General features: G+C 49.5%; 50 protein-coding genes and 5 pseudogenes (1 of these 55 running past the window's edge). 20 read left to right on the top strand and 35 right to left on the bottom strand.

What is annotated here, in order from left to right:
* The 6 genes from rlmA to mgrB form a co-directional block, all read right to left on the bottom strand.
* A protein-coding gene (gene rlmA / locus OGX95_RS21090) for a 23S rRNA (guanine(745)-N(1))-methyltransferase (RefSeq protein WP_286630870.1) crosses the window boundary here: on the bottom strand, window positions 1–292 show its 5' portion. The gene continues 518 nt to the left of window position 1, outside the view; 292 of the gene's 810 nt are visible here — the first part of the coding sequence; the start codon lies at window positions 290–292; its stop codon lies beyond the left edge, outside the window.
* A 63-nt stretch (window positions 293–355) separates the two neighbouring features.
* Window positions 356–2,101 (bottom strand): peptidoglycan DD-transpeptidase FtsI2/PBP3(PARA), encoded by a 1,746-nt coding sequence (gene ftsI2, locus OGX95_RS21085; RefSeq protein ID WP_286630869.1) that lies wholly within the window; start codon window positions 2,099–2,101, stop codon window positions 356–358.
* A 219-nt stretch (window positions 2,102–2,320) separates the two neighbouring features.
* On the bottom strand, window positions 2,321–2,530 hold the full coding sequence (gene cspE / locus OGX95_RS21080) for a transcription antiterminator/RNA stability regulator CspE (RefSeq protein ID WP_001062678.1): 210 nt from the start codon (window positions 2,528–2,530) through the stop codon (window positions 2,321–2,323).
* A gap of 12 nt (window positions 2,531–2,542) precedes the next feature.
* The gene (locus OGX95_RS21075) at window positions 2,543–2,686 is read right to left on the bottom strand and encodes a DUF2627 domain-containing protein (protein ID WP_003034983.1); all 144 of its coding nucleotides are present in this window, start codon (window positions 2,684–2,686) and stop codon (window positions 2,543–2,545) included.
* Window positions 2,687–3,339: 653 nt separating this feature from the next.
* Window positions 3,340–3,624, bottom strand: a complete 285-nt coding sequence (locus tag OGX95_RS21070) for a YebO family protein (protein ID WP_286630868.1) — start codon at window positions 3,622–3,624, stop codon at window positions 3,340–3,342.
* A gap of 74 nt (window positions 3,625–3,698) precedes the next feature.
* Entirely contained in the window at window positions 3,699–3,842 is a 144-nt protein-coding gene (gene mgrB, locus OGX95_RS21065; RefSeq protein ID WP_003034977.1) for a PhoP/PhoQ regulatory lipoprotein MgrB, read from the bottom strand.
* A 164-nt stretch (window positions 3,843–4,006) separates the two neighbouring features.
* Here mgrB and OGX95_RS21060 point away from each other — a divergent pair, with 164 nt between their 5' ends.
* Window positions 4,007–4,246 (top strand): YobH family protein, encoded by a 240-nt coding sequence (locus OGX95_RS21060; RefSeq protein WP_286630867.1) that lies wholly within the window; start codon window positions 4,007–4,009, stop codon window positions 4,244–4,246.
* A 105-nt stretch (window positions 4,247–4,351) separates the two neighbouring features.
* Here the strand turns inward: OGX95_RS21060 and kdgR are convergent, their stop codons facing one another.
* Entirely contained in the window at window positions 4,352–5,143 is a 792-nt protein-coding gene (gene kdgR, locus OGX95_RS21055) for a DNA-binding transcriptional regulator KdgR (RefSeq protein WP_005120190.1), read from the bottom strand.
* Window positions 5,144–5,318: 175 nt separating this feature from the next.
* On the opposite strand from kdgR, the gene OGX95_RS21050 reads away from it, so the two are divergent.
* A complete protein-coding gene (locus OGX95_RS21050; RefSeq protein WP_286630866.1) occupies window positions 5,319–6,692 on the top strand; it encodes an MFS transporter in 1,374 nt (457 codons plus the stop codon).
* A gap of 47 nt (window positions 6,693–6,739) precedes the next feature.
* Here the strand turns inward: OGX95_RS21050 and htpX are convergent, their stop codons facing one another.
* From htpX to msrC, 4 genes are all read right to left on the bottom strand, one after another.
* Window positions 6,740–7,621 (bottom strand): protease HtpX, encoded by an 882-nt coding sequence (htpX, locus tag OGX95_RS21045; RefSeq protein ID WP_286630865.1) that lies wholly within the window; start codon window positions 7,619–7,621, stop codon window positions 6,740–6,742.
* 192 nt (window positions 7,622–7,813) lie between these two features.
* Window positions 7,814–9,862 carry a carboxy terminal-processing peptidase gene (gene prc / locus OGX95_RS21040; protein WP_286630864.1) on the bottom strand — a complete coding sequence of 683 codons (2,049 nt, stop codon included), beginning with the start codon at window positions 9,860–9,862 and terminating at the stop codon, window positions 7,814–7,816.
* A gap of 19 nt (window positions 9,863–9,881) precedes the next feature.
* Window positions 9,882–10,568 carry an RNA chaperone ProQ gene (gene proQ / locus OGX95_RS21035; RefSeq protein WP_286630863.1) on the bottom strand — a complete coding sequence of 229 codons (687 nt, stop codon included), beginning with the start codon at window positions 10,566–10,568 and terminating at the stop codon, window positions 9,882–9,884.
* A 96-nt stretch (window positions 10,569–10,664) separates the two neighbouring features.
* Window positions 10,665–11,162, bottom strand: coding sequence for a free L-methionine (R)-S-oxide reductase MsrC (msrC, locus tag OGX95_RS21030; RefSeq protein ID WP_286630862.1), 498 nt, complete (start codon window positions 11,160–11,162; stop codon window positions 10,665–10,667).
* A gap of 128 nt (window positions 11,163–11,290) precedes the next feature.
* On the opposite strand from msrC, the gene yebS reads away from it, so the two are divergent.
* From yebS to OGX95_RS21005, 5 genes are all read left to right on the top strand, one after another.
* Complete coding sequence (yebS, locus tag OGX95_RS21025; RefSeq protein ID WP_286630861.1) at window positions 11,291–12,574, top strand: membrane integrity lipid transport subunit YebS; 1,284 nt, start codon at window positions 11,291–11,293, stop codon at window positions 12,572–12,574.
* Window positions 12,543–15,176, top strand: coding sequence for a PqiB family protein (locus OGX95_RS21020; RefSeq protein WP_286630860.1), 2,634 nt, complete (start codon window positions 12,543–12,545; stop codon window positions 15,174–15,176). Before yebS ends, OGX95_RS21020 begins: the two co-directional genes overlap by 32 nt.
* Window positions 15,177–15,314: 138 nt before the next feature.
* Window positions 15,315–16,736 carry a 16S rRNA (cytosine(1407)-C(5))-methyltransferase RsmF gene (rsmF, locus tag OGX95_RS21015; RefSeq protein WP_286630859.1) on the top strand — a complete coding sequence of 474 codons (1,422 nt, stop codon included), beginning with the start codon at window positions 15,315–15,317 and terminating at the stop codon, window positions 16,734–16,736.
* A 98-nt stretch (window positions 16,737–16,834) separates the two neighbouring features.
* Window positions 16,835–17,071, top strand: coding sequence for a YebV family protein (locus OGX95_RS21010; protein ID WP_101742234.1), 237 nt, complete (start codon window positions 16,835–16,837; stop codon window positions 17,069–17,071).
* 459 nt (window positions 17,072–17,530) lie between these two features.
* Window positions 17,531–17,722, top strand: coding sequence for a YdfD/YebW family protein (locus OGX95_RS21005; RefSeq protein ID WP_005120744.1), 192 nt, complete (start codon window positions 17,531–17,533; stop codon window positions 17,720–17,722).
* Here the strand turns inward: OGX95_RS21005 and pphA are convergent.
* The 3 genes and pseudogenes from pphA to OGX95_RS20990 all read right to left on the bottom strand — a co-directional run bounded on the left by pphA (window position 17,723) and on the right by OGX95_RS20990 (window position 24,208).
* Window positions 17,723–18,363, bottom strand: a pseudogene (pphA, locus tag OGX95_RS21000) (protein-serine/threonine phosphatase). It abuts the gene before it with no gap.
* A gap of 334 nt (window positions 18,364–18,697) precedes the next feature.
* Window positions 18,698–19,558 (bottom strand): annotated as a pseudogene (locus OGX95_RS20995) (transposase).
* Window positions 19,559–19,903: 345 nt separating this feature from the next.
* Complete coding sequence (locus tag OGX95_RS20990; RefSeq protein ID WP_286630858.1) at window positions 19,904–24,208, bottom strand: autotransporter outer membrane beta-barrel domain-containing protein; 4,305 nt, start codon at window positions 24,206–24,208, stop codon at window positions 19,904–19,906.
* A gap of 1,020 nt (window positions 24,209–25,228) precedes the next feature.
* Between OGX95_RS20990 and OGX95_RS20985 the strand changes: the two are divergent.
* Window positions 25,229–25,808 (top strand): annotated as a pseudogene (locus OGX95_RS20985) (tyrosine-type recombinase/integrase); the annotation flags it as partial.
* A gap of 391 nt (window positions 25,809–26,199) precedes the next feature.
* Here the strand turns inward: OGX95_RS20985 and OGX95_RS20980 are convergent.
* The 4 genes from OGX95_RS20980 to OGX95_RS20965 form a co-directional block, all read right to left on the bottom strand.
* Entirely contained in the window at window positions 26,200–26,538 is a 339-nt protein-coding gene (locus tag OGX95_RS20980) for a YebY family protein (RefSeq protein ID WP_040232386.1), read from the bottom strand.
* A gap of 16 nt (window positions 26,539–26,554) precedes the next feature.
* A complete protein-coding gene (copD, locus tag OGX95_RS20975) occupies window positions 26,555–27,427 on the bottom strand; it encodes a copper homeostasis membrane protein CopD (RefSeq protein ID WP_286630857.1) in 873 nt (290 codons plus the stop codon).
* A gap of 3 nt (window positions 27,428–27,430) precedes the next feature.
* Window positions 27,431–27,805 (bottom strand): CopC domain-containing protein YobA, encoded by a 375-nt coding sequence (gene yobA, locus OGX95_RS20970; protein WP_286630856.1) that lies wholly within the window; start codon window positions 27,803–27,805, stop codon window positions 27,431–27,433.
* A 223-nt stretch (window positions 27,806–28,028) separates the two neighbouring features.
* Window positions 28,029–29,120 (bottom strand): NAD(P)H-binding protein, encoded by a 1,092-nt coding sequence (locus OGX95_RS20965; protein WP_286630855.1) that lies wholly within the window; start codon window positions 29,118–29,120, stop codon window positions 28,029–28,031.
* 178 nt (window positions 29,121–29,298) lie between these two features.
* Between OGX95_RS20965 and OGX95_RS20960 the strand changes: the two genes are divergently transcribed.
* From OGX95_RS20960 to exoX, 4 genes are all read left to right on the top strand, one after another.
* Entirely contained in the window at window positions 29,299–29,817 is a 519-nt protein-coding gene (locus OGX95_RS20960; protein ID WP_286630854.1) for a ClbS/DfsB family four-helix bundle protein, read from the top strand.
* Between the two features lie 214 nt (window positions 29,818–30,031).
* Complete coding sequence (locus OGX95_RS20955) at window positions 30,032–30,262, top strand: DNA polymerase III subunit theta (protein WP_005120732.1); 231 nt, start codon at window positions 30,032–30,034, stop codon at window positions 30,260–30,262.
* Between the two features lie 106 nt (window positions 30,263–30,368).
* Window positions 30,369–31,025, top strand: a complete 657-nt coding sequence (locus OGX95_RS20950; protein ID WP_286630853.1) for a carbon-nitrogen hydrolase family protein — start codon at window positions 30,369–30,371, stop codon at window positions 31,023–31,025.
* 23 nt (window positions 31,026–31,048) lie between these two features.
* Complete coding sequence (exoX, locus tag OGX95_RS20945; protein ID WP_137345917.1) at window positions 31,049–31,711, top strand: exodeoxyribonuclease X; 663 nt, start codon at window positions 31,049–31,051, stop codon at window positions 31,709–31,711.
* Here exoX and ptrB read toward each other — a convergent pair.
* The 4 genes from ptrB to yebG form a co-directional block, all read right to left on the bottom strand.
* A complete protein-coding gene (gene ptrB, locus OGX95_RS20940; RefSeq protein ID WP_286630852.1) occupies window positions 31,693–33,768 on the bottom strand; it encodes an oligopeptidase B in 2,076 nt (691 codons plus the stop codon). The two genes, exoX and ptrB, sit on opposite strands and share 19 nt — an antisense overlap.
* 86 nt (window positions 33,769–33,854) lie before the next feature.
* On the bottom strand, window positions 33,855–34,514 hold the full coding sequence (locus OGX95_RS20935; protein ID WP_286630851.1) for a tellurite resistance TerB family protein: 660 nt from the start codon (window positions 34,512–34,514) through the stop codon (window positions 33,855–33,857).
* A 91-nt stretch (window positions 34,515–34,605) separates the two neighbouring features.
* Entirely contained in the window at window positions 34,606–34,962 is a 357-nt protein-coding gene (gene yebF / locus OGX95_RS20930; protein ID WP_286630850.1) for a protein YebF, read from the bottom strand.
* Window positions 34,963–35,082: 120 nt separating this feature from the next.
* The gene (yebG, locus tag OGX95_RS20925; protein ID WP_286630849.1) at window positions 35,083–35,373 is read right to left on the bottom strand and encodes a DNA damage-inducible protein YebG; all 291 of its coding nucleotides are present in this window, start codon (window positions 35,371–35,373) and stop codon (window positions 35,083–35,085) included.
* A gap of 132 nt (window positions 35,374–35,505) precedes the next feature.
* Between yebG and purT the strand changes: the two genes are divergently transcribed.
* Window positions 35,506–36,684 carry a formate-dependent phosphoribosylglycinamide formyltransferase gene (purT, locus tag OGX95_RS20920; RefSeq protein WP_286630848.1) on the top strand — a complete coding sequence of 393 codons (1,179 nt, stop codon included), beginning with the start codon at window positions 35,506–35,508 and terminating at the stop codon, window positions 36,682–36,684.
* Between the two features lie 102 nt (window positions 36,685–36,786).
* Here the strand turns inward: purT and kdgA are convergent, their stop codons facing one another.
* From kdgA to zwf, 3 genes are all read right to left on the bottom strand, one after another.
* Window positions 36,787–37,428, bottom strand: coding sequence for a bifunctional 4-hydroxy-2-oxoglutarate aldolase/2-dehydro-3-deoxy-phosphogluconate aldolase (gene kdgA, locus OGX95_RS20915; RefSeq protein ID WP_286630847.1), 642 nt, complete (start codon window positions 37,426–37,428; stop codon window positions 36,787–36,789).
* A gap of 34 nt (window positions 37,429–37,462) precedes the next feature.
* Window positions 37,463–39,280, bottom strand: a complete 1,818-nt coding sequence (gene edd / locus OGX95_RS20910; RefSeq protein WP_286630846.1) for a phosphogluconate dehydratase — start codon at window positions 39,278–39,280, stop codon at window positions 37,463–37,465.
* Window positions 39,281–39,513: 233 nt separating this feature from the next.
* Window positions 39,514–40,989: a glucose-6-phosphate dehydrogenase gene (gene zwf / locus OGX95_RS20905; RefSeq protein ID WP_286630845.1), complete on the bottom strand. Its 1,476-nt coding sequence runs from the start codon at window positions 40,987–40,989 to the stop codon at window positions 39,514–39,516.
* Window positions 40,990–41,355: 366 nt separating this feature from the next.
* Between zwf and OGX95_RS20900 the strand changes: the two genes are divergently transcribed.
* Both OGX95_RS20900 and pyk read left to right on the top strand, forming a co-directional pair.
* Entirely contained in the window at window positions 41,356–42,225 is an 870-nt protein-coding gene (locus OGX95_RS20900) for a MurR/RpiR family transcriptional regulator (RefSeq protein WP_286630992.1), read from the top strand.
* Window positions 42,226–42,344: 119 nt separating this feature from the next.
* On the top strand, window positions 42,345–43,787 hold the full coding sequence (pyk, locus tag OGX95_RS20895; protein ID WP_137381575.1) for a pyruvate kinase: 1,443 nt from the start codon (window positions 42,345–42,347) through the stop codon (window positions 43,785–43,787).
* 86 nt (window positions 43,788–43,873) lie between these two features.
* Here the strand turns inward: pyk and lpxM are convergent, their stop codons facing one another.
* From lpxM to znuA, 3 genes are all read right to left on the bottom strand, one after another.
* On the bottom strand, window positions 43,874–44,845 hold the full coding sequence (lpxM, locus tag OGX95_RS20890) for a lauroyl-Kdo(2)-lipid IV(A) myristoyltransferase (RefSeq protein ID WP_286630844.1): 972 nt from the start codon (window positions 44,843–44,845) through the stop codon (window positions 43,874–43,876).
* 119 nt (window positions 44,846–44,964) lie between these two features.
* Complete coding sequence (mepM, locus tag OGX95_RS20885; RefSeq protein WP_071887356.1) at window positions 44,965–46,284, bottom strand: murein DD-endopeptidase MepM; 1,320 nt, start codon at window positions 46,282–46,284, stop codon at window positions 44,965–44,967.
* A 15-nt stretch (window positions 46,285–46,299) separates the two neighbouring features.
* Entirely contained in the window at window positions 46,300–47,244 is a 945-nt protein-coding gene (znuA, locus tag OGX95_RS20880) for a zinc ABC transporter substrate-binding protein ZnuA (protein WP_005120703.1), read from the bottom strand.
* A 78-nt stretch (window positions 47,245–47,322) separates the two neighbouring features.
* Here znuA and znuC point away from each other — a divergent pair, with 78 nt between their 5' ends.
* Both znuC and znuB read left to right on the top strand, forming a co-directional pair.
* Entirely contained in the window at window positions 47,323–48,078 is a 756-nt protein-coding gene (gene znuC, locus OGX95_RS20875; protein WP_040232396.1) for a zinc ABC transporter ATP-binding protein ZnuC, read from the top strand.
* Window positions 48,075–48,860, top strand: a complete 786-nt coding sequence (znuB, locus tag OGX95_RS20870; RefSeq protein ID WP_137381571.1) for a zinc ABC transporter permease subunit ZnuB — start codon at window positions 48,075–48,077, stop codon at window positions 48,858–48,860. Before znuC ends, znuB begins: the two co-directional genes overlap by 4 nt.
* Window positions 48,861–48,906: 46 nt before the next feature.
* On the opposite strand, the gene ruvB is transcribed toward znuB, so the two are convergent.
* From ruvB to aspS, 6 genes are all read right to left on the bottom strand, one after another.
* Entirely contained in the window at window positions 48,907–49,917 is a 1,011-nt protein-coding gene (gene ruvB / locus OGX95_RS20865) for a Holliday junction branch migration DNA helicase RuvB (RefSeq protein ID WP_286630843.1), read from the bottom strand.
* Between the two features lie 8 nt (window positions 49,918–49,925).
* Window positions 49,926–50,537: a Holliday junction branch migration protein RuvA gene (gene ruvA / locus OGX95_RS20860; RefSeq protein WP_137381569.1), complete on the bottom strand. Its 612-nt coding sequence runs from the start codon at window positions 50,535–50,537 to the stop codon at window positions 49,926–49,928.
* Window positions 50,538–50,617: 80 nt separating this feature from the next.
* Complete coding sequence (ruvC, locus tag OGX95_RS20855; RefSeq protein WP_003034867.1) at window positions 50,618–51,139, bottom strand: crossover junction endodeoxyribonuclease RuvC; 522 nt, start codon at window positions 51,137–51,139, stop codon at window positions 50,618–50,620.
* A 34-nt stretch (window positions 51,140–51,173) separates the two neighbouring features.
* Window positions 51,174–51,917 carry a YebC/PmpR family DNA-binding transcriptional regulator gene (locus OGX95_RS20850; protein ID WP_286630842.1) on the bottom strand — a complete coding sequence of 248 codons (744 nt, stop codon included), beginning with the start codon at window positions 51,915–51,917 and terminating at the stop codon, window positions 51,174–51,176.
* A 27-nt stretch (window positions 51,918–51,944) separates the two neighbouring features.
* On the bottom strand, window positions 51,945–52,388 hold the full coding sequence (nudB, locus tag OGX95_RS20845) for a dihydroneopterin triphosphate diphosphatase (protein ID WP_286630841.1): 444 nt from the start codon (window positions 52,386–52,388) through the stop codon (window positions 51,945–51,947).
* A gap of 1 nt (window position 52,389) precedes the next feature.
* Window positions 52,390–54,162 carry an aspartate--tRNA ligase gene (gene aspS / locus OGX95_RS20840; protein WP_286630840.1) on the bottom strand — a complete coding sequence of 591 codons (1,773 nt, stop codon included), beginning with the start codon at window positions 54,160–54,162 and terminating at the stop codon, window positions 52,390–52,392.
* Window positions 54,163–54,449: 287 nt separating this feature from the next.
* Between aspS and OGX95_RS20835 the strand changes: the two genes are divergently transcribed.
* Both OGX95_RS20835 and OGX95_RS20830 read left to right on the top strand, forming a co-directional pair.
* The gene (locus tag OGX95_RS20835) at window positions 54,450–55,016 is read left to right on the top strand and encodes a hydrolase (RefSeq protein ID WP_286630839.1); all 567 of its coding nucleotides are present in this window, start codon (window positions 54,450–54,452) and stop codon (window positions 55,014–55,016) included.
* Window positions 55,013–55,108, top strand: a pseudogene (locus OGX95_RS20830) (hypothetical protein); the annotation flags it as partial. The gene OGX95_RS20835 and the pseudogene OGX95_RS20830, both read left to right, overlap by 4 nt.
* Window positions 55,109–55,546: 438 nt before the next feature.
* Here the strand turns inward: OGX95_RS20830 and OGX95_RS20825 are convergent.
* The gene (locus tag OGX95_RS20825) at window positions 55,547–57,106 is read right to left on the bottom strand and encodes an EAL domain-containing protein (protein ID WP_286630838.1); all 1,560 of its coding nucleotides are present in this window, start codon (window positions 57,104–57,106) and stop codon (window positions 55,547–55,549) included.
* Between the two features lie 269 nt (window positions 57,107–57,375).
* Here OGX95_RS20825 and OGX95_RS20820 point away from each other — a divergent pair.
* Window positions 57,376–57,519, top strand: a pseudogene (locus OGX95_RS20820) (DinI-like family protein); the annotation flags it as partial.
* Window positions 57,520–57,671: the final 152 nt, after the last annotated feature.

Raw genomic sequence — 57,671 nt, 5'->3', positions numbered from 1 at the left:
ACCCTTCTCCACAGCCGATATCCAGAATCGACACATCACTTGTTCCCAGCCTCTCGCTGAGCGCATTCACAATCGCATCACGCAGCGGTTGATAGTGCCCGGCATCCAGAAATGCCCGGCGAGCCTGCATCATTTCCGCACTGTCACCCGGATCGCGCGACCGCTTATGCTGAACCGGCATCAGGTTGACATACCCCTCTTTTGCCACGTCAAACTGATGCCGTCCAGGGCACACAAAACTGTTATTCGCTTGAGTAAGAGGCTGATGACAAAGGGGACAGGAAAACGACATGACAACTCCGGCTGGTGATTTAAGGGCGCAAGTGTAACGCGATTCGCGCCCCGCGAAAATAACTTACAGCGACGGCGAGGTCTGGCTACTGCCGTGCATCACCAGCAGATGGTCAGAATCGGCTGGCATTCCGTCGGGTTTCACATTTTCCAGACGCAGGACGTCCCCCATGATCTGGCTGAACACCGGAGCCGATACCGCACCGCCGTAGTAAGCGCCGTTTTGTGGGTTATTTATCACCACGACCAGCGCGAATTTCGGATCACTGGCAGGGGCAACCCCTGCCGTATAAGCCACGTATTTGTCGACGTACTTACCGTCATCGCCTATTTTTTTTGCCGTCCCGGTTTTCACCGCAACACGATAATCCCTCACCGCAGCCTTGGTCCCACCTCCGCCGGGCAGCGCAACGCTCTCCATCATATGTTCAACCTGATGCACCAGCGCTTCTGGCATTACGCGGGTTCCTATCACCGGTGGGTCGATACGTGTAATTGAAAGCGGTCGGTAGACGCCAAAACTGCCAATAGTGGCATAGACATGTGCCAGTTGGAGCGGTGTCACCATTAACCCGTAACCGAATGCAAAGGTCGCGCGATCCAAATCGCTCCAGTAACGTCGCTGAGGCATTAAGCCGCTACTTTCTCCGGTGAGACCTAAGCCGGTGGGATCACCGAAGCCAAAGCTTTTATAGGTATCCAGCAGTTTCTGTACCGGCATTGCCAGCGAAAGGTGCGACACACCGGTATCGCTCGATTTCTGCAAAATACCGGTAAGCGATAGCTCAGGGTAAAACCCGACGTCGCGGATACGATGACCATCAACATTAAAGGGATGGGTATCAATCACGCTGTCAGGCTGCACAATCCCCTGCTGGAGAGCGGTCATGATCACTAATGGTTTGACGGTTGAGCCAGGCTCAAAGGTGTCACTAATGGCACGGTTGCGGAAATCATCCAGTACCGCGCCTTCGCGGTTATTAGGGTTAAAATCGGGAAAACTCGCCATCGACAGGATTTCACCGGTGGCAATACTGATCAGCACCGCCGCACCAGAATCCGCTTTATTCCATGTCACGGCATTGTCCAGCGCATCTTCAGTCACCGTCTGCAGGCGTTCATCAATACTGAGCTGCAATTCGTGCGCGGGGACCGGCATCACTTCCGTTATATTTTCAATCACATGTCCGAACTTGTCTTTGCGCACAAGGCGAGAGCCGGGTTTCCCCATCAACTGACTGTTGAAACTTTTCTCCAGGCCTTCAATACCTTGTCCATCAATGTTCGTAAAGCCGATGAGATTCGCCGCCACATGACCTGCGGGATAGAAACGGCGGGATTCTTCGCGCAGATTGATCCCCGGGAGATTAAGATCATCGACCCACTCTGCCTGCTGCGGGGAAATCTGTCGTGCCAGATAGATAAAACGCCCGGTAGGGTTACTGTTTACACGTTCCGCCAGTGAACTGAGTGACAGATGCAGGGTTCTGGCCAGTGCTTGCCAACGCTCGTTATAACCCACGCCCCCCTTGCTTATAATGGTCTTGGGATCGGCCCAAACTGCATTCACCGGCACGCTTACTGCAAGGGGACGTCCTTCTCTGTCGGTAATCATCCCGCGCGGTGAGGCGATGGTGACTTCACGTAACGAACGCATATCCTCCTGCTTGACCAGATTTGTTGGGGTGACGATTTGTAACCACGCAACCCGACCAAGCAACAATCCCAGACTCAACAATATTGCCACACAAAGCAGGGCAAAACGTACGGGAGTAAAATTGCGCGCATCGCCGTCGTTTTTCTTTTTCACCGGGGCTCCAGCATGATAGTTTTTCAGGTGACTGATTTAACGGGAATTACCGGGAGAAAGCGGGAAAAACAATGCTACGAACATCACGCCTTTGCAACAAAGCACTAATGGAGAGGCATTCAGAAATATTTTGACGTAATTTGAATTAAAAAGCCCCGCATAAGCGAGGCTTTTTATCTGAATTGGTTGCGCCTGAGCGCTTCAAATCAGTGGTATCGATCAGATAGCTGTTACGTTAACAGCAGCCGGACCTTTCTGGCCGTCCTGAATTTCGAACTCAACGTTCTGGCCTTCAGCCAGAGTTTTGAAGCCGTTACCCTGGATAGCGGAGAAGTGTACGAACACGTCTTTGCTGCCATCAGCCGGAGTAATGAAACCAAAACCTTTGGACTCGTTGAACCACTTAACTTGACCTTTAATCTTTGCCATTTGCAAAATTCCTTAGAGTATTTTCTTCGCCCGCAGGCATAACATAGATAAAACTGAGACATTACTGCTTGAGGCACTAATATAAGGTTCGGCAGAGAAGCGGTATTCAACGTCAACGTGTTTACTCAGGACTTCTTTACTGAAAATGCCACACATAAACAGAACTGTACCTCGTTTAACCCAAACCGTGTTATCACATACAACGTTAATAATGGCAAGCCATTTTTAAACGTGTCTCGATCGGTCGCACAAATCCCGCAGTTCATCAAACAACAACTGCACAGTTATGCGCCAGACTAGTATGCGCCAGACCAGGTAGAGATATATCCCCGCCTCTCCCCCTTGCCCCGGCTGGCCTGCGCCGTAGCAAGGACTTTTCTACCATAGCTCATAAGGTTGAACTGTTCCAGATTATCTGTCACGGCCTCTGCCAGATATCATTTTTTATGCTTAGTAATGCATAAAATATCACAAGCATAAAAATGAGATCAGCATTCTGGTTTTGCACCAAAATAATGAAAGAATGATGACAATGCACAAAAAAAAGTAAGAGAAACGTTTCGCTGATAATAAAACGATCGGTATCACAAAAATGACACAATCATATTATTAATCTATGGATAATTATATTTATGTCGAACCAGCGATAAGATATTAATTGGTCAGAGCATCTGGAAAAACGCAGGTTCCACGTATGCCAGCGCAGTAATTGCTGGATTGTTGCAGAAGAAAATAATCTGATATCGTTGACGACAGGATGAAGCATCTGAGAATAGCATCTACAGACTCTCACCCTGTCTTTCTGTTTACTACCGTTCGGCTACCAGGCGAATGATGTCATCATCTTCATCCTGAGTTTGCACCGCAGCAGGCTCTTCTGCTTTTTCCGGTTCGTTAGCTTCACAAAGACGACGGAGCAATGCGTTCTGTCGTTTTTGCTGATCCAACAACGCCTCAAGCAGTTCAATCTGCTCGTTAGTACGCGAACTTGCCCGATTGACGAAAAACCACAATACAAGCCCGATGACCAGAACCACCACCGATACCGCTAAAGACGCAAAACTCAACGCGCCAGAATTCAAAACTTCGTTCATTTCACCACCTCAATGTAGACAGCGTAGTTTACCACTGCCGCACAAGAAGGTAATCAACTGTTACTGAAATGCGCTTACCAGGGAATAAATTTATTGATGGCGCAAATTCCGCTGAAAAATTGTACGTCCTGATCGCACATGATGTTGAACACCTGCGCCCACATCAGTATGCATACCAGCACGACAACTATCAGGACCACCCATCGAATTTTTTTCACTCCAACTCCACTCTCCGAATCTACAGCTTATGTTGATAAATTATCATGAGTTACCTAAACCCTAAGTTAACTGTAACGGCATTAAATGTTTTTAGGAATGATTCACTTGTTTCATCCCATGTACAGGCTAATCTAATAATAACGAGAAAAGATAAGAGGTTGTAATGCGTCTGATTATCCGCGCTATTGTGTTGCTCGCTCTGGTTTGGATCGGTTTATTACTGAGTGGCTACGGCGTTTTGATAGGAAGTAAGGAGACTGCAGCAGGTCTGGGCCTGCAATGTCAATATCTGACCGCCCGCGGGACCAGCACCGCGCAATACGTCCATACCCAAAGCGGCATCATTGGCCTGTCAGATTGTCCCCTGTTGAGGAAAAGCACCGTAGTTATCGATAACGGTTAATATAGCAGCAAAAAGTCAGTATGTTATTTGCTCCGGCTACGATGTCAGGTCGTAAAAAACCCGATACGCTGTATCGGGTTTTTTGCATATCGCAACGCGTTAAAATCAGAACGGGTAATCGTTATAACCCATTTGCTCTGAAATCTTACGCGCTGCGGTGTGCAGCATTTCGACATATTCGTGCAAACGTTCTTCAGAAAAACGCAGCGTCGGGAATGAGATACTCAGACCCGCAATAACCACACCGAAACGATCAAATACCGGTACACCAATGCAGCGCAGTCCTTCTTCCTGCTCTTCGTTGTCTTCGCCGTAGCCCTGCTCACGGACTTTGTCCAGCAATACCAGCAATTCATCGGTGTTCGTGATTGTACGATCGGTACTGCGTTTGTACTCAATACCATCCAGAATTTGTTTCACTTCATCGCGGTCACGCCATGCCAGCAGCACTTTACCAATGGCGGTACTGTACAGCGGATTACGACGACCTACACGGGAATACATGCGCAAATTGTACATCGAGTCGATTTTATGGATGTAGACAATGCTGTCTTCATCCAGCGCACCGAGATGTACCGTTTCTTTGGTCAAACGCGAAAGCTCGCGCATCTGGATGTCAGCGCTACGGATCAGATCAACGTTCTGTAATGCACGCGCGCCCAGCTCAAATAGTTTCAGGGTCAGGGAATATTTCTCAGACTCGCCTTCTTGTGCCACATAACCCAGCGTTTTCATGGTCTGCAAAAAGCGGTAAACGGTGCTTTTCGACATCATGACGCGTTGTGACAATTCGGTAATACCAATTTCGCGCTCTTCACCCAGCGCCTGCAGGATGCCAAAAACCTTCAGCACGGAAGATACAGAATCGGGTTGTTTATCCAGATCTGCGATAGCCATTTACCACCTCATTGCGAGTGTTTTATAAAAATCAGAACCGGTTTTTATTATAATTTCACGTACCAGCCGTCGCAATCTGTCTTTGCTCACTTAGTTACAAATCTGCGACCTAACGCCTGAATATCAATGCTAAAATTATTATTCTCATCATAATTTCCGACAAAATTGACTTCCTATGGAAAAAAATCAGGCTGATGGCCTGCCATTGCCCCAGCGGTACGGTGCAATTTTAACCATTGTTATTGGCATCTCTATGGCTGTACTGGACGGCGCAATTGCTAACGTTGCCCTGCCGACGATTGCCACCGATCTTCAGGCCTCCGCGGCCAGCTCAATCTGGGTCGTTAACGCCTACCAAATCGCAATTGTCGTATCACTCCTGTCACTCTCATTTTTGGGTGATATGTTTGGCTACCGACGCATATACAAGTGCGGACTGGTGGTATTTCTGCTCGCATCACTTTTCTGTGCCCTTTCCGATTCGCTGCACATGCTAACACTGGCGCGTGTGGCTCAGGGTTTCGGCGGAGCGGCATTGATGAGCGTGAATACAGCACTCATTCGCTTGATTTATCCGCAGCGTCAGCTTGGTCGAGGCATGGGGATCAACTCCTTTATCGTGGCGGTTTCCTCAGCAGCAGGCCCGACTATTGCAGCAACGATCCTCTCTATTGCCTCGTGGAAATGGTTGTTTCTGATTAACGTCCCACTGGGAATTATCGCGTTGCTGCTGGCCATGCGCTTCCTGCCACCTAATACACCGCGTAGCAATAAGCCACGTTTTGATCTGCCCAGCGCGGTGATGAATGCGCTAACGTTTGGTTTGCTAATCACCGCACTTAGCGGTTTTGCACAAGGGCAATCACTTACGTTAATTGGTGCTGAGCTCGTAGGCCTCATCGTGGTAGGTTTCTTTTTTATCCGTCGTCAGCTCGCACTGCCAGTACCGTTACTACCGGTTGATCTGCTACGGATCCCCCTTTTTTCACTCTCAATTTGTACGTCGATATGTTCATTCAGCGCGCAAATGCTGGCGATGGTTTCCTTGCCCTTCTTTTTACAAACCGTACTGGATCGTAGCGAAGTCGAAACAGGGTTACTACTGACCCCGTGGCCGCTCGCAACCATGGTCATGGCGCCGCTGGCTGGTTATCTGATTGAACGCGTTCATGCGGGTCTTTTAGGTGCGCTGGGGATGGCCGTCATGGCAAGCGGGTTATTTTCGCTGGTGCTACTGCCTACCGCACCTTCTGATTTTAATATCATCTGGCCGATGATTTTATGCGGTGCGGGTTTTGGCTTGTTCCAGTCACCGAATAATCACACCATCATCACCTCCGCACCACGTGAACGCAGTGGCGGTGCGAGCGGGATGCTGGGAACGGCACGCTTGCTTGGACAAAGTACCGGGGCAGCGCTGGTTGCATTGATGCTAAACCAGTTTGGCGACAGCGGCACGCACGTCTCGCTGATTACTGCGGGCATCCTGGCAACTGTTGCGGCAATTGTTAGCGGATTACGTATAACCCAGCCCCGGATTAATGCATAAAAAAAGCGCGCCTTTCGACGCGCTTTTGCTTTTTCGTTTACCACGGATTACTTCAGGTATTCACCACTACGCAGCGCTTCAATACGTTTATCCAACGGTGGGTGAGTCATAAACAGCTCACTCAACGATTTGGATTTACCGTTGATGCAGAACGCCATCATGCTGGTCGCTTCCTGCGGCTCATAACTGGTTTTCAGACGCTGCAATGCGGCAATCATCTTCTCACGACCAACCAGTTTTGCAGAACCTGCATCCGCATGGAATTCACGATGGCGTGAGAACCACATGGTAATAATGCTCGCCAGAATACCAAACACCAGCTCCAGGACCGTCGCCACGGCAAAATAGATTAATGGATTGCCGTTACTTTCCTCCCCTTCATCGCGGTTCCCGCCCATAAAACCAGCGGCAATCTGCGCAAGAATACGCGAAATGAAGATAACAAAGGTGTTCACTACCCCCTGAATCAGCGTCATGGTAACCATATCGCCATTGGCAATGTGGCTAATTTCATGCGCAATAACAGCTTCAGCTTCATCCGGGCTCATGTTTTGCAGCAGGCCAGTACTAACGGCTACCAGCGAAGCATCCCGGCGTGCGCCGGTAGCAAACGCGTTAATATCCGGCGCATGGTAAATAGCCACCTGTGGCATAGCGATCCCGGCCTGACGAGCCTGTATCGCTACCGTATTCACCAGCCAGCGTTCTCTCTCATTACGCGGCTGCTCAATAACTTCTCCACCAACGGACTTTAACGCCATCCATTTGGACATCAGCAGCGAAATGAAGGAACCACCAAAACCAAACAGCAGTGCCATAATTAACAAGCCTTGAACGCTGCTTGACTGGATCCCTGTCAGGCTCAATACCAGCCCGAAAACGACCATCACAGCCAGGTTCGTCAGCAGGAAGAGCGCGATTCGCATCATAATTTTCTTTTAACCTCAATTTAACAAAACGCACTATGCGATTACCCATATCGTATGGGTCTTACGGCTATTTTCAAGCATGCATAGGTGCTAAGTCACCAGAAAGACACAACTTTACATTTTAACGAATCAGACTGACGACTTCATGCGTTTGTTAAAAAAACAGGCACAATTTCTTGTGCCTGTTTGACGTTATTGACTGGTCGCGGGCTGTTCCGCTGGCTTTTCTTTTTCAAGATGCGCCAGGTCGAGCGCGATTTTCACCGTTTCATCCAGATACGGATCTGGCTCCTGGTAATCCTTCGGCAGATCGTCCAGTTTCTTCAGCAACGGCTTACCTTCTCGCTTAAACCGATCGTTGATACGTGCCAGACGCATTGCGTCATCTTCGTTATTCTCTTTCTCACGCTGGGCGTAATTCAAAGAGGCGATGTTGCGCTTATCCTTCATCGCGTTGAAACGCGCAATATCTTTCATGATGTACTGAAACTCAGGATCGTTCGCAATACGCGCATTGTGCTCTTTCAGCAATTCCGGTCCAAACGGCGTCAGGTTATCGGACTTGGTGTAGGTTGCAGCATCAATGCTGTCCCACGGCAGCGCGTTATCTTCGAACTTCTCACCGGTTTCGGTTTCTTCATTACCTGTCGGCATGATGATATCCGGCGTTACGCCCTTACGCTGCGTGCTGCCACCATTAACGCGGTAGAACTTCTGAATGGTGTACTGAACAGAACCCAGTGCCGGCCATTCAGGACGCAGCATCTGATCGTAAATACGATTCAGAGAACGATACTGCTGTACGGTGCCCTTACCAAACGTCGGTTCACCGACAATCAGTGCACGGCCGTAATCCTGCATCGCCGCGGCAAAAATCTCTGATGCCGAGGCACTGAAGCGGTCAACCAGCACGACCAGCGGGCCTTTGTAGTAAACAACGCCATCGGTATCGCTGTCTTCACGCACTTTACCGTTGTTGTCGCGAACCTGAACCACCGGACCAGAAGGTATAAACAGACCAGAAAGCGATACGGCTTCGGTCAGTGCTCCACCACCGTTGGTGCGCAGATCGATAATCACGCTGCTGACATTCTGTTTTTCCAGTTTCTGCAGTTGAACTTTGACATCATCTGTCAGGCCAACATAAAAACCCGGAATATCCAGAACACCAACTTTTTCTTTGCCAACGGTTTTCACCGACATTTTAACGGCACGGTCTTCCAGGCGAATACGCTCACGCGTCAGCGTAACGGTACGTGTCTTGGTGCCCTTACCTGCCGGCAGGATCTCAAGGCGAACCTTGCTGCCTTTTGGTCCTTTGATCAGCGCGACAACATCATCCAGACGCCAGCCAATCACATCCACCATGCCTTTACCGGTCTGACCGACGCCAACAATACGATCGCCAACGCTTATCGCTTTGCTCTTGGCTGCCGGGCCACCTGCAACCATGGAGTTAATGACGGTGTAGTCATCATCCATTTGCAGAACCGCGCCAATACCTTCCAGAGACAGGCTCATTTCAGTATTGAACTGCTCAGTATTACGTGGAGACAGATAGTTAGTATGCGGATCGATTTCGCGTGCAAACGCGGTCATCGCCAGTGAGAACACATCTTCACTGTTTGTCTGTGCCAACCGGCGGATGGCGAATTTGTAACGACGTGTCAGTGTTTCACGGATTTCAGCGTCGGTTTTACCCGTCAACTTCAGGCTGAGTTCGTCAAATTTAACCTTGCCGTCCCACAGCGCGTTCAGCTCTGCTTCGCTCTTCGGCCACGGAGCTTTACTCCGATCAAGGTTAAAATTGTCGTTACCTGTGAAATCCATTGGACGTGCCAGTACGCTTAATGCGTACTGGTAACGTTCAAACCGGCGCTTCTGCGCCAGATTATAGAGATCGTAAAAGACATCGAGTTTGCCGGTACGCAGTTCATCACCCAGGACGGTTTTCTTTTTGGCAAACTGCTCAATATCGCTCGCCAACAGCACGTTATGGCTGTAGTCGAGCAGATTCAGATAGCGGTCAAAAATTTTCGCCGAAAACGCCTGATCCAGATCGAATTGGCGATAATGTGAACGCGTAAAGCGTGATGTCACACGTTCACTCACCGTCGCATGCTGGGTTTCTTCCTTTAAAACGGGGAGTTGATCGGCACGCGTGATGTCTTCCACAGCGAGTGCCTGGCCTGCAAATGCAAGCAGACCAGCTAACGCAGTAAGCCTAAAAAAAGTGTTCATGCCAGGCCTGGCCTCCGTTTCAGAACACCAGGTGTTCTGCGCGTACAATCAAAGACATACCCGAATTCAGCTGTACACGGACGCCATCTTTGGTGATTTCTAATACGGTGGCATCCATCGCATTGTTGCCTGCTTTCACCTTCAGAGACTGCCCTACCGTCAGCACTGAAATATCAGATACTGGGGTATGCTGTTCTTCACGAGGAGCACGCGGTGCTTTTGCAACTGGTTTTTCAACGCGAGGTTTACGCTCAGCACCCTCTTTACGACGCGGTGCCGGGCGCGGCTTACGTTCACGACGCGGTGCGTCTTCTTTTTCACCAGCAGCGGCTGCCGCTTCGCGTTTTTTCGCCTGTTGCTCTGCACGTTGCGCCTGAACGCGGGCTTTCGCTTCTTCAAGCTGTTTACGCGCATGTTCAACGTGTTGCTCATCCAGCTCACCACATGGGTTACCGTCGAGGTCGACACGCGTTGCGCCCAGCTTAACGCCGTACAGATAACGCCAGCTTGATGTATAGAGACGTAAGGCCGAACGGAGCTGTGTTTTACTGAGGTTCATTTCGCCCTCAACACGCTCTACCAAATCCTGAAAAATGCCAATTTTCAGCGGGCGCGCTTCGCCTTCCGCACTAAAACACTGCGGGAAGCGTTCGGCCAGAAACGCGATGACTTCTTTACTGCTATTCAACTTAGGTTGATTTTCCATGAAATTTCCTGATTACAACGGACGTAGCCAACAAGCGCAGGCATGAACAGGCGTCATTATAATGACGTCATCAGTAATTGCTACGTTATCCGTTGATTATCCTGCGACGGTCGCAAAGAATTTTTTGTAATCCGTCGTTGCAAGCACGGTTTCAAGCTGTACCACCAGCGTCCGCAGCCCCTGTTCATCTTCTTCAGTAAAGCGACCAAACGCTGTGCTATCAATGTCCAACACGCCGATAATTTGATTCTCAACCGTAATTGGCAGAACGATTTCCGCATTGCTGGCGGCATCACAAGCGATATGGCCATCAAAGGCATGCACATCCTCTATACGCTGAACCTGATTCTGCGCCACCGCAGTACCGCACACGCCGCGCCCTACCGGGATGCGTACACAGGCGATTTTCCCCTGGAAGGGACCGAGCACCAGCGTATTGTTCTCAAGCAGGTAAAAACCTGCCCAGTTCACTTCTGCAAGACGTTCGTACAATAACGCGCTGGTATTCGCCAACGTTGCCAGAAAACTGGTTTCACCTGCCATTAATGCCTGAAAATCCCGGTTCAGATCCGTGTATAGCTCTATTTTGTTCATTATGTAATCACTTAGTTGTCTTACTTAAAACTGCAGCCCACTAAAATAAACATTAAATGCGTAAATGCTCAAGATCATTCCCGTCATGGGTTAAGATAACATTACTTCAACACTTTGATTCGCGATACATGGCCCTTACTCATCCACGCATCACGCCGACTAAAAAAATAGCGATCAGGTCCATTGGTGAAGCGCTACCCCGTGCGCATTACCAACGATGCCCTGAATGTGACCTGCTGTTTAGCTTGCCGAAAATGCGTTCGCACCAAAGTGCATTCTGCCCACGCTGTCAGGCTAAAATTCGTGACGGCCGTGACTGGTCGTTAACGCGACTGGCGGCAATGGCTTTCACTATGCTGTTACTGATGCCCTTTGCATGGGGAGAGCCGCTGCTGCACATCTATTTATTAGGCATACGCATTGACGCGAATGTGGTACAGGGCATCTGGCAGATGACCCGGCAAGGCGATCCGCTGACCGCATCCTTCGTGATGTTTTGCGTCATTGGTGCTCCCGTAATACTCGTGTCATCAATCGCTTATCTGTGGTTTGGCAATATCCTCGGCATGAACCTGCGCCCGGTATTATTGATGCTGGAAAGGCTTAAAGAGTGGGTCATGCTTGATATCTATCTTGTCGGTATCGGTGTCGCCTCTATCAAAGTGCAGGACTATGCTTTTCTGCTGCCCGGAGTGGGACTCTATGCATTTATCGCACTGGTGATCCTGAGCATTTTGACGCTATCGCACCTCAATGTTGAGCAGTTGTGGGAACGCTTTTATCCACAAAGGCCTGCACGCCGCCCCGACGGACAGCTTCGTGTTTGCCTCGGCTGTCACTTTACAGGTTATCCTGATGCCCGAGGCCGTTGTCCCCGTTGCCATATTCCATTACGCTGGCGCAGAAATCAGAGCATCCAAAAGTGCTGGGCAGCGCTGCTGGCCTCGATTGTCCTGTTGCTGCCTGCTAATCTGCTGCCCATCTCAATCATTTACGTTAACGGTGCCCGTCAGGAAGACACTATTCTGACCGGCATCATGTCCCTGGCGAACAGCAACGTTGGTGTAGCAGCCATTGTTTTTATCGCCAGTATTCTGGTGCCATTCACCAAAGTGATTGTGATGTTTACGTTGTTGTTCAGTATCCAGTTTAAATGTGAACAAGGATTACGCACCCGCATCCTGCTACTCCGTATGGTGACCTGGATTGGTCGCTGGTCGATGCTGGACCTGTTTGTTATCGCCTTAACAATGTCGCTGATAAATCGCGATCAGATACTTGCTTTTACTATGGGACCGGCTGCGTTTTATTTCGGTGCAGCGGTAATATTGACTATTCTTGCAGTGGAATGGCTGGACAGCCGCTTACTTTGGGATGCACATGAGTCAGGAAACGCCCGCTTCGCAGATTGAAGCGCAGATTAAAACAAAACGCCGTATCTCTCCGTTCTGGCTGCTGCCGTTCATCGCGCTGATGATTGCAGGATGGCTCATCTGGGGCAGCTACGAAGATCGTGGCAATACCGTGACCATCGACTTTATGTCCGCAGACGGCATTGTGCCAGGTCGGACTCCCGTGCGCTATCAGGGTGTCGAAGTTGGCACCGTGCAGGATATCAGCCTAAGTAAAGATCTGCGCAAAATTGAAGTTCGGGTCAGCATCAAGTCCACCATGAAGGATGCTCTGCGCAAAGACACGCAATTCTGGCTGGTAACGCCGAAGGCATCACTGGCGGGCGTTTCTGGCCTCGATGCGCTGGTTGGTGGGAACTATATCGGGATGATGCCGGGCACCGGCGAGCCGGAAGATCATTTCGTCGCGCTCGACACGCAGCCAAAATATCGGCTGAATAATGGCGATTTAATGTTGCATCTGCAAGCACCCGACTTAGGTTCTCTCAACAGCGGTTCGTTGGTTTATTTCCGCAAGATCCCGGTAGGCCGGGTCTATGACTACACCATCAACCCCAATCATCAGGGGGTAACCATCGATGTACTGATTGAGCGTCGCTTTACCAATCTGGTGAAAAAAGGCAGTCGTTTCTGGAATGTGTCCGGGGTGAATGCCGATGTCAGCCTGAGCGGCGCAAAGGTAAAACTGGAAAGTCTGGCCGCGCTGGTCAATGGCGCCATAGCCTTTGACTCCCCAGAAGATTCTCAACCTGCCGCCGCCGACGACACGTTTGGGTTATATCAGGATCTCGCCCACAGCCAACGTGGCGTGATCGTCAAACTTGAGCTACCCAGCGGCGATGGACTGAAGGCTGGATCAACCCCGCTGATGTATCAGGGCCTGGAAGTCGGGCAACTGACCAGGCTGGATTTGAATCCGGGTGGTAAGGTCACCGGTGAAATGACCGTCGACCCCAGCGTTGTCACGCTACTGCGCGACGGCACGCGCATTGAGTTACAAAACCCCAAATTATCATTAAACGATATGAGCCTGAGCTCGCTGTTAACAGGAAAAACGTTTGAACTGGTGCCCGGCGAAGGTGAACCACGTAGTCAGTTTGTGGTGATCCCCGGTGAGCAGTCCCTGCTTCATGATCCCGGCGTTATGACGCTTACGCTGACCGCCCCGGAAAGTTACGGCATCGATGCCGGCCAGCCGCTGATCCTTCATGGCGTACAGGTCGGTCAGGTTATCGAGCGGAAGCTATCAAGCAATGGCGTTTCATTTATCGTTGCTATCGAACCGCAGCATCGTGCACTGGTGCAAGGTGACAGCAAATTCGTGGTTAATAGTCGAGTGGATGTCAAAGTGGGCATTGATGGCGTTGAGTTCCTTGGCGCCAGTGCCAGCGAATGGATAAGCGGTGGCATTCGCATTTTACCTGGTACCAAAGGTGAAATGAAAAAAAGCTATCCGCTGTATGCAAACCTCGAAAAAGCCATTGAGAACAGTCTGAGCGATCTGCCAACCACGACCGTCAGCCTGAGCGCCGAGACACTACCAGATGTGCAGGCCGGGTCAGTGGTGCTATACCGTAAATTCGACGTCGGTGAAGTCATTAGCGTACGCCCTCGTGCCGATGCATTTGATATCGATCTGCATATCAAACCGGAATACCGTAATCTGTTAACCAGCAACAGCGTGTTCTGGGCTGAAGGTGGCGCAAAAGTTCAGCTTAACGGCAGCGGCCTGACCGTACAGGCCTCTCCCCTGTCGCGGGCGCTAAAAGGGGCGATTAGCTTCGATAACCTGAGCGGTGCCGGCGCCAGTCAGCGTAAAGGCGACAAGCGTATTTTGTACGCGTCAGAGACCGCTGCACGTGCGGTAGGTGGACAGATTACTCTGCACGCATTTGACGCCGGGAAACTCGCCGCAGGGATGCCAATTCGCTACCTGGGGATTGATATCGGTCAGATCCAGACCCTAGAGCTGCTCACCAGCCGTAACGAAGTTCAGGCAAAAGCGGTGTTGTATCCGGAGTATGTCCAGACGTTTGCGCGTAGCGGTACACGTTTCTCGGTAATTACCCCGCAAATTTCGGCGGCAGGTGTAGAGCATCTGGACACTATCTTGCAGCCCTACATTAACGTGGAACCAGGACGTGGTAATCCGCGCCGTGATTTTGAACTGCAGGAAGCGACGATTACTGATTCACGTTACCTTGATGGTCTGAGTATCGTGGTAGAAGCGCCAGAAGCGGGATCACTAAATATCGGTACTCCGGTTCTGTTCAGAGGTATTGAAGTGGGGACCGTCACGGGTCTGACGCTGGGTTCACTGTCCGATCGCGTGATGGTGGCCATGCGCATCAGTCAGCGCTACCAGCACCTGGTGCGCAATAACTCCGTGTTCTGGCTGGCATCTGGCTACAATCTCGATTTCGGCCTCACCGGCGGTGTCGTGAAGACGGGTACCTTCAATCAGTTTATTCGCGGTGGTATCGCGTTTGCCACCCCACCAGGTACGCCACTAGCGCCGAAAGCGCAGGCGGGTAAACACTTCCTGCTGCTGGAGAGCGAACCGAAAGAATGGCGTCAATGGGGAACTGCCCTGCCACGCTAATTTGTCCCCCGCGCCGGCGTACTCGCGCCGGCGCGGTTAGCCTCGTCATACTTCAAGCAGGAGCGTTGTTGTCCTGTAACTCGAATTATTGAGGGTATATGCTACACTGCGCACTTGTTTTTTTGCCGGTGGTACCAAGTGGCTTATTTTCCTGACGCCTTTCTGACACAAATGCGTGAAGCAATGCCTTCCACGCTCTCTTTTGAAGATTTTCTCGCAGCCTGCCAGCGCCCATTACGCCGCAGTATCCGCATCAATACGCTGAAAATCTCCGTTGACGATTTTCTCGACTTAACCGCGCCTTATGGCTGGTCACTCACTCCGATTCCCTGGTGTGCTGAAGGTTTTTGGATTGAGCGCAACGATGAAGAGTCTGTACCGCTCGGCAGCACAGCTGAACATTTAAGCGGACTGTTTTATATTCAGGAGGCCAGTTCGATGTTGCCTGTTGCTGCGTTATTTGCCGATGGCAATATCCCGGAGCGGGTGATGGATGTTGCCGCCGCGCCAGGCTCTAAAACCACGCAAATTGCTGCCAAAATGAATAATCAGGGTGCTATTCTGGCGAATGAATTTTCTGCCAGCCGCGTCAAAGTTCTGCATGCCAATATCAGTCGTTGCGGGATTGCAAACGTCGCACTCACTCATTTTGATGGCCGTGTGTTTGGCGCCGCGTTGCCAGAAACGTTCGATGCCATTTTGTTGGACGCACCGTGTTCAGGCGAAGGCGTCGTACGTAAAGATCCCGATGCACTAAAAAACTGGTCCATCGAAAGCAATCTGGACATTGCTGTTACCCAGCGCGAGCTGCTTGATAGTGCCTTTCACGCCCTTCGCCCCGGCGGCACATTGGTTTATTCCACCTGCACACTTAACCGTGATGAAAATGAATCCATCATGCAGTGGCTGATAGAGACTTATCCGGACGCCGTCGAATTTCTTCCACTGGGTGATTTATTCCCAGAGGCCGGACGCGCCCTGACACCAGAGGGATTCCTGCACGTCTTCCCACAAATTTATGACTGTGAAGGATTCTTCGTCGCACGTTTGCGAAAAACTTCCCCTATACCTGCACTGCCAGCGCCGAAATATAAGGTGGGAAATTTCCCCTTCAGCCCGCTGAAAAGCCGGGAAGCCGCACAAATCACCCAGGCCGCTACCGCCTGTGGATTGCAGTGGCAAGACAATCTGCGCCTTTGGCAGCGTGATAAAGAAATTTGGTTATTCCCGACAGACATCGAACCGCTGATTGGTAAAGTTCGTTTTTCCCGCCTCGGGATTAAACTCGCTGAAACCCACAATAAGGGTTACCGCTGGCAGCATGAGGCTGTTATTGCGCTTGCTAACCCAGAACATCACAATGCGTTTGAACTGACGCTTGAAGAAGCGGAAGAGTGGTATCGCGGCAGAGATGTCTACCCACAAACCGCACCAACAACCGACGATGTACTGGTCACGTTCCAGCATCAGCCGATTGGGCTGGCAAAACGTATTGGATCACGGTTGAAGAACAGTTATCCACGCGATCTTGTCCGGGATGGTAAACTCTTTACAGGATAACGCACGTTTTTACTGGCGCTTTTGCTAACGTTGACTACGCTGAAAAAGGGCGGCTTAACTGGTCGTACCACAACAGCAAATCAACGGAGAGCACGATGATGAAAACCAGTGTGCGCATTGGCGCTTTTGAAATCGACGACGCCGAGTTACATGGCGAATCGCCGGGGGACCGAACGTTAACCATTCCTTGTAAATCCGATCCGGATTTATGTATGCAACTGGACGCCTGGGATGCCGACACCAGCGTCCCAGCCCTTCTCAATGGAGAACATTCCGTTCTATTCCGCGAGCACTACGATCGTAAGTCAGATGCCTGGGTCATGCGCTTTGCCTGATTCAAAAAGAACCCGTCGCCAGACGGGTTATTTATTGGCGTAAAAACAATTGAATCTAAGTACGCAGGCAGAGAAGACAGCGATGGTTCCCCCCGCAGCCAGCACACTATAAGCGAGTTTCCAGCTTCGCGTTGAATCCATCACCACACCAAATTCAGGCAACGACCGCAATCCCATCAGGAGCGAACTCAACGCGCCGGCAGCGGCCATGAAAATCAACACCGTTGCGCCATTTGGCGATTTGACTATCGATACCGGAACCTATTCTCTGCTATGAAAGGACAGGCAAGATGAGGTCGTAAGAAAATTTACCCATTGGTTGCAATCTTTTGAACTGCCCGGTGTAACGCCCCAGCCCTTCACGAGTGAGCACACTATGACGCGTTAACTTATTCTCCTCGCCCCATTAACTGCAATTTCTTCTACACTATTGATACGGCAACACAATTTGAGGATGGAATGTTCACGCTGATTCTATTTGTTTGCTACCTGGATGGCGGTTGTGAAGATATCGTGGTTGATGTCTACAATACGGAACAGCAGTGCCTAATTTCGATGGACGATCAGCGTATTCGCAACGGCGGATGCTTACCTGCCGAAGACTATATCGACAGCTTCTGGCGTCCTGCTCAGGAATATAGTGATTTCTAATTATTGTAACTGCACCAACGTTAGCTCACCACCAAATACCGCGCCGGTATCAATATAGTGCAGATTATCGCGATCAAGCCGATGGCGCAGAGGCGTATGGCCAAACCAAAAGTGATCTGCGCCATGAATTCCACTGCCTTTATTCATTAATCGCGCACGATCCCACAACACCCGTTGCAAATCGACCTCTTTTCGCCACAGATAATCATTATCCGGGTAATCGGCGTGGGCAATCACGTGTACGCCAGTCTGACAATGCAGTTCCAGAATCCACGGTAATTGCTGACAGGCTTCAAGAGCAAACCTTGCCGCGGGTTGTGCTGCCTGCGCAAACCACGCCCCTCCATTCATAAACCACAACTGCAGATCCCCCGTCACCAGTGCATCCAGCGCCATCTGCTCGTGGTTCCCCCTGACCGCCACGATCCAGTTCCGGCGAAGCAACTGTAGACAGCGCAGACTATCAGGCCCACGATCGGTAACATCGCCGACAGAAACCAGCAGATCCCGCCACGGGTCAAACCGACACTGGCGCAATTTATCCATCAGCATAGAAAAACAGCCGTGAATATCCCCCACAACCCAGATGTGACGCCGTTTGTTCCTTCTATCCTCTGGTAGACGTTGTCAGGCGGCCTCATATGACCTTCTGCATTCTTGTTTCGCTCACCATTAAGTTTAGCAATAACAGCAACAGGCACCGTTGTAATCCCGCGCGATACGGGAATAACTGCCACGTGTCCCCGCCGCCACTGCGCGTATCTGACCGTTCCTGAACTCATGCAGATGAGCATTCGGGCGATATTGCCACAGTGCCTTTTCAAAAAGTCCCATGATTTGCCTTACGGAAAGTTAGCAGGTTTGAACGAGCCGCTGCGGTTTGAGACAGCGCGCCAGCGCCTTTCCCAATATTCAAGCTCGTCACAGCCAGCCTCCGTTGTCACTGACACCCAGCCAGCCACCAGATAGCGGAATTCAGGGACAGGAGACGAACGTACAGGTGTAAATAGACCCGTTTTGGTTCCAGGCATTTGTTGAGATCCCGGCCAAATAATGGTGAAGTCTGTATTCCTCCGGTGTCATATTGTTCAGTGATTCATACGGGCGTGCACAGTTATATTCTGATAACCATCTCTCAGCAATTTCCCGCACGTCATTCAGCGTTCTGAACAGATAAAAATCGAGTATTTCTGTACGGTATGTCCGGTTAAAGCGCTCAATAAAAGCGTTCTGCGTCGGCTTGCCCGGCTGGATAAACGCCAGTGTTACTGCATGTTTCTCTGCCCATTCAGCCAGTGCCAGTGAGATAAATTCCGGACCATTATCCATGCGTAGCATGACCGGCACAGGTATCTCTGCCGCCGCAGAACCTGGAAAAGCTTCGGAAAACCGTATCGTGGGTATCGCTCAGCCGCTGCCTGCAGGGCGGCAATAACAGGTTCATCACGCGTGGTATTTGGGTGGTAATGGTAAACCGTTCTGCACAGGTGCAGACTCCGGCAGGCCTGACGGATACTGACTCCAAACGTCGTTATCAGATGAGTGACCAGCTCATGCTTAAAGGCTGGTTTTAGAGTTTTTTTTCGATAACGTCTTTCAGCGCCCGGTACTCCAGGCTCAGGTCGCAAACATCTGTTTGAGACGGCGGTTCTCGTCCTCAAGATCCTTGATCTTTTTAGTATCAGAAGCTTCCATGCCGCCGTACCTGGATTTCCAGTTGTAGTAGGTGACTTCAGAGATACCGGCCTCCCGGCAGACATCTTTAACGGTCCGCCCGGCTTCAACCGACTTAATCGCAGCGATGATCTGATGCTCAGTAAAACGGGCTTCACGCATAGCGATCTCCTTCGTTGGTAGGTTGATTATGCCGGATGATCTCTAAATATGAATGGCACGATTATGCGGGGTACTTACATGTGCGCAGAAATGATCAATGGCTTAAGAGCACAAATTGTTAATTTCCTGTCAGGAACAAAAAAGGAGAACCCGGCATAGCGGACTCTCAGATTTTAGGATTTTTATTGCTCAAGTTATGGGCAGTTAATCAGCTTAGGCGCGGTAAATTACATTTATCCTCAACAGCACTGCTTCGGAAATAACCTCGTCCACAACATAGTGGACAAGGTCCATAGGCGATTTCTTCAGATAAAAACCGGGGATAATCCCCCGGTTAGCGCAGCATTAAAAGTTATACTTAATACCCACCATGGCATTGGTGTCACTGTATCCTTTATCCCCCATCTGGGCGCCGACATTGCCCCACAGATTGACCCGAGGGTTAATCTGTCCTTCAACACCCACTTTGACTTCGCCAATGTTGCGGGCGCCAGCCTGGTTGACGTGGACATTATCCATGTTCACATTATAACTGCGCGTATTATGCAACCAGTTGGCTTCAATGAACGGTTCGAAAGTACGGTCTTTGTTGTCATCCATTGCATGATGGCTCTTCAGGTACGTACGAAGGCCCAGACGGGTTTGTACGTTACCGTCACCATCGCTGCTAACGCGGGTTCCATTGGCTTCACGGTGGTCATCTGCTTTCACGCCCATCCAGGTGACCTGGGCTTGTGGCTGGATAAACCATTCATTAAGCGTCCCTTTGCTGCCAGCAAACTCGCCCAATTTCTGGGTGTAACCCGTCTCCAGCGAGGCCGTAAAGCCTTTCGATTTGTAGGATTCGCTGGCCAGTTGCTGCCCGTTAACCTGGTTATTGAACCAGCTGTACTGAAGCCAGCTGTCCACATACAGCCCTGCTTTATCCGTATCGTTGGCAAACCAGGTGCCGTAAGCGCCAACACTGTAACCGTTGATGGAGCCTTTTGAACCATAACCCGTGGCGGAAGAGCGGGTAGAACTGTGGTTATTACCGTAACCCGCCATCAGACCCAGGTGGCCTCTGTTCAGACCATCGGTTGACCACTGTGCAACATCGCCACCCAACTGTGCGACATAACTGTTGCTTTGTGTTTTCAACTGACCACTGCCATCACGCCAGTTGTTATGGCTACCGACCTGGCGTAACCACAGACTGGTAACTTTCTTCTCACCAGTCAGAGCATCAACGTACTGCGTTTCCCCCAGACGGTCGTGCAGACGGGTGTTGAATAGCGTGTTCGCAGCCGCAATGTTTGCAAGGTAGCTGCCCGCTTCCGGGCGGTTGAGAGGTGTAGATGGGTCAACCGGCGGCTCCACGGGATCGACAGGGTCAACCGGTGGCATAGTGTTGGTTAAATACCAGTTGCTGCTATTGTCACCGGTACCACGGACTAGCGAATAGTCATAAGCCCCGGCAACAATACGCCCCTTCTGAGTAAAGATGCCGTCAGATTTACCTCCCACGCTGATAATCTCGATGCCATTCAGCGTGTAGTCCCCATTCCCCCCGGCATTGGTGACGCTAACGTTGGTATTACCTGAAGTATCACCCGTTACCACCAGTTTATCTGTCACTGAGCTGTCATTGCCCAGCACGGTATTGAGCAGCAGGTCCCCGCCATTCCCCGTGTAATTGCCGTTGACGGTAAGTGTAGTACCCGCCACAGCATTACCCGTAGCATCGTTATGACCAATATTGACCGTACCACTATTGCTCAATGAGCCGATTTTGTAGTCGATGGGCGAGGAACTACTTGAGCTTTCCCCTAGTGCAAGTAGACCCTGGTTATCCACATCACCACTACCAAGTGCATCGGCAGATAGCATACGGATTGTGCCATCAGAATCGATGGTTGTTTTCGCAGTCATTCCTGAACCGCTACCACTTACAGTAACTGTACCTCCCGTTACTGTAAGGTCACCAGCTCCGGTCATATCACCAGCAATCGTACCGTTGCTGACGGTCAAACTGCCTTGGTTAAAGTCGAGAACACTCCCAGCTTCAGTCTGAATATTTTTTAATGTCTGAGCGTAGCCGTTCATATCAAATTGACTGCCGCTACGAATATTCAGTAACCGGGTCTGACCCAGAACGTTGTTATTGCCCATTTTCAGTGTGCCGGCGACCACATCAGTCAGACCACTGTAGCTGTTATCACTGTTGGATAAGCTAACATCGGTATCAGTATCAATGCGCAAATCTCCGGTTCCTGTGATTTTGGCACTTAGGTCTGCAGCATTTCCGGTATTACCTTCAGCATTCAGCGTCAAAGCATTACTACCCTGTGCCAGCAATTCAACCTCAGTTAATCCATAGTTTACGTAGAGGCCATCTGCATTATCACCACTGGTGAGGCGGTAATCATAAGTACCTTTCGCAACCGTTTCTCCATTTTGAGTGATATCGGAAGTCACCGGCTGAGAAATAACATCACCGTTCTGGTCTATGAAAGAAAGATTACCGCCGTCGCCCGTTACCGTACCATTGGCTCCAGCTAATTTAACCATTACGCCCGCACTATCCTGCTGTAACAACGGTAAAGTAGTGTTCGGCGTTTGTGGCATATTTTCAAAGGGTCCGCCGTCAGTGATTTGGATCTGACCGTTACCAGTTAAATTAAGTTCTTTGCTGGTTTCAATGTAGCGATCGCTGATGGTATCACCTGGGTTAACATCACCAAAAATGAGCTTTCCACCGTTAAAGGCAAGACCACCGATATTCTGTGTGCCAGTCCCTACCGTAGTTGCGTTTCCAGTACCAATATGCAACGTAGCATTAGTAAGTGCTGTTGTATTAGTATTTTCAAGATCAAATATATTGTTGTTTAAAATGACATTCCCAGCAAATTGATCGCCAGTACTTGCGGCAAAATTAAATTCTGTATTGTTATTATCAGCGATAAGAGTACCGCCCCCAACCAATTGATTAACGAAGTCAAATGCACCTGTTGTTTTCGCTATAAGGGTGCCATTACTAGCAATTTTGATTTCACCAGTACCAAAATTAGTGAGAGTTGAGGACACACTTTCATCAGTCATCGCAGTACCGGTGATATTCCAGTTACCTGCATAGGCCTGGTTAGAGCCTACGATACGTGCTTTCCCAGAGACCGTCGTATATCCCGAACCCGATAGTTGATTTCCGAAAGACGACCCATCTGTATAGGCAATATCAAGCCCTTTTGTATCATCGTTATTGGCGGTGTTAATAGTTACGCCTGCACTACCCAATGCCTGACTGTTAGCGATGGAAAGCAAACCGCCGTTGATGACTGTCCCCCCCGTGAAGTTGGAAGCTGCACTGAGTGTCGTATGGCCGGACTGCTGCTCAACAGAACCGTTGCCGTTAATTGCAACATCAAATAAATAGCCAGTCCCGGTCGGATTATTTATATTATTGTTAAATATAACCTTATTGTCACCGGCCCCAGTCATATCAATGCTTCTAGCTGAAATGTCGGTAGGAGCTCCATACTTGGAATCCCCAATGTAAAGTTTTGTATTACCACCAGCTACGCTGTTAAGTGTAATATCCTGGTAGCTTGTCACCTTGGCCGCATGGCCAAAAATAACATCTGTTGTGTTTCCACTAACTGTGGACGATATATTGAAGTCACCAAGACTCGTTATTCCAGTTCCACTACCATTTATAATCTGAAGTCCTGTACTGCCAATATTTTTCCCTATTACATTGATATCACCATCGACATTTACAACAGTAGAGTAAATTCCAGCTTCAGTACTTACTGAATTTATATCAGAAGATAGCTGAACATTGTTTATCAACGTCAAATCACCGCCAACGTTGATCCCCTTACTGCTACTATTATTAGTCGCAAGAAATGAACCATTTGTTGTATCAAGGTATAGATTTCCACCAACATTTAGCTGCGAATTGCCAACTAACAGAATCGATCCCCCGGTCTTGTTAATTACCGTCATATCGTTGACAACATTGATGTCAGCTCCCAACTCCGAATCGCTAGGGTTGGCAATGTATAGATCATTTTTGTCAGCCTCCAAATCAATGCTGTCTGCATTTAACTTGGCTGTCGATGAGGAAGAACCAAACATCCATATTGTCGCATCCGTTGCTCCAGACACCGTTTTTAACTCGCCAACTGTCAATATTCCTGCAAAACCACCAGACTGTGCGCTGGTTAATCCGCCAAGTTGGGCCCCACCTATTTGCAATAAGCTGTTTGCCCCCATTAATAGACTGCCGTTATTGCTGGCGGTTAGCGTCCCCCCATTCATCCATAAAGAGGTATAGCCTCCGGCGGCTGGATTCATATTTAATGTTGAGCTACCTGATGAATTTGAAACGGTAACATCAGCCCCCTGATCTACCTGTACTGTTGCAGTACCGTTCCACTGTAGGCCGTCAGAAATGGAGGTCGATGAGTTAAAATCAGTATATCCATTAACATCAAATGAATGCGCATTACCGCTCACAACAATCATTGCTGAGGCAACCAGGCTCGCATTTATCCTGGATTTTGAGATCGTTTTTGGAGATGAGCATTTCGTCCTTCCTCTGCCCAATTCCGATACGACAGTCCATATCATAAGGGAATGGTTCCAAACAACGTTGTAAATACGATTCATTTATTTTATTCCTGATTTTCTGATAGCTGAGTATTAAACCTAACCCGTAAAACATGACTGGCAAGTCCTCGCCAGTCTAAACTTCACTACTTACGTTGCAGCTATGCAGGTTTTTAGGCATCCAAACTAAAGACTTACTAGTCTTTTCGTTAGATAGTGAGCGCATGTATGATTTATAATACAAAACAATTTTAAGGTTTTTTCGTTTTTTGGTTAACCATGAATATGCCTATATTTTGTTGCGAAATATTACAAAGAATTAATAAGAATTATCTTATATTTCCAGTGGGAAAGTTAGCTCGCTAACAATATTAATAGATATAGCAATTTGAATCATAAGCAATTTGATTTTCGGGTGGATTTATTTTAGCCTTTGAATTAAATATTCACTTTATAAAGTATCTTAGACTCCTCAATCCATATTTTGTAATATAACCCCTTCATAATCTATTCACATCTTACATAAATAACAAAATAAGAACATACTAATAACAAGAGACACGGAATAAATACACTTCGCATCCCAAGATCACAATACTCACCCGTACCGAACAAAAATAATCCAGCCCCTAACTAACGATACGGAATCAATTTTAGTGATTGCTTAATTAAGTGGCGGTCGATAGTAAAGACGCCAATACAACCTCCTCTTCGTAGAAATTTCCCGGCTCAAAATGAGTGACATGGCAATCGCTAACGATGAAGATTTTAAGCTCCGCACTCTCCACCACCAGCTCCCTACACTTGCTCTCGGCGTTAGCTAGCTGTACAGCCATAGTGAGGACTTTGGTCCCAAATTTTTCGTATGTCGGTTTCATGCTGTTTTCCCTAGTTTATTTTTTCAACAAGTTCAATCCACTGCGGTGCCAGCTTTTTCTCTGCCTGTGCGTGGCTACCGGCGTGGCCATTTAAATTCACGCGGTAATGGTCATACGGGAATTTCAACCCGCTCCATATGGTTAGGCTTCAACGCGTATTCAGGCATATTTCCGCAGGTCGGGCAGCGTGGTAACCGGTAGCCCAACCCGAACACCGACAATTAAAGTGCTGCGCGAGCGCCTGGAATATGAAATGTTTATGGCCGTTCGTGCTGGTGCAGAGCGCATGCCAGCATGGTTCGACCTGGCGATGGATCTCGCCCTGGTCACCGGTCAGCGACGTGAGGACGACGCCTGGATACGCTTCAGTGACATTAAAGATGACCGACTGTACATCGAACAACAAAAAACCGGGTCCTGCCTGGCTATCCCACTTTCGCTGACATTGAAAGCATCCGGCCTGAGACTGTCGACCGTCATCGATCGCTGCCGGCTTGTCAGTCGATGCGATTTCTTGATAAGTCCCCGGGATCAGAAAAAACAGTGAAGACGGAAGCATAAACCTGGACAGTCTGACAAAAGGTTTTGTGAAAGCACGAAATTTTTCTGGTTTAACGTTTTCAGAAAACCCACCTTCATTTCATGAAATTCGGAGTCTTGCAGTAAGGATGTATAAGAAGGAATTCGGGAAGGATTTTGCGCAAAAACTGCTGGGGCATAAGTCAGAAAAAATGACTGAGAAGTATCTTGATACGAGAAAAAAAGAGTATGTGCTGATCTAATTTTTCTTCGTAAATGAATTGTGAATGTTAAAAATGGTGTGGTATAACGAATAAAGACCGAATATTAGAATTCGGACAAATTTCGGACATTTTCGGACATGGAGCCCTAAGTGACTGAAATTAAAGCCAGATAAAAAGAGACCGAATACGATTCCTGTATTCGGTCCAGGGAAATGGCTCTTGGGAGAGAGCCGTGCGCTAAAAGTTGGCATTAATGCAGGCTAAGTTACCCTGCCATTTAAGAATAGATGACAGCGCCAGGTTTTCCAGTCCGCGACTAAAGTGGTCTGAAAAAAAGGGTGATTGCCACTCGCTACAATGTAAAAACCGCAAGTTCTCCTGTGAGATCCTTGCGGTTTTTTATTGGAAATCAGAGCACTACATCTGACAATTAACAGAGCTTTTCTGCACGCTCGATAAACGGAGCAAGGCTCATTTTTTCGCCAGGTTTAGCTGGATCGTCGATCTGGATAATGTCGATCGGTTTTGCCGTGGTTTTACCGCTCTCAACCTGCTGTCTGGCAACATCATTCAGCGGGTATTGCACCAGCGTGCTGGGGTTGATGACATACAGCGCGTTGCCCGGACGGCAGGTCAGCATCACCTCTTCACGATTAAACGCCCATTTATCTTTGCCAACCTCAAAACGACTGACGGTAATAACCTGCGGCGCAGCCAGTGCCGCTCCCGAACTTGCCAGTAGCAATAAAGAGATAATGATTTTTTTCATACGTTTTGCCAGTCCATCAGAACGGTTCGAGGGTTGCAAACAGGCTGACAATTGCCAGCACAACAGCGCCTATCCCCCATTCCAGCTTCGTCATCCAAATAAAATAGAGGGTCATGCAGCGGTTATCCTGCTGCATACGTGGAACAAGAACATACCGATTCACCAGCGCAATCGCCACCATTAGCATGACCAGGGCGCATTTTAACAACAGCAGTTTCCCATAAGCCGCATGCCAGGGCACAGAAAAACCGACAATAAACAGCGCATTCATGATGCCGGTAAGCAACACGCCAATCACAAAAAGATGACCATAACGGGAGAAGCGCATCATGGTACTGATGGCTTGATCGCGCCAGCGTCCTTGTGCCATTTTCATACAGTAGAGTACCGGCAGCAAGCCGCCAAACCAGGCAGCAGCGCATATCAGATGCAGCGCATGGTTAATCTGATGAAGTGTACCAGTTAGACTATCGTGTAGTGTTGCATGCCCAACGCCCGCCAGCAGAATAAACTGAGCAATCGTCAGCATTAGCAGTCGTCGCGGCATACTGCGCGGTACGATAATGGTCACCGCCAGTGTGACCAGCGCAAGGATAATTTGCCACAGCCAGACGCCCCCGAATTGTGTTTGCAGGACGGCTCCCCAAACGGTGATGGAGAGGACATCCTGCCAACCCGCACCCATTAATCCCCCCTGAACCGCCAGCATCAGCGTCCCACTGATAAAGCTCCACGCTGCGGCGTGGCGTTGCAGATGCAAGAAACGACGCATCATCAAACGACGGAGCGAAACAGGAGCCAGCCATGCGCCATAGAGCGCACAGCCAAACACCAGCATCAGCGTGGTAAAATGGATAAAACGCAGTGCAACCCAGGTAAACGCCAGCATCGGTTATTTCACACTAAAGCTATATTGTCCTTTCGTCTTATGCCCATCCACTGACACAACGTGCCAATCGACCGTGTACTTTCCTGTTTCCAGTGACTGAACGAGCGGAATAATCAGTTGCGTTTTATCCTGCTCATTACGCTTTGCCTTACCCGTTTTGATCTGTTCTTTTTGCGGGCCTGTCAGCGTTGCCCCGCTGAATGCAGGTTCGACACCTTCAGAAAAATTGAGCGTCAATGCCTGGGGTGATGCTGTGACCTGAGCATTAGCCGCAGGACTTTGTTGTGTCAGGTGCGCATGCGCCAGGGCCGCGGGGGTCGCCAGAATTCCGGCAAGAGCAATGAGAGCATAGCGAAGTGAAGATGCAGATGAAGCCATATCAACTATTCCTTTTTGTTATGTCTAATCTGTAGAGAATAACCTTCTACAATGATCGAGTCGAGAATCATTGTAAGTATCCCGCATAATCGTGCCATTCATATTTAGAGGGCATCAGGCATAATAAATTTGTCAACGAAGGAGATCGCCAGGCGTAACCCCAAATTCATCGCTGCCAACAGATACTTGTAAATAATCATGTTGGAACAGGTAACAATAATAATTATTTTTTAGGTATCCTATTTATCTTGACCGATACCCCCATACTCTTCAAATCATTAATGAATTCTAACGGTTCAACATAGATCGCTTGTCTATAAACACCGGGGTTGGCTCTGTTTTCCGTATATTGCTTCAGACAGGCAACAACTGGCAAAGCTGTCAGTCCATAGGCATCACCATGCGATATTGTTATCTCGATCTCTTCATGGGAACCCTCACCACGAAGATGCAATAATGCAAAACGTTCATTGTTACATAGCATTTTCAATGTAAAAGCGAACATTCTTGCGGCTAACCCAATGAATCCAGGTGAGATTTTCACCAGAAAGAGCAATATTGGCATCATGATGTAGTCAATAAAGACGCCAAAACCAGCAGCGAAGAATCCAGCATTCTTCAGGGTTGGTATATATGATGTGAGAGACCGCATTTCATCTAGGTCTATAGGGAAAAAGTGCTGATTTTTATCTCTTAAAGAGAAGCGTACCACCTTCATTCCGGTACACCACTTTCCTTCTTCTAAAAAACACATCTTGGTAGACAGCACATCTTCCATAAACGTGATCATTGCCTGTTCTGAGAGAGTTTTCTCTCCCCAGTCAACACCGAATGAACTATAAACATTAATTGTCGACAGACCTGGCGATACTTGCTCTGCGAACCTCGCCATAGCAGCAGGGACGCCTGGGTGATAACCTCCATCGGTAATATAAACAATACCAGCCTCGTAGATCTTTTGCTGATAAGACTCTAATATCAGACGCTTTCGATCACTGCATAAAAAAATATCCAGACAATCTGTTTTTGTGTCTAATGCAGCATCGATCACACTGGGTAGTTTTTCAGCCGAGCTGATGGCAATAACTACCATATCTATACTTTTAAAGGCTACATTAAGAGAAAGCGAGTTGTCTAAGGATACGGTGAAGAAAGCGGGAGAGACTGTCGACACAGATTCTAACTCCTGTTGCAGTTGCTCTAGCCGATTATTATCCCGGCCGATCAATACCACATCATGAACACCATTCTCAATTAAAGTTAATGCGATCGTTCTCCCCGCCCTTCCGGTTGCGCCAAGAACACCGATTCTCATTTCCATCCCTCTTTGACATGTTTGTAAGAATTCATAAACCGAACAAAAATCCATCATATGTTACTTTTGTTACTAACAACACTATCCTGCTGTAAATACCCCTGTTATGGTGGGTAGTACTTTTCAAACACCACTCAGCGCCTTTATGATGTCTCATATAAAATGAGAGGATTTCCGCATGAGTGTGCCTCAAACAAAAGCAGAATTACTTTTCGCCATTGATAAAAGCTTTAGTAAATTAATGAGTTACCTTAAAGTAATCCCGTCTGAAATCACAATAGATAACTCAATGGATGGGCACGCAAAAGGAACGAAAATGAGTGTCCGTGACCTTGTTTCGTATCTAATAGGATGGAACTCTCTTGTTGCAAAGTGGATCACTTCCGATGCTAAAGGTTTGCCTGTCGATTTTCCTGAAACAGGTTATAAATGGAACCAACTTAGCCTTCTTGCACAAAAATTTTACTCAGATTACAGTGAGTTAAGTTATGATTTATTAATAGCTGAACTTCATACTGTAAAAAATGAAATTGTGAAAATTATTGATGAGCGAACCGATGACGTTTTGTATGGAAGGCCATGGTACACAAAATGGACGATGGGGAGAATGATCTCATTTAACACATCCTCACCTTATTCCAACGCTAATGGAAGATTAAGAAAATGGGCGAAAAGCAATAACATCATTTTAAAGTAATCATTTAGCGATGATCTGATGCTCAGTAAAACGGACTTTACGCATAGCGATCTCCTTCGTTGGTAGATTGATTATGCCGGATGATCTCTAAATATGAATAGCACGATTATGCTGGGTACTTACACATTGATTGGCATCTATTTAAATTATGGCTTGCCATTAATGCGCACTCTTAGTAACTTTCGCGCGCCAATGGAGAGATAAGGAGAAACGTATGAATATTAATCTGGCCAAACTTGAGCAAGCAGAGATGGACAAGGTTAACGTCGATCTGGCTGCGGCAGGCGTCGCATTTAAAGAGCGCTACAACATGCCTGTCGTTGCTGAAGTTGTCGAGCGTGAACAGCCTGCACATTTACGCGACTGGTTCCGTGAACGCCTGATCGCGCACCGTTTAGCTTCCGTTTCCCTCTCACGTTTACCTTACGAGCCTAAAGTTAAATAAACCTTATATTAAGTTACGATTCCTTACATGATGCCTGCTACAGTATAAGCACATTCTTAATCTATTATTTAAGGATGGTTGTAGACACTATGAAAAGGAAATCATTATGTCACACTGGAAAATTGCTGCTGCGCAGTACGAACCACTTCAAAGATCATTAAGCGAACATGTCGCCCATCATTTGCTGTTCATTCATGAAGCGGCAAAACGCCAATGCGAATTGTTGGTTTTTCCATCATTATCCCTGTTGGGATGTGTGGACGAAGACGACGCGCTCCCAGCCCCACCCGATGAAGAGTTATTGCAGCCCCTCGCCCACGCCGCGGCCACGTATCACATGACCATTATTGCCGGGTTGTCGGTAGAGCATCACGATCGCTTTGTGAAGGGAATAGCGCTTTTCTCTCCCTGGATGACCTCGCCGTTAATGTTTCATCAAAGCCATGGTGCCTGTATCGCCAGGCAACAAAATGCCATCAGCGTTGTCGACAGCCAGCCGGAAGGTATTGATATCGACCCGACATTTTCGTTATTCACAACCGGTCAGTCAGTCAGCGAACCAGAACTGCTCTCTTCTGCTTCGCGCCTGCAACGTTTTTCGCATAAATTCGCCATTGCGGTGCTGATGGCCAATGCGCGTGGCAGCAGCGCATTGTGGGATGAATGTGGTAGGTTAATAGTACGCGCCGACAGCGGTTCATTACTGTTAACCGGTCAACGCACGCCACGGGGTTGGCAAGGTGATATCATTCCATTACGCTAGTCGTTTTTGGTCTGGAGCCCGGCATGTTGCGCATAATAGATACAGAAACCTGTGGTCTGCAGGGAGGCATTGTTGAGATTGCATCTGTCGATGTCGTTGACGGCACAATCGTCAATCCCATGAGCCATCTGGTGCGTCCTGACCGTCCCATCAGTCCGCAAGCCATGGCTATCCATCACATCACTGAAGCGATGGTCGCGGATAAACCGTGGATTGAAGATGTCATCCCGCACTATTACGGCAGCGAGTGGTACGTGGCGCATAACGCCAGTTTTGATCGGCGTGTGCTGCCCGAAATGCCGGGGGAATGGATTTGCACCATGAAGCTTTCCCGCCGCCTGTGGCCGGGGATCAAATACAGCAATATGGCGCTCTATAAATCCCGTAAGCTGAGTGTCCAGACACCTTCTGGTCTGCACCACCACCGCGCGCTTTATGACTGCTACATCACGGCGGCACTGCTGATCGACATTATGAAGACGTCCGGCTGGACCCCGGAGCAAATGGCCGATGTCACCGGTCGCCCTGCGTTGCTAACCACATTTACCTTCGGGAAATACCGCGGGAAACCGGTATCTGAAGTCGCGGAACGCGATCCGGGTTATTTGCGCTGGCTGTTTAATAACCTTGACAATATGAGCCCGGAATTGCGCCTAACGCTGAAACACTATCTGGATAACGCCTGAGTTGCCGCCTGACCGGGCAGTGTTCCCTGCGCAAGACCAATTAAAAAAGCGAACTCGAGGGCCACACCTTCATAGGATTTATAACGCCCGGATTTACCGCCGTGACCGGAGTCCATATCCGTACACAATAGCAGCAGATGATCGTCGGTTTTCATTTCACGCAGTTTTGCCACCCACTTCGCCGGTTCCCAGTATTGCACCTGGGAATCGTGTAACCCTGTGGTAACCAACAGATGCGGATAATCCTGTGCGGTGACGTTATCGTATGGGCTGTAGCTTTTCATGTAGGTGTAATACTCTTTGTCCTGCGGATTGCCCCACTCTTCAAACTCACCGGTTGTCAGCGGAATTGACTCATCCAGCATGGTGGTCACCACATCGACAAATGGCACCTGAGCAATAACGCCGTGAAAAAGTGTCGGACGCTCGTTGATGGCAACCCCCATCAGCATCCCCCCGGCGCTTCCTCCCATCCCATAACACAATGAAGGTGAGCCGTAACCCAGTTTGAGCAGTGCATCGCAGACGTCAAGATAGTCATTGAAGGTATTTTTCTTGCGCAGAAATTTACCATCTTCATACCATTGCTGCCCTAATTCACCACCGCCACGCACATGGGCGATCGCGTACACAAAGCCGCGATCCAATAAGCTTAAGCGGCTGCTGCTGAAATCAGCGTCCATGCTTGCGCCATATGAACCATAGCCATACACCAATAATGGATTTTTCCCTTTACGGAAATGCTGCTTGTGGTAGACCAGCGAGACAGGCACCTCTGTACCATCGCGCACGGTTATCCACACGTGTTCACTGCGGTAATTTGCAGCGTCGAAACCGGGGACTGTGGTCTGCTTAAGTACACGGCGCTCGCCAGTATCCATATCCAGCTCGAACAGTGTGTCCGGCGTAGTCATGGAGGAATAGCCATAGCGCAGGCGCGATGTCTCCGGCTCAGGATTATAAGCCAGCCAGGTCACATAGGCCGGATCGTCAAAGGCGATCCCGACCACTTCTCGCGTCTTACGGTTGATCTGCCGCAGGCTGGTTAACCCCTGTTGTCGTTCTTCCACCACCAGCCAGTCAGTAAACAGCGTAAAGCCCTCCAGCATGACACTGTCACGCGCTGGGATGAGCGTTTCCCAGGCGTGTTCGTCTCGTACACGGGTACGGTACAGACCGAAGTTTTTACCCTGACGGTTTGAGCGCAGATAAAAGGCATGCTGATAATGATCGAGACTGTATTCATGGTCTTTCCGACGCGTCAAAAAGACCAGTGGCTCGGCATCAGCCAGTTCTGCATCAATAAGCAGAACCTCACTGGTGGTTGCACTCGCAATATGAATAACAACATAGTGCTGTGAGGTGGTTTTATGCAGGCTGACATAAAACATATCGTCCGCCTCTTCATACACCAGCTCATCACCGGAGGATGGTGAACCGACAGTATGCCGCCAGACCTGATACGGCAGCAATGTGGTCTCATGCTTGCGGACATAATAGAAAGTCTGCGAATCGTTGGCCCAGACTAATTCCGGCTCGACGTTTTCAAGTACCTCCGGGTACCAGTTACCCGTTTGTAAGTTGCGAAAACGCACGCCATATTGCCGGCGGGAAAGGTAATCCTCCGCCAGTGCCATGATGGTATTATCCGGTGATATTGCCAGACCACCTAATGTATAGAATTCGCTATGGGCTGCGCGCTGGTTTCCATCCAGCAAGGTATCCCATTTATCCCATTCTTCACTGAGGGCAGACTGGCGCTGATAAATAGCATATTCACACCCCGGCTCAAAGATATGGCGGTAGCGGTATCCATTTTTCACATACGGTGCGGACACATCCTGAGGGGGAATACGGTCGATAATCTCTTTCAGAACACGATCCTGCAAAGCTTGCTGCGAAGCCATCACCTGGCGGCCATACGCATTTTCTTGTTGCAGGTAATTCAGTACTTCTGGCTGCGAGCGGGTGTCATCTCGCAACCAGTAATAATTATCAACACGAGTATCGCCATGCTGCGTCATGGCGTGGGAAATACGAGGTGCTTTAGGTAGCATGTCATTGTTCTTTTGCTTAAACATTCTATAAGGGTGGCAAAAGTCAGCAATGATGCAAGCGAAACATGCTCCTGCACAGTAACTATTTAACCCGGCAGAGCCTGTTTTTGCTCCTTAAGATCCTGCTCAATCCCTTCGCGAACATCCTGCGGAATCTTCAACGCATCACCCAACGCATTCAGATAACTGCGCTCCATAAAGTGGTCGATATCAATTGCCGCACAGCTCAGAAAGTAGATTTCCAGTGCTTCTTCTTCATTGCGGACCCCCTGAGCCAGACGCTGAGGATCAAGCGGTTGTTCGATGGCACGCTCAATCAGAACACGCCCCTGCTCTTCGACTCCTGCTTCACGGAGTTGGCGTTCAATGGCAGCACGCTCTTTGGCATCAATATGCCCATCGCTTTTCGCTGCAAAAACCAGCGCCAGGATCAGACGCTCAGTTCGCTCATCCAGCGGCGAGCTCTGCGCACCGAATTGTGGTTCACCCTGATGCGCCGCACGGACCTTATCTTTGTACTTGTTCCATAACACCGTGCCAGCCACTGCGCCTCCACCGACCAGCAGCGCACTGGTTCCGTATTTACTGAGTAATTTACGTGAGGATTTGTTAGCAACCAGTAATCCTGCCAGACCGCCTAGCGCGCCAGGCACCAGCAGTTTGCTGAGCCCTTGTTCACCAGAAGATGTCGCAGATGATGCTTTTTGCCCAAGAAGAGATTGTAGTTGATTCAGCCAGTTAGCCATTTTGCCCCTCAAGTACAGACGAATAATCATCAAAGCGTACCCGAGGGGATGTCAGGAAGTGTTCAGGTCATCAAAAGATGTGCAAATTCAGCTACTGACGCAACTGATACTCTGCTGTACCGGCTTTGCAATCAAGCTTTACCTGATATTGAAGGTCGCTACTTTTGCCACGCACGGTCAGGGGGATTGTCCACTGCCCATCTTTACCGACAATATCCTGCGGATTGGCCCATGCTACTGGGTCAAGCTGACCAAGTTTCTTTTGATCGTCGACCCAGCGCACAATGCGATTCTGCAGGTAATCACGTTTTACGCTGGCCGCGATCCCATCAGCATCCAGACCTTCACAGTTTGGAAACTTAACTGACTTACTTTCCGTATTCGCCGCAAAAACTGATACGCTGGCAGATAACAACAGCAGGCTCAACAGCGCTCTTTTTTTATACATTCTTTTCTCCTTATATCCCCTTCATCCTTCAGGCCGCAGACTCGCGGTGTAAAGGCTGTCAGAGATTGCACAATGATTCAGGGAAAAGCATGGTACAAAATATCAGGAGCGCAAGTCGCTTCAGGCCGCCTGGGTATCATCCTCAGCAGATGTGCCGTTGTCGACCACCTGTGGAGAAGGCAGCTTGCCGTTTTTCAGGATGGCGCTCAGCACCTCTTTTTGCTCAGCCAGCCACAGAGAAAGCGCTTCACGCTGCTCATCTTCCAGCGCTACCGGTGATTGTTCCAGCCATGTGTCGAGCAGATCGGCTGTATCGAGCATCTTGTCATACGCATCGGCTTCCTTTTTGCTGGTAAATGACATTTTTTCCTCACCTTCCCGAATGACTACGTATTTAACTTCAACCGCCATTTTTGCAGCCTCTTAAATTACCTGTATTTATATACAGCATATTCTTTTTCATCCCTGAAATCAACCTGGTAATAAAGACAGACGCAAACGTTTTCGTATATACTGCGCCTAGTTGAAACAGGGGATTAATTTATGACGTTATTAGGCACAGCACTGCGTCCTGCAGCAACGCGTGTGATGTTATTAGGTTCAGGTGAACTGGGTAAAGAAGTGGCGATTGAATGCCAACGACTGGGTGTGGAAGTCATTGCCGTGGATCGTTACCCCGACGCACCAGCGATGCACGTTGCGCATCGTTCCTACGTCATCAACATGTTGGACGGCGAGGCATTGCGCCAGATTGTCGAGCATGAGAAACCGCATTTTATCGTGCCAGAAATTGAAGCCATCGCCACAGATATGCTGGTAAAACTGGAGCAGGAAGGCCTGAACGTCGTGCCTTGTGCACGTGCGACGCAACTGACCATGAACCGGGAAGGCATCCGTCGCCTCGCCGCCGACGAGTTATCCTTACCCACATCATCTTTTCGCTTCGCCGACAGTGAAATGCGTTTTCGCGAGGCCGTAGACGAAATCGGTTATCCCTGCATCGTAAAACCGGTAATGAGTTCTTCTGGTAAAGGACAGAGCTTTATCCGCTCCGCCGAACAGCTAACCGAAGCCTGGAACTATGCCCAACAGGGTGGGCGGGCTGGCGCCGGGCGTGTTATCGTCGAAGGCGTGGTGAATTTCGATTTTGAAATCACACTGCTTACCGTCAGCGCCATTGACGGTGTACATTTTTGTGCACCGGTAGGCCATCGCCAGGAAGACGGCGACTATCGCGAATCCTGGCAGCCACAGCAGATGAGCGAACTGGCATTAGCCCGGGCGCAGGAGATTGCCCGAAAAGTGGTACTGGCATTGGGCGGCCACGGATTATTTGGTGTGGAGCTGTTTGTCTGCGGTGACGACGTCATTTTCAGCGAAGTATCCCCTCGCCCGCACGACACGGGTATGGTGACGCTGATTTCTCAGGATCTGTCCGAGTTTGCCCTACACGTGCGTGCATTCCTTGGTCTTCCTGTTGGCGCAATCCGCCAGTATGGGCCGTCAGCGTCAGCGGTGATCCTGCCGCAGCTAAGCAGCCAAAACGTTACCTTTGATAATGTAGATGCTGCCGTTGGCGCGGGTTTGCAGATACGTCTGTTTGGTAAACCCGAAATCGACGGTACGCGTCGTTTAGGTGTCGTGCTGGCAACGGCAGAAAGTGTTGAAGACGCGGTTGAGCGCGCGAAAAACGCGGCTGCACAGGTAAAAGTGGCAGGTTAAAACAGGATCCGTAGACCGGATGAGGCACTAAAACCCCATCCGGCAAAGCCCGATATCGGCGCTAACGCCTCTTATCGGGCCTTCGGTTTACACATTGATAGCTTACTGCTTTGCACCTTCAACCGCTTCGCGAGCCAGTTTGGTGATACGATCGTAATCACCCGCTTCCAGCGCATCCGCCGGAACCAGCCAGGAACCGCCAATGCACAGCACGCTTTTCAGGGCCAGGTAATCACGGTAATTCGCCGGGGAGATACCGCCAGTCGGGCAGAAACGAACCTGAGAGAACGGACCCGCGATTGCCTGCAGTGCTTTCGTACCGCCGTTCGCTTCAGCCGGGAAAAATTTGAACTCTTTTAAGCCGTAGTCCATACCCAGCATCAGTTCAGAAACGGTGCTAATGCCAGGGATCAGCGGAATCGTTCCTTCGGTTGCTGCTTTCAACAGCGGCTCGGTCAGACCCGGGCTAATCGCAAACTGTGCACCTGCTTCAGTAACTTCAGTCAGTTGCTGTGGATTCAGCACAGTACCCGCACCGACGATAGCATCCGGTACTTCTTTCGCGATTGCACGAATAGCATCCATCGCACATGCGGTACGTAACGTCACTTCCAGAACGCGCACGCCCCCTGCAACTAACGCTTTTGCCATCGGCACAGCGTGTTCCAGTTTGTTAACCACGATAACCGGTACAACCGGGCCAGTGGTCAGGATTGCTTCTGCACTTGTCTTCCAGTTTTTCATCAGAGTTTTCTCTCGCCTGATTACAAATTAAGTCTTAAAAAGTGATACAGGTTGCGCCCTGCTCCGCACCGGACAGCTTTTCACGCAACGCGCTGAACATTTCACGCCCGGTACCCACGCGCGAAGCGCTAAGGTCAGGAATGTGAGGCTGACGAGAGGCAAGTTCCTCTTCATCAACCAGCAGCGTCAATTCACCTGTCTGTCCATTCACACGAATGATGTCGCCATCGCGCACTTTCGCCAGCAGCCCGCCATCGTAGGCTTCTGGGGTTACATGGATTGCTGAAGGCACTTTACCTGAAGCACCTGAAAGTCGTCCATCAGTAACTAACGCAATTTTGAAACAACGGTCCAATAATACACCAAGTGGCGGCATGAGTTTATGTAATTCTGGCATTCCGTTCGCTTTTGGTCCCTGATGGCGCACAACGACTACACAATCCCGGTCAAGCAGGCCCGCATCAAACGCCGGTAATACATCATGTTGACTTTCGAAGACCACTGCAGGCGCTTCAATCACCTGATTTTCAACGGGAACAGCTGAGGTTTTCATCACCGCACGCCCCAGATTGCCACTCAGTACTTTAGTGCCACCGTGATGGGAGAATGGCTGCTCAAAGGCTGCAATCACATTGCTGTCCAGCGATTTTTCCGCACCTTCGCGCCAGTCCAGTTCACCGTTATTCAGCCACGGCTCCAGGGTATAACGCGATAAACCGAATCCGGCTACGGTATTCACATCTTCATGTAACAGACCCGCGTTCAGCAGTTCACGCATTAATACAGGCACACCGCCAGCAGCCTGGAAATGGTTAATGTCTGCCGGGCCATTCGGGTAGAGCCGGGCCATCAGCGGGACCACATCTGACAGGTCGGAGAAGTCATCCCAGTTAATCAGAATACCGGCTGCACGCGCCATGGCCACCAGATGCATCGTATGGTTGGTTGAACCACCGGTCGCCAGCAGTGCCACAATACCGTTCACGACCACTTTTTCATCGATCATTTTACCGATCGGCATCCACTCGTTACCGTTACCGTTACCGGTCAGACGTGTTACCTGACGGGCCGCCGCTGCGGTCAATGCTTCACGCAGTGGTGCATCCGGGTGCACAAAAGAGGAGCCTGGCAACTGCATACCCATAAACTCCACGACCATCTGGTTGGTGTTAGCGGTGCCGTAAAACGTACAGGTACCTGGTGCATGATAAGACGCAGCCTCGGATTCGAGCAGTGCCATACGATCGACTTTGCCTTCGGCATACAGTTGACGAATACGCACTTTCTCTTTGTTCGCCAGACCACTCGCCATCGGGCCTGAAGGGATGAAGATGGAAGGCAGATGACCGAAGGAAAGCGCCGCCATGACCAGGCCCGGGACAATCTTGTCACATACGCCGAGGAACAGCGCACCATCGAACATATTGTGTGAGAGCCCCACGGCCGCCGACATCGCAATGACTTCACGACTTAGCAGAGAAAGCTCCATACCGTCCTGACCCTGGGTCACTCCGTCGCACATCGCAGGTACGCCACCAGCAACCTGACCCACCGCATTGGCTTCATGTAGTGCTTTACGAATGATGGCCGGATAGTGTTCATACGGCTGGTGTGCAGAAAGCATGTCGTTATAGGAGGTAATGATCGCGATATTGTTACGCAACATGCTTTTTAGCGAGGCTTTATCCTCTGGCTGACATGCGGCAAAACCATGCGCCAGATTCCCGCACGCCAGTTGTGAACGATGGACGGTAGTCGTTTTAGCCTGTTCGATTCGAGCGAGGTAGGCGGAACGCGTGTCCCGGGAACGTTCGACGATACGTTGTGTTACGCGTAACAAATTCGGATTCATAGAGGCTCCTAAAATTTATCTGTCAGAGCGGTTGGGTAAACAATGTATTCAGCATCGCTAAATATTGCTGAATCGCTTGTTAGCCGTAGCTCAGGGGCAAAATCGTTTCAGGCAGTGTAATAAAAAAAACCTCGCGGGTGAATCCACGCGAGGTTTAAAAGTGCAAAAATTATCCTACAATCTGTGTTAGATCATGTTACCGGTAAAATAACACCTAATGGCTAGATGATCTTTTACTCAAATTCGTTCCAGGAACGACCGTCACGGGTGATCATGGCCACAGACGCAACCGGTCCCCAGGTTCCCGCCTGATAAGGCTTCGGCGACTCGTTATCCATCGCCCAGGCTTCGGTAATTGAATCCACCCACTTCCAGGCTTCTTCGACCTCATCACGACGCACAAACAAAGCCTGAATACCGCGCATGGTTTCCAACAGCAGGCGCTCATAGGCGTCGGCCAGGTGGGTTTGGTTGAAGGTTTCTGAGTAGCTCAGATCCAGCTTAGTGATTTGCAGATTATGTTTGTGATCCAGACCCGGCACTTTGTTCAGTACCTGGATATCAACCCCTTCATCAGGCTGCAAACGAATAGTCAACTTGTTCTGCGGCAGATCCTGCCAGGATTCTTTAAACAGATTCAGCTCAGGTGTTTTGAAGTAAACCACCACTTCAGAGCACTTGGTTGGTAAACGTTTACCGGTACGCAGGTAGAACGGTACCCCCGTCCAGCGCCAGTTATCGATATCGACGCGGATCGCCACAAACGTTTCCGTGTTACTGCTCTTATTCGCGCCCTCTTCTTCCAGGTAACCCGGTACCTTTTTACCCTGGGCAAAACCGGTGGTGTACTGGCCGCGAACCGTTTTTTCACGCACGTTCGAGCGATCGATGCGACGCAGCGATTTCAGTACTTTTACTTTCTCATCGCGAATGCTGTCAGCGCTCAGATCAGCCGGAGGAGACATTGCGATCATGCAGAGGATCTGCAGCAGGTGGTTCTGGATCATATCGCGCATTTGACCTGCCTGGTCAAAATAGCCCCAGCGCCCTTCAATACCCACTTCTTCCGCCACCGTAATTTCTACGTGGTCGATAGTGCGATTATCCCAGTTATTCACAAACAGGGAGTTAGCGAAACGCAGCGCCAGCAGGTTCAGAACCGTTTCTTTACCAAGATAGTGGTCGATGCGGTAAACCTGGCATTCTTCGAAATACTCACCCACCTGGTCGTTGATTTCACGGGATGTCGCAAGTGAAGTGCCCAGCGGTTTTTCCATCACGACACGCGCAGGTTTAGCATTAAGTTTTGCTTCCCCCAAACCTTTGCAGATCGCGCCAAAGGTGCTTGGCGGCATAGCGAAATAGTTAATTGTGGTACGTGATTTTTGATCCAGCATATCGCCCAGACGGCTAAATGCGGCGGTGTCATTGACGTCCAGATTACAAAAATCCAGACGGCCACTGAGGGTTTCCCATAAACTTTCATCAATTTTTTCTTTCATGAAAGTTTCGAGCGCTTCGCGTACAACCTTGGTATAGGCAGCTTTGTCCCAATCAGCACGCCCTACCCCAATGATGCGGGTATCCGGGTTAATCTGACCGGCCTTTTCCAGTTGATACAGGGAAGGCAGCAATTTCCGTCGCGCCAGGTCGCCCTTCGCGCCGAAAATGACCAGGTCACATGCCTGGGCTGTTTGCGTTACCGCCATGTCATTCTCCTCAATTAAGTGCCTGGTGCTTTTGCCAGACACTGGTTGTAATTTTATTACAATGCACTGTACTGCTTTTACGTGATTCCGTGAACCGTAAACACTTATCCAGCCGTGCTGTTACCGAAAACAACGGCTAAAGAGGCGCCCATTCGGCTCAAAATGGATAAAAAAGTCATTTTTTTTCGTACCCATGAAGAAGTATGAAAACCAGACTTCGATCATGTAATGAAAAAAAACAACAACTATTCTATCCATTTTGCCCCGTTCCTTCGCTCCCAGGGGTAATATCTAACAAAATTATCTCCCGATTTCCCCGTATTGCTGAAATCGCTTTTGCCCATGACCCATGAGTCCACCTACATCATGAATATGCTGGAAAAAATCCAGTTAAAACTGGAACATTTGAGCAAGTCAGAACGTAAAGTTGCTGACGTTATTCTTACCTCACCAGACCAGGCAATCCATTCAAGCATTGCTGCGCTGGCGCTGGAAGCCAATGTCAGCGAACCCACCGTTAACCGTTTCTGTCGCAGCATGGGTACGCGTGGCTTTCCTGATTTTAAACTGCATCTGGCGCAAAGTCTGGCAAATGGTACCCCATATGTTAATCGCAATGTGGATGAGGATGACAGCGTTGAATCCTACACGGGGAAAATCTTCGAGTCTGCAATGGCAAGCCTTGACCATGTTCGTCAGTCTCTGGATAACGTGGCGGTAAATCGTGCGGTTGATTTGCTAACTCAGGCAAAAAAAATAGCCTTTTTTGGGCTAGGTTCCTCCGCTGCGGTGGCGCATGACGCCATGAATAAATTTTTCCGTTTTAACGTTCCGGTTATCTATTCCGACGACATCGTTCTGCAACGCATGAGCTGTATGAATTGTAGTGATGACGATGTCATTGTGCTCATTTCACACACCGGAAGAACCAAAAGTTTGGTGGAACTGGCACAACTGGCAAGAGAAAACGATGCCATGGTGATTGCCCTGACATCTCCTGGTACTCCGCTGGCACGTGAAGCAACGCTGGCAATTACCCTCGATGTACCGGAAGATACTGACATTTATATGCCCATGGTCTCTCGACTTGCTCAACTTACCGTGATAGATGTGCTGGCTACGGGATTTACTTTGCGCCGAGGGGCAAAATTTAGAGATAACTTGAAGCGTGTCAAGGAAGCGCTCAAGGAATCGCGTTTTGATAAAGAATTACTCATCAAGAGTGATGACCGCTAAAAGCAATAACAATGTTCTACCCTTTTATCATCCGGGTCGCTCATTTTACCGTTTATGTTCGAGAACGGCCGGATCAATGTTCACGCAACACCTAGTTGTTTCAGTCAACGGAGTATTACATGTCCAGAAGGCTTCGCAGAACCAAAATCGTTACCACGTTAGGCCCGGCAACTGACCGCGATAACAACCTTGAAAAAATTATCGCCGCGGGCGCAAACGTTGTACGTATGAACTTTTCGCACGGCTCTCCAGAAGATCACAAAATGCGGGCGGATAAAGTCCGTGAGATTGCCGCCAAACTGGGACGTCATGTAGCTATTTTGGGTGACCTGCAGGGACCTAAAATCCGTGTATCGACCTTTAAAGAAGGCAAAGTATTTCTCAATGTTGGCGACAAATTCCTGTTAGACGCCAACCTCGGTAAAGGTGAAGGCGACAAAGAAAAAGTTGGCATCGATTACAAAGGCCTGCCTGCTGACGTAGTGCCGGGCGATATCCTGCTGCTGGATGATGGTCGCGTACAGCTCAAAGTGCTGGAAGTTCAGGGAATGAAAGTCTTCACCGAAGTCACTGTCGGTGGCCCGCTCTCCAACAACAAAGGCATCAACAAACTTGGCGGCGGCCTTTCTGCTGAAGCGCTGACGGAAAAAGACAAAGCAGACATCATTACTGCAGCGCAAATCAGCGTTGACTATCTGGCAGTCTCCTTCCCTCGCTGCGGTGAAGATCTGAACTATGCCCGCCGCCTGGCGCGCGACGCTGGCTGCGATGCGAAAATTGTTGCCAAGGTAGAGCGTGCTGAAGCCGTCTGTGACCAGAATGCGATGGATGACATCATCCTTGCTTCTGACGTGGTAATGGTTGCGCGTGGTGACCTGGGCGTGGAAATCGGTGACCCGGAGCTGGTCGGTATTCAGAAAGCGTTGATTCGTCGCGCACGTCAGCTGAACCGTGCGGTAATTACCGCAACGCAGATGATGGAGTCGATGATCACTAACCCAATGCCAACCCGTGCGGAAGTCATGGACGTGGCAAACGCCGTTCTGGATGGGACTGATGCCGTCATGCTGTCTGCGGAAACGGCTGCAGGCCAGTACCCGGCAGAAACCGTCGCAGCGATGGCTCGCGTATGTCTGGGTGCAGAGAAAATCCCGAGCATCAACGTTTCTAAACACCGTCTCGACGTGCAGTTTGATAATGTCGAAGAAGCTATCGCCATGTCAGCGATGTATGCCGCTAACCATCTGAAAGGTGTTACCGCTATCATCGCCATGACCGAGTCTGGTCGTACTGCGCTGATGACATCCCGCATCAGTTCTGGCCTGCCAATTTTCGCAATGTCTCGTCATGAACGTACGCTGAATCTGACCTCTCTGTATCGTGGCGTTACGCCGGTCCACTTTGACAGCGAAACTGACGGTGTAGTGGCTGCCAACGAAGCGGTCAATCTGCTGCGCGACAAAGGTTACCTGGTGTCAGGCGATCTGGTGATTGTGACCCAGGGTGATGTCATGAGCACCATCGGTTCCACCAACACCACACGTATTCTGACTGTAGAATAACGACTCTGCTGACTGCCTGATATTATTCGCTTATCAGGCGTGCAGATCGCCAGATACAAAAAAGCCTCTCGAACGAGAGGCTTTTTCTATTTCTTAGGATAAAGATCTTTGCGCTTATACGGTTCAATTTCGCCGGGTTTGCGGGTCTTTAGCAGTTTCAGAATCCAGGTGTATTGTTCGAGATGCGGGGTGACAAAAATCTCCACTTCTTCATTCATCCGTCTGGCAATTGTATGGTCATCGGCCGTGAGAATGTCATCCATGGGTGGGCGTACCTGAATCGTCAGGCGATGCGTTTTGCCATCGTACACCGGGAACAGCGGTATTACGCGCGCATGACAAACCTTCATCAGACGGCCAATTGCCGGTAACGTTGCCTTATAGGTCGCGAAGAAATCCACAAACTCGCTATGCTCCGGGCCGTGGTCCTGATCCGGTAAGTAATATCCCCAGTATCCCTGCCGTACCGACTGAATAAAAGGTTTAATACCGTCGTTACGTGCATGTAAACGACCGCCGAAACGTCGACGTACCGTATTCCAGACATAGTCAAATACCGGATTGCCCTGGTTATGGAACATCGCTGCCATTTTCTGGCCCTGAGATGCCATCAGCATTGCCGGAATATCAACACCCCAGCCGTGAGGGACGAGAAAAATCACCTTTTCCTCATTACGTCGCATCTCATCGATAATTTCCAGGCCCTGCCAGTCAACGCGGTTCTGAATTTTCTCCGGGCCACGCATTGCTAATTCTGCCATCATAACCATTGCCTGAGGCGCAGTCGCAAACATCTCATCAACGATGGCCTCACGCTCGGCTTCGCTGCGCTCAGGAAAACAGAGGGATAAATTGATAAGCGCTCTACGACGCGAACTTTTCCCCAGCCGTCCGGCAAGCCGTCCCAGTTTCGCCAGAACGGGATCGCGAAATGACGCAGGCGTTAATGCAATCCCTGCGATCGCCGCCACGCCAAGCCAGGCGCCCCAGTAGCGCGGATGACGGAATGATTTATGAAACTCAGGGATATACTCAATACTCTTTTTTTTCGTTTCCATGCTCTTCCAGTATCGGGGGCTGCGAAAAAGTAAATCTGCTGATAGTGTAGCGGCGCACCGTGTCCCGTACAAAATAAAAAGCCGGCACGCTTAGCGTACCGGCTCTGTCCGAGTATTTATTAATCGAAGCGTAGCTGAGGCAGGACCTCTTTCACCTGTGCCAGGTACTCGGTACGATCCGAACCGCTCAGCCCTTCCGTACGCGGCAGTTTTGCCGTCAACGGGTTCACAGCCTGCTGGTTGACCCATACTTCGTAGTGCAGGTGCGGGCCAGTAGAACGCCCAGTGTTACCTGACAGCGCAATACGGTCGCCACGTTTCACTTTTTGTCCCGGTTTAACCAGCAGCTTACGCAGGTGCATGTAACGGGTGGTGTAAGTGCGACCGTGACGAACGGCAACATAGTATCCGGCCGCGCCACTACGTTTCGCGACCACCACTTCTCCATCACCGACTGACAGCACCGGCGTACCTTGCGGCATCGCAAAGTCGACACCTTTGTGCGGTGCAACGCGTCCGGTTACCGGATTCAGGCGACGTGGATTGAAGTTTGACGAAATACGGAACTGCTTCGCCGTAGGGAAACGCATAAACCCTTTAGCAAGCCCGGTCCCGTTACGGTCATAGAATTTACCGTCTTCAGCACGGATAGCGTAATAATCTTTGCCTTCAGAGCGCAAACGAACGCCCAGCAGTTGGCTTTGTTCGCGTTTACCGTCCAGCATCTCGCGAGACATCAAAACTGAGAACTCATCGCCTTTCTTCAGCTTGCGAAAGTCCATCTGCCATTGCATCGCTTTAATCACTGCGCTGATTTCAGAACTGGTCAGGCCGGCATCTCGTGCACTGGCGACGAAACTCCCCCCCACCGTACCGTTGATTCGGCTGTTGACCCAGTCGCCCTGCTGCATTTCGCTGCTCATTTTGAAACCCGTTGCCGTACGATCATAAGTACGGGTTTCACGGCGGGAGACTTCCCAGGTCAGGCGCTGCAAATCACCTTCCGAAGACAGTGTCCAGGAAAGTTGCTGGCCAATTTTTAGGTTACGTAAATCTTTATCAGATGCGGCAAGCTGGCTGATATCGCCCATATCAATGCCGTACTGGTTCAGAATGCTGCTCAGCGTATCGCCAGTAGAGACAACATACTCGTGAACCCCGGCCTCGCCAGAGGTCTTATCATCGAGTTCGTCCTGAGGGATAGCTTCATCTTCCTGAGCGGCTTGATCGATAGGTTCGCTGGCCTCTGGCAGCAGTGAACGGATCTCACTTTTTTCCAGCTCAATGGTTTTAACGATGGGTGCAGAGTCGGGATGGTATACATAAGGCCGCCAGACTGCGACGGCCAGGGTCAGAACAGTAAGCGACCCCAACATAACACGATGGGGTCGCGGCAAATTATTAAATGCCAGAGCGACAGAGCGGGCTATCTGTTGCACGTATTCACTTCCTCATTAATCTCCTTTCAGGCAGCTCGCATACTGGTTGGCTAATTGGTTCAGAAACGCTGAATAGCTTGTTTTACCCAGTTTGATATTCGTTCCGAGGGGATCCAACGTTCCCATTCGAACGGATGTCCCTCTCGCTACGGCTTCAACGACCGCTGGCCTGAACTGTGGCTCAGCAAAAACGCAAGTTGCTTTTTGCTCAACCAACTGTGTTCTTATTTCATGTAAACGCTGCGCACCAGGTTGAATCTCAGGGTTGACGGTAAAGTGACCAAGCGGTGTTAGCCCGTAGTGTTTTTCGTAGTAGCCATAGGCGTCATGAAAAACGAAATACCCTTTACCCTTGAGCGGTGCGAGCTCGTTACCTACCTGCTTATCGGTTGCGGCTAATTGTGCCTCAAAATCCTTCAGGTTGGCGTCAAGTTTGGCTCGACTTTGCGGCATAAGTTCCACTAATTTATCATGGATTGCAACCGCTGAGGCCCGCGCTATCTCTGGGGAAAGCCAAAGATGCATGTTGTAATCACCATGATGGTGATGCTCGTCACTTTTTTCGCCGTGAGCGTCATTATGCCCATGATCATCATCATCATCGTCAGCGCCTTTCATGAGCAACGGTTTCACGTCATTGAGCTGCGCAATCGTTACCTGTTTTGCGTTAGGAATATTCTTGACTGACTTTTCCATAAACGCCTCCATTTCCGGACCGATCCATACAACTAAGTCCGCGTTCTGTAAGCGTTTTACGTCTGAAGGGCGCAGCGAATAATCGTGTTCGGAAGCCCCGTCAGGCAGCAGAACCTGAGTGTCTGTAACCCCATCTGCAATCGCTGAAGCAATAAAGCCCAACGGCTTAAGTGACGCCACTACAGCGGCATTTGCTGCCTGAGTTGCACTACCCCAAAGAGCAGCGGATAATGCTGCGAAAAGAAGCGTATTTTTATGTAACATAATGCGACCAATCATCGTAACGAATGTGAGAAATGTGATATTATAACATTATATAACTTCTGCAAGACTAAAATTGATATGACGACTTTGGTTTCACTGGAAAATGTCTCGGTCTCTTATGGTCAACGCCGCGTCCTTTCTGACGTATCGCTTGAACTTCGACCCGGCAAAATTTTAACGCTTCTTGGCCCGAATGGGGCCGGAAAGTCTACGCTGGTGCGCGTTGTATTGGGGCTGGTAGCCGCTGATGAAGGGGTTATCAAGCGCAACGGGCATTTGCGGATTGGCTATGTACCGCAAAAACTATACCTCGATACCACACTTCCGCTGACGGTGAGCCGCTTTTTGCGCTTACGGCCAGGCACAAAGAAAGCCGACATTCTCCCTGCGCTAAAGCGTGTTCAGGCCGGGCATCTGATGGATGCGCCGATGCAAAAACTGTCCGGCGGGGAAACACAGCGTGTCTTGCTGGCCCGTGCGTTGCTAAATAAACCACAGCTACTGGTGCTCGATGAACCGACCCAGGGAGTGGATGTGAATGGTCAGGTTGCACTGTACGATCTTATCGATCAGTTGCGACGCGAGCTGGATTGCGCCGTGCTGATGGTATCCCATGATCTGCATCTGGTCATGGCAAAAACCGACGAAGTCCTGTGTCTGAACCATCACATTTGCTGCTCCGGCACACCAGAGGTGGTTTCAATGCACCCTGAATTCATTTCTATGTTCGGGCAACGCGGCGCTGAACAACTCGGAATTTACCGTCACAACCATAATCATCGCCACGATTTACAGGGTCGCATTGTGTTACGCCGGGGAAATGGTCACTCATGATTGAATTATTATTACCCGGCTGGTTAGCCGGGATCATGCTGGCCTGCGCTGCTGGCCCGCTTGGCTCGTTTGTGGTCTGGCGTCGGATGTCTTATTTTGGCGATACGCTGGCGCACGCATCACTGCTGGGCGTTGCGTTTGGTCTGCTGCTGGATGTAAACCCGTTCTACGCGGTTATCGTCGTCACCCTGTTGCTGGCCGCAGGCCTGGTATGGCTGGAGAAACGCCCGCACCTCGCAATAGACACCCTGCTCGGCATTATGGCGCACAGTGCGCTGTCATTAGGCCTGGTGGTTGTCAGCCTGATGTCCAATATTCGCGTGGATCTCATGGCCTATCTGTTTGGCGATCTGCTCGCCGTCACCCCAGAAGATCTGGTGGCCATTGCCATTGGTGTCGTGGTTGTACTGGCTATTCTGTTCTGGCAGTGGCGTAACCTGCTGTCGATGACTATCAGCCCGGATCTGGCCTTTGTTGACGGCGTGAAACTGCAACGTGTCAAGCTATTGCTGATGCTGGTCACAGCACTCACTATCGGTGTGGCGATGAAATTCGTCGGGGCACTGATTATCACATCACTGCTGATAATTCCCGCAGCGACCGCACGTCGTTTCGCCCGTACACCCGAACAGATGGCGGGCGTTGCCGTAGGTGTAGGCATGATAGCGGTGACAGGCGGACTGACCTTCTCAGCGTTCTATGACACTCCGGCGGGGCCATCCGTGGTGCTTTGTGCTGCACTGCTGTTTATCTTCAGTATGATGAAGAAGCAGGCCAGTTGATTATTTGTTGTTGCCGGATGATCTGCACCATCCGGCAACAACAAACTTAAGGCATCTCCGGCGGAGTAATACCAAAGTGGTTCCATGCACGTACAGTCGCCATACGTCCGCGCGGAGTCCGTTGTAAAAAACCTTGCTGAATCAAATACGGTTCCAGCACGTCCTCAATAGTTTCACGTTCTTCGCCGATTGCCGCCGCCAGGTTATCCAACCCGACCGGACCACCGAAGAATTTATCGATTACGGCCAGCAACAGCTTACGGTCCATATAATCGAAGCCTTCAGCATCGACATTGAGCATATCCAGCGCCTGGGCAGCGATATCCGCCGAGATGGTGCCGTCATGCTTCACTTCGGCGAAATCACGCACTCGACGCAGTAAACGGTTGGCAATACGCGGCGTACCGCGTGCCCGGCGCGCCACTTCCAGCGCCCCTTCATCACTCATCTCCAGCCCCATAAAGCGAGCACTGCGTCCAACAATGTGCTGAAGATCAGCGACCTGATAGAATTCCAGTCGCTGAACAATGCCAAAGCGATCACGCAGTGGAGACGTTAACGAACCCGCACGCGTTGTTGCGCCAATCAGGGTAAACGGCGGCAGATCGATTTTAATTGAACGTGCTGCCGGGCCTTCGCCAATCATGATATCCAGCTGATAGTCTTCCATTGCCGGATACAACACCTCTTCCACTACGGGTGACAAGCGATGGATTTCATCAATAAACAGCACATCATGGGGTTCGAGGTTGGTGAGCATAGCCGCCAGATCGCCTGCTTTTTCCAGCACCGGACCGGACGTAGTACGCAGGTTGACGCCCATTTCATTGGCAACAATATTGGCAAGCGTGGTTTTACCGAGACCCGGAGGACCAAAAATTAGCAGGTGATCGAGGGCATCACCGCGCAGCTTCGCCGCCTGGATAAAAATTTCCATCTGCGAACGTACCTGAGGCTGGCCGATATACTCTTCCAGCAATCTGGGGCGGATCGCACGATCCACCAGGTCTTCAGGGGTATTGCTGGCAGCCGAAATCAGGCGATCTGCTTCAATCATCCTTTACCTCACAATGCCGCGCGAAGCGCTTCGCGAATCAGGGTTTCACTGCTGGCATCAGGGCGAGCAATTTTGCTTACCATGCGGCTGGCTTCTTGTGGTTTATAGCCTAACGCTACCAGCGCAGCAACCGCTTCCTGCTCGGCATCATCGCTTACCGGACCAGCAGGTGATGTCAGCACCAGATCGGCTGCCGGGGTAAAGAGGTCGCCATGCAGTCCTTTAAAGCGATCTTTCATTTCAACAATCAGGCGCTCCGCCGTTTTCTTACCAATACCCGGTAGTTTGACCAGCGCCCCCAGTTCTTCACGTTCTACGGCATTGACAAACTGCTGCGCTGACATGCCGGAGAGGATCGCCAGCGCCAGCTTCGGCCCAACGCCGTTGGTTTTAATGAGCTCTTTAAACAGCGTGCGTTCTTGCTTATTGTTAAAGCCATACAGCAGCTGTGCGTCTTCGCGCACCACAAAATGCGTGAAGATGATCGCTTCCTGCCCGGCTTCCGGCAGCTCGTAGAAACAGGTCATCGGCATATGCACTTCATAGCCTACCCCGCCCGTTTCCAGAAGGACCAGTGGGGGTTGTTTTTCAAGAATGATGCCTCTGAGTCTGCCTATCACATGACGCTCCTGCGTTAAGGGCTAAAAGGTAATGCGCTATCATAAAAAAAGGCTGGATAGATATCCAGCCTCATTTGTCACTAACGTAACCTACCGCGCGCTAAATTCAACCTCGACTCACTCATTTGCATGGCGTTCTGGCTGACATGGCAGTGGGTAATGGCAATCGCCAGCGCATCCGCCGCATCCGCCTGAGGGTTCGCCGGGAGTTTGAGCAGCGTACGCACCATGTGCTGTACCTGGCTTTTTTCCGCGCTACCGATACCGACGACGGTCTGTTTAACCTGTCGGGCAGCGTACTCAAACACCGGAAGATCCTGATTGGTCGCAGCAACAATCGCTACGCCGCGCGCCTGTCCCAGTTTCAGCGCCGAATCGGCGTTTTTCGCCATAAAGACCTGCTCGATGGCAAAATAATCCGGCTGGAACTGGGTGATAATTTCCGTCACACCCGCGTATATCAATTTCAGGCGTGACGGGAGATCGTCAACTTTGGTGCGAATACAACCACTGCCGAGGTAGGTCAACTGTCTGCCGACCTGACGGATGACGCCATAACCGGTAATGCGCGACCCCGGGTCAATGCCGAGAATGATAGACATCACGCATCTCCTGTTATTTTATGGCTTAACCGCATCATTCTAACGTAGCTGCAACCTCATCGGAGATTTCGCCGTTGTGGTAAACTTCCTGCACGTCATCGCAATCTTCCAGCATATCGATCAGACGCATCAGTTTCGGCGCTGTTTCTGCATCCATATCCGCTTTGGTGGATGGGATCATAGAAACTTCAGCCGCGTCCGCTTTCAGACCTGCCGCTTCCAGTGCATCACGCACTTTACCCATCTCTTCCCACGCGGTGTAAACGTCAATCGCGCCGTCGTCGAAGGTTACAACGTCTTCAGCACCGGCTTCCAGTGCCGCTTCCATGATGGCGTCTTCGTCGCCTTGCTCAAAGGAGATCACGCCTTTCTTGCTGAACAGGTATGCAACGGAACCGTCGGTACCGAGGTTGCCGCCGGTTTTAGTGAATGCGTGGCGCACTTCCGCAACGGTACGGTTACGGTTATCAGACAGACATTCAATCATCACGGCTGTACCGCCAGGACCGTAACCTTCATAGATGATGGTTTCCATGTTCGCGTCTTCATCACCACCAACACCACGCGCAATCGCACGGTTCAGAGTGTCACGAGTCATGTTGTTTGCCAGCGCTTTATCAACAGCTGCACGCAGACGTGGGTTAGCATCCGGATCGCCACCACCCAATTTAGCCGCCGTCACCAGCTCACGAATGATTTTGGTGAAGATCTTACCGCGCTTAGCGTCCTGCGCTGCTTTACGATGTCTGGTGTTGGCCCATTTACTATGACCTGCCATAAATAATCTCTCCAAAAGCGCGCCTTCTCAGGCGACGTTAATTACAAACTCTTCAATCGCCTGCCGGTTACTCCACGACTTGGTTAATTGTGCAGCCTCGTGCGCATTAACCCAACGGTAGGTCAAATGTTCGGTGAACACGATCTCTCGTTCAGTGGGCAGTGCCAGGCAAAACCAGGACTCCGTATTACGTACAATTCCTGGCGCATAGCGATGACGTAAATGACTAAAAATCTCAAACTCCACCGTGCGCTGGCAGTCAATTAAGGTCAGTTGCTCACGCGCAACATCAATGGCGACCTCTTCCTTTACTTCGCGCATAGCGGCTTGCGACGCGGTTTCACCCTCTTCAAGGCTACCGGTGACCGACTGCCAAAAATCAGGATCGTCGCGCCGCTGTAACATCAGCACTCTCCCGGTGTCCTTTGCATAAATCACGACTAACACCGAGACAGGCTGTTTATATGCCATATCAGTTATTCTCGGCCTTCTTAACAACCTGAATGCTCAGTTCCGCCAGCGCAGCTTCGTTGGCAAAGCTCGGCGCTTCGGTCATCAGACACGCGGCAGCTGTCGTTTTCGGGAAAGCAATAACGTCACGGATGTTATCAGTACCGGTCAGCAGCATGGTCAGACGATCCAGACCAAACGCCAGGCCCGCGTGCGGCGGTGTACCGTATTTCAGCGCGTCCAGCAGGAAGCCGAATTTCTCGCGCTGCTCTTGTTCGTTGATACCCAGAATACCGAATACGGTCTGCTGCATATCACCGTTATGGATACGTACTGAACCACCGCCTACTTCGTAGCCGTTGATAACCATATCGTACGCATTGGCAACCGCATCTTCCGGCGCAGCTTTCAGCTCAGCCGCCGTCATGTCTTTCGGCGAGGTGAACGGGTGGTGCATCGCGGTCAAACCGCCTTCACCATCGTCTTCAAACATTGGGAAGTCGATAACCCACAACGGCGCCCATTTGGATTCGTCGGTCAGGTTCAGGTCTTTACCCAGTTTCAGGCGCAGAGCCCCCATCGCGTCGGCAACCACTTTCTTATTGTCGGCACCGAAGAAGATCATATCGCCGTCTTGTGCGCCAGTACGTTCCAGAATGGCTTCAATGATTTCAGCATTCAGGAACTTGGCCACCGGGCTGGTTACCCCTTCCAGACCTTTCGCACGCTCGGTGACTTTGATGTATGCCAAACCTTTCGCGCCGTAGATCTTAATGAAGTTACCGTAATCGTCGATCTGCTTACGGCTAAGTGCAGCGCCGCCAGGTACGCGCAGAGCCGCTACACGCCCTTTCGCATCGTTAGCCGGACCAGAGAACACGGCGAATTCAACAGATTTCAGCAGATCAGCAACGTCCACCAGCTCCATCGGGTTACGCAGATCCGGCTTATCGGAGCCGTAACGACGCTCAGCTTCAGCAAAGGTCATGATCGGGAAATCCCCCAGATCCACACCTTTTACTTCCTGCCACAGATTACGCACCAGCGCTTCCATCACTTCACGCACCTGCGGTGCGGTCATGAAGGAGGTCTCAACATCGATCTGAGTAAATTCAGGCTGGCGGTCAGCACGTAAGTCTTCGTCACGGAAGCATTTTACGATCTGGTAGTAACGGTCGAAGCCAGACATCATCAGCAGCTGTTTGAACAACTGAGGAGACTGTGGCAGTGCGTAGAATTTACCTTTATGTACGCGAGACGGTACCAGGTAGTCACGCGCACCTTCTGGCGTCGCTTTCGTCAGCATCGGCGTTTCGATGTCGAGGAAGCCGTGGTCGTCCATGAAACGACGCACCAGGCTGGTAATTTTGGCACGCGTTTTCAAACGCTGCGCCATTTCAGGGCGACGCAGATCGAGGTAGCGATACTTCAGACGAGCTTCTTCAGTATTTACGTGGTTAGAGTCGAGCGGCAGTGAATCTGAACGGTTGATAATGACCAGATCGGATGCCAGCACTTCAATTTCGCCCGTCGCCATATCGGCGTTGACGTTTTTCGCGTCACGCGCACGCACGGTACCCGTGACCTGAATGCAGAACTCATTACGCAGTTCGGAGGCCAGCTTTAACGCGTCCGCACGGTCCGGATCGAAAAATACCTGCACGATACCTTCGCGGTCGCGCATATCGATAAAGATCAGGCTACCAAGATCACGACGACGGTTGACCCAACCACACAGAGTCACCTGCTGCCCCTCGTGGGACAGACGTAGCTGTCCGCAATATTCTGTACGCATGAGATATCCCTTAACTTTGCCGCAGGCAGATTGTCACCTGCCCGGCAGATGACGAAGTCGCAGCTTTAGCTGAATGTCACAACTGAATGAAAAAAGGCGGCTATTATACTGGAAATTCTGCCGCACGATAAGAGCCTACTGGGATAGACTCTCAGTCCGGTACTGACTGTACGCGTGTTTCCTAAGCGGGTATTGCGTAATCTCACAAAAAATAACAAAAATTGTCGCCCCTTTCACACAGATTCGCGATTAAGGTGTAACGGAATTCTTTTTTTACTGGAGTCACCATGCTGGAACTGAATGCAAAAACAACCGCTCTGGTCGTCATCGATCTACAGGAAGGGATCCTGCCTTTCGCGGGTGGGCCTCATTCGGCAAACGACGTAGTCGCCCGCGCGGCACAACTGGCGGCAAAATTCCGTACTAACGGTTCACCGGTGGTGATGGTTCGCGTTGGCTGGTCTGCGGATTATGCCGAGGCGCTAAAACAACCGGTTGATGCCCCAACGCCAGCCAAAGTATTACCCGACAACTGGTGGGAATACCCGCAAGCGCTGGGAAAATGTGCGACAGACCTGGAGGTCACCAAGCGCCAGTGGGGAGCATTCTACGGTACGGACCTGGAACTACAGCTGCGCCGTCGTGGTATCGACACCATCGTCCTTTGCGGGATCTCTACGAACATTGGCGTCGAATCCACCGCGCGTAATGCCTGGGAGCTGGGTTTTAGCCTGATCGTTGCCGAAGACGCCTGCAGTGCCGCCAGCGCCGACCAGCATCAGGGCAGCATGACGCATATTTTCCCACGCATTGCCCGCGTACGCCGCGTTGACGAGATCCTGCAAGCACTATGATCTATATCGGCTTACCCCAATGGTCACACCCGAAATGGATGCGTCTGGGGATCACCAGCCTTGAAGAGTATGCCCGCCACTTTAACTGCGTGACGCGGGTATTTTAAAAATCACTAAAGAACGCCCAAGAGCATGTGTATTCTCTAGTGTATTCAACGCATTAAAATATGACATCGCATGAAATTCGGTAAACTTCATGTGTACAATAATGTCCCATTCATGCCCCATAATAGGCATTTTTGTCCCATCCTTGCCCCATAAGTCCCCAGCCTGCTCCCTATAACTTCTATACTTTCTATCTGTTGTGAATTTGGAGGTTTCTATGTGTGGACGCTTTTCACAGTCAATGACGCGTGAAGATTATCTTGCCCTGCTCGCTGATGAATCAGAACGCGACATTTCACTCAATCTCGCACCAACTAGTCAACTATATTCGGCACGAGATATTAAAGTTCAGCTGTTAAATTTATATGGTACACGGTTACACGTATCTTATATAAAATTAAACAATAAAAACAATGCAATACATATTAAACCCCATTAATATCATTTACTAACTTTGTCAATTTATCTATAGATAGTGGCTGTGAGTAATACCATCCTTGGACACCGCACTCAGGGAACATTTCAGTTAAATATTTCACCTGAGTTGATGTCTCGACACCTTCGAAAACGACTTTGTTAGTTATATCTTTAAAAATCTCCACCAATCCTGATACGATATTATTATTTACAGAAGGTTCACCAATAGAATATGTAATTGACTTATCAATTTTAATTTCATCTACTTGTAAATTTGATAGCCAGTTTAAATTTGAATGACCAGTCCCGAAATCATCAATAGCTATTGATATACCTTTATTATTAAATAAAGAAATAACCTTTTGGATGGAATTTATTTCCGCGCTCTGCCTTTCTGTTAACTCCATCATTATCATACCAGGTTTTATATTTGATTCATCAATCATCTGAAACACTTTTTCTTGAAATGATTCCGACAGAAGGTCTTGAGAACTAACATTAATGCTTATAAAAATATCAAATTCCTCAGAAAGAGACATGGTTTGCTTTACTGCCATTCGAAATACAAAATCACTTATTTCCTGGATTAAACCATGCTTCTCTGCAATAGGGATAAAAATATCAGGAGGAATGCTACCAATATCATGATCATCCCATCTAATTAGTGCTTCCACACCAATAATTTTTCCGGTTTTTATTTTATAAATAGGTTGATACACAAGATATAATGATTCGCTTCTTATCGCATTTTTTAATCTTGAAACTAATGATTGCTTACGTGCAACTCTTTGATTATAAAAACCACCCAGAAGAACACCGGTTACAATAGATGTAAAGAAAATCAACAACATCGTTAACCAACTATCGAAACTCATCCACGGAAATTTAACTCCCCCCATGACACAGACATTATTATTTTTATTACAGCTTTGCGTGGTAATAAGTCCTAGTTGGTAGGATTTATCATGCTGAGCCTCTTCAAGAAGATCGACCTGCTCACCAAGTTTGAACAAATGAAGCGAATGATCTCTGTCACCTACAATTGCAGAAAACCCCTTCTCTTCATGGTCTGTAACAAATCTATTAAATGCAAATGGTGAAATCGTTATGGCTAATTTTTGATTGCTTAGCAAATCAGCTTTTACATTATTTTCCAGTAACACACCAAAAAACCAAGTTACATTGTCCTTTTCAACTTTTCTATCATAGATATTGAGAAGCAATGGTGCTGGCAACACTCCCCATAAAGCACTACATATGACTGCACCATTTGAAATAAATGATATATCTTTTATAAGAGCATAGGGCCATAAGGCCACTCTTAGAGCATGAAGTTGTAGTTCACTACAAGGACTATAAGCATTAAATATTTCATAACTATCATTTATTTTATCAATCTGTTGAATGAGACTAACGCTTCTATTCAAAACTCGTTCTGTATATGATGCAATCCTCTCCTTGTATATATAATACATTGAAATCTCAGACAATGAGAAAAAAATAAAAAATGAAAACGTGATTGATATCACATAAGGCTTAATTCGTTTTAAATTGTGGTTATTCTTCACGCCGACCTCTTTATATGCCTGACCCTATGTAACAACATACATTCTACTATCTGTCGTGAATCAAATACATACAGTTAAAACATATTATCGGCTAAAACAAATATTTCTTTATGTTTTTTGTTAGAAAAGAACGTTATAAAATAACGCAAAACCACATCCAAGTTAGATTTATGTTTGCATTTTAGCCAAATAAGTGGCACTTCATCTTGTATTCATAGGTCTAATGTAAAGGATGTAATTCTAAGGGAAATAAGTGTGAAACCGCGCCTTTTCCCGATACTGGTACTTGGGTAAAACCGATGATGACGCTGCCGGCGATCAACACTGACGCCAGCAAGCACGAGAAGGAACAGATAAGCCACACTATCCAGGAGATGTTTGAAGAGGCTGATATGTGGCTGGTGTCAGATTAAGGGACAATATACTGCAGTGACGTCATTGCATGCGACGCAGCTGCGGCAACGATCTATTGCTGAGGGTCCTGCTGAATTTGCTCAAGCTCCAGTTCAGTGTTTTTCATTGCCGCCATCGCATCGTCATTACTCCTGTTCCAGATACTGTCTGA

Origin of the sequence: Citrobacter sp. Cu233 (assembly GCF_030332225.1) — a bacterium.
Lineage (GTDB): Bacteria > Pseudomonadota > Gammaproteobacteria > Enterobacterales > Enterobacteriaceae > Citrobacter.
The sequence above is the reverse complement of the archived record's forward strand: the minus strand, read 5'-3'. Positions and strand labels throughout refer to the sequence as shown.

Coding starts and splice junctions, on each gene's coding strand:
- cspE (WP_001062678.1), bottom strand. CDS start 2,530: ATGGCAAAGATTAAAGGTCAAGTTAAGTGGTTCAACGAGTCCAAAGGT.
- OGX95_RS21075 (WP_003034983.1), bottom strand. CDS start 2,686: ATGTGTGGCATTTTCAGTAAAGAAGTCCTGAGTAAACACGTTGACGTT.
- OGX95_RS21070 (WP_286630868.1), bottom strand. CDS start 3,624: ATGAACGAAGTTTTGAATTCTGGCGCGTTGAGTTTTGCGTCTTTAGCG.
- OGX95_RS21060 (WP_286630867.1), top strand. CDS start 4,007: ATGCGTCTGATTATCCGCGCTATTGTGTTGCTCGCTCTGGTTTGGATC.
- kdgR (WP_005120190.1), bottom strand. CDS start 5,143: ATGGCTATCGCAGATCTGGATAAACAACCCGATTCTGTATCTTCCGTG.
- OGX95_RS21050 (WP_286630866.1), top strand. CDS start 5,319: ATGGAAAAAAATCAGGCTGATGGCCTGCCATTGCCCCAGCGGTACGGT.
- htpX (WP_286630865.1), bottom strand. CDS start 7,621: ATGATGCGAATCGCGCTCTTCCTGCTGACGAACCTGGCTGTGATGGTC.
- prc (WP_286630864.1), bottom strand. CDS start 9,862: ATGAACACTTTTTTTAGGCTTACTGCGTTAGCTGGTCTGCTTGCATTT.
- proQ (WP_286630863.1), bottom strand. CDS start 10,568: ATGGAAAATCAACCTAAGTTGAATAGCAGTAAAGAAGTCATCGCGTTT.
- msrC (WP_286630862.1), bottom strand. CDS start 11,162: ATGAACAAAATAGAGCTATACACGGATCTGAACCGGGATTTTCAGGCA.
- yebS (WP_286630861.1), top strand. CDS start 11,291: ATGGCCCTTACTCATCCACGCATCACGCCGACTAAAAAAATAGCGATC.
- OGX95_RS21020 (WP_286630860.1), top strand. CDS start 12,543: ATGAGTCAGGAAACGCCCGCTTCGCAGATTGAAGCGCAGATTAAAACA.
- OGX95_RS21010 (WP_101742234.1), top strand. CDS start 16,835: ATGAAAACCAGTGTGCGCATTGGCGCTTTTGAAATCGACGACGCCGAG.
- OGX95_RS21005 (WP_005120744.1), top strand. CDS start 17,531: ATGTTCACGCTGATTCTATTTGTTTGCTACCTGGATGGCGGTTGTGAA.
- OGX95_RS20990 (WP_286630858.1), bottom strand. CDS start 24,208: ATGAATCGTATTTACAACGTTGTTTGGAACCATTCCCTTATGATATGG.
- OGX95_RS20980 (WP_040232386.1), bottom strand. CDS start 26,538: ATGAAAAAAATCATTATCTCTTTATTGCTACTGGCAAGTTCGGGAGCG.
- copD (WP_286630857.1), bottom strand. CDS start 27,427: ATGCTGGCGTTTACCTGGGTTGCACTGCGTTTTATCCATTTTACCACG.
- yobA (WP_286630856.1), bottom strand. CDS start 27,805: ATGGCTTCATCTGCATCTTCACTTCGCTATGCTCTCATTGCTCTTGCC.
- OGX95_RS20965 (WP_286630855.1), bottom strand. CDS start 29,120: ATGAGAATCGGTGTTCTTGGCGCAACCGGAAGGGCGGGGAGAACGATC.
- OGX95_RS20960 (WP_286630854.1), top strand. CDS start 29,299: ATGAGTGTGCCTCAAACAAAAGCAGAATTACTTTTCGCCATTGATAAA.
- OGX95_RS20955 (WP_005120732.1), top strand. CDS start 30,032: ATGAATATTAATCTGGCCAAACTTGAGCAAGCAGAGATGGACAAGGTT.
- OGX95_RS20950 (WP_286630853.1), top strand. CDS start 30,369: ATGTCACACTGGAAAATTGCTGCTGCGCAGTACGAACCACTTCAAAGA.
- exoX (WP_137345917.1), top strand. CDS start 31,049: ATGTTGCGCATAATAGATACAGAAACCTGTGGTCTGCAGGGAGGCATT.
- ptrB (WP_286630852.1), bottom strand. CDS start 33,768: ATGCTACCTAAAGCACCTCGTATTTCCCACGCCATGACGCAGCATGGC.
- OGX95_RS20935 (WP_286630851.1), bottom strand. CDS start 34,514: ATGGCTAACTGGCTGAATCAACTACAATCTCTTCTTGGGCAAAAAGCA.
- yebF (WP_286630850.1), bottom strand. CDS start 34,962: ATGTATAAAAAAAGAGCGCTGTTGAGCCTGCTGTTGTTATCTGCCAGC.
- yebG (WP_286630849.1), bottom strand. CDS start 35,373: ATGGCGGTTGAAGTTAAATACGTAGTCATTCGGGAAGGTGAGGAAAAA.
- purT (WP_286630848.1), top strand. CDS start 35,506: ATGACGTTATTAGGCACAGCACTGCGTCCTGCAGCAACGCGTGTGATG.
- kdgA (WP_286630847.1), bottom strand. CDS start 37,428: ATGAAAAACTGGAAGACAAGTGCAGAAGCAATCCTGACCACTGGCCCG.
- edd (WP_286630846.1), bottom strand. CDS start 39,280: ATGAATCCGAATTTGTTACGCGTAACACAACGTATCGTCGAACGTTCC.
- zwf (WP_286630845.1), bottom strand. CDS start 40,989: ATGGCGGTAACGCAAACAGCCCAGGCATGTGACCTGGTCATTTTCGGC.
- OGX95_RS20900 (WP_286630992.1), top strand. CDS start 41,356: ATGAATATGCTGGAAAAAATCCAGTTAAAACTGGAACATTTGAGCAAG.
- pyk (WP_137381575.1), top strand. CDS start 42,345: ATGTCCAGAAGGCTTCGCAGAACCAAAATCGTTACCACGTTAGGCCCG.
- lpxM (WP_286630844.1), bottom strand. CDS start 44,845: ATGGAAACGAAAAAAAAGAGTATTGAGTATATCCCTGAGTTTCATAAA.
- znuA (WP_005120703.1), bottom strand. CDS start 47,244: ATGTTACATAAAAATACGCTTCTTTTCGCAGCATTATCCGCTGCTCTT.
- znuC (WP_040232396.1), top strand. CDS start 47,323: ATGACGACTTTGGTTTCACTGGAAAATGTCTCGGTCTCTTATGGTCAA.
- znuB (WP_137381571.1), top strand. CDS start 48,075: ATGATTGAATTATTATTACCCGGCTGGTTAGCCGGGATCATGCTGGCC.
- ruvB (WP_286630843.1), bottom strand. CDS start 49,917: ATGATTGAAGCAGATCGCCTGATTTCGGCTGCCAGCAATACCCCTGAA.
- ruvC (WP_003034867.1), bottom strand. CDS start 51,139: ATGTCTATCATTCTCGGCATTGACCCGGGGTCGCGCATTACCGGTTAT.
- OGX95_RS20850 (WP_286630842.1), bottom strand. CDS start 51,917: ATGGCAGGTCATAGTAAATGGGCCAACACCAGACATCGTAAAGCAGCG.
- nudB (WP_286630841.1), bottom strand. CDS start 52,388: ATGGCATATAAACAGCCTGTCTCGGTGTTAGTCGTGATTTATGCAAAG.
- aspS (WP_286630840.1), bottom strand. CDS start 54,162: ATGCGTACAGAATATTGCGGACAGCTACGTCTGTCCCACGAGGGGCAG.
- OGX95_RS20835 (WP_286630839.1), top strand. CDS start 54,450: ATGCTGGAACTGAATGCAAAAACAACCGCTCTGGTCGTCATCGATCTA.